Source organism: Pseudarthrobacter sp. RHLT1-30-1, assembly GCF_059383415.1.
Genome location: NZ_JBWZCG010000018.1, coordinates 1 through 57259, shown reverse-complemented (window position 1 = coordinate 57259; position 57259 = coordinate 1). Strand labels below are relative to the sequence as shown.

Sequence of the window (57259 nt, the reverse complement as noted above, 5' to 3'; positions counted from 1 at the left end):
TTGTAGGCCGCCGGGATCTCGTCGATGAAGGCCTCGCTGGGACGGAACTCGATCCCGTGCATGGCGGCCTTCAGCTCGGCCAGGGTGAAGGCCTTCTTCGCGGCGTTCCGCGAGTATTCCCGCCCGGCGCCGTGCGGCGAGGAGTTCAGGGCGACCGGGTTTCCCAGCCCCTCCACCACGTACGACGCCGTGCCCATCGAGCCGGGAATCAAACCGGGATCCCCCGGCTGGGCCCGGATGGCACCCTTGCGCGAGACCCACACGGACTTGCCGTAATGCTTTTCCTGGGCGGTGAAGTTGTGGTGGCAGTTGATCCGCTCCGCCTCCCGGACAGCGCCGCCGATCCAGGCTTCGAACTTCCGGACCACCCGGTCCATCATCTCCTCGCGGTTGAGCAGGGCGAAGTGCTGGGCCCAGCCGAGTTCGGTGATGTAACGGTCGAACTCCCGGGTTCCTTCTGTCAGGTAGGCCAGGTCCGGGTGCGGCACCACGATGTGCCGGGTCCTGACCTGGGTCCGGGCCTCGGCGATGTGCCGCTGCGCAAGCTTGTTCCCGACGCCGCGGGAGCCGGAATGCAGGAACAGCCACACCGCGTCCGTTTCGTCCGCGCAGACCTCGATGAAGTGGTTGCCCGAGCCCAGCGACCCCAGCTGCAGCGTCCAGTTCGCGGCGTACTGCGCGGGGTCGAAGCCGGCCTTGGCCGCCCGACGCCGCAGTTCGGCAACGCGCGGTTCGGCGGTGGGGCTGATCCGGCGGTTGTTGTGTCCGGCGGACAGCGGGATGGCGTGCTCAATGCCTTCCCGCAGCCGCTTCCGGTCCTTGGGCAGGTCCTTGAGGGCATACTGCGTGCGGACGGCGATCATGCCGCAGCCAATATCGACGCCGACGGCGGCCGGAATGACCGCGCCGAGCGTTGGAATGACGGATCCCACGGTGGCGCCCAGGCCGAGGTGGGCGTCGGGCATCAGTGCCAGATGCGGGTAGATGATGGGCAGCTGAGCCGTCGTCAGGGCCTGCTGACGGGTCGTGTCATCGAGGATCGAGGCCCAGCTGATGAGCTTGTTGTTGATGACTTCCAACGATCTGCCCTCCCATCACGATGATCAAGGGAGGGCGGCCCTGGTGGCAAGGCTTCTCGTGATCCCGCAAGGTGGCAAAGCAGATTAGTCGTCCGGCGGCGGGGCAGCCACGACCGGAACCGCCGACTTCGCCGGAAACGTTTTGAGGTCGCCGTAAGCTTCCGGGCTCCCTCGACAGTTTGAAGCGATTTCGCGGACAGTCAGGGTGGGCAGGGCAGGCAGGTCCCGTTCAGACTGCCGACAGGGGCCGCCGCCGGGCCTGGAGCGCCTGCGCCCGAACGGCGCCGGGCCGGGGCCGCCCCCGGGCCCGAGCAGCGCCGGGCCGGGAGCGCCTGAGCCCGAGGCCGCCCCCGGGCCCGAACAGCGCCGGGCCGAGGCCGCCCCCGGGCCCGGGCCCGGGCCCGGGCGGCGCCTAGATCGAGTAGCGCTCGTCCTCGTGGTCGCCGGGGTGGTCGTTGACCAGGCCGGCGGCGAGGGTGTTGCCGTCCTGCGGGTCGATCACCAGGAACGCCCCGGTGCGGCGGTGGTGCAGGTAGTTCTCCAGCGGCAGCGGCGCGGCCAGCCGCAGCTGGGCATGTCCAATGTCGTTGAGCTCCAGCGTGGACGTCGGCTCGAGCTGGAAGGTGGTGAGGTCAAGCTTTCCCGTCACGTTCCGGACCAGGGCCTGGACCGTGCGGGTGCCGTGCTTGACCAGCACCTTGGCCCCCTCACGGAGCGGTTTCGGCGAGAGCCAGCACACCGCGGCGTAGAGGTCGGCCGAGGCTTCCCGGATCGTCCCGGCGGCCGCGATCGTGTCGCCGCGCGCGACGTCGAATTCGTCCGCCAGGCGCAGCGCCACGGACTGCGGGGCCACGGCCTCGGTGAGCGAGCGTCCGGCGAAGTCGATGCCGGTCACCGTGGTGGTGCGCGGCGCCTGGCCCGGGGTGAGGACGCTGACCTTGTCCCCCAGTTTCACCGAGCCTTCGGTGATCTGGCCGGCGTACGCGCGGTAGTCGCGGTAGGCGGCAACGTCGAGTCCGCCGGCGACGGCGTCGGGAGCCAGCGCGCCCTGCGGCCGGATGACCAGCTGCACCGGGAACCGGAAGCTCTCCAGGTGGCTTTCGAGTTCGTCGGCGGCCGGCAGCGTCTCGAGGACCTCGAGCAGCGCTGGGCCCTCGTACCAGGGCGTGCGGTCCGAGCGGTCCACGACGTTGTCGCCGTCGAGCGCGGAGACCGGAACCACCAGCAGGTCCGCAATCCCATCGGCACCGAGCCCGAGCTCCCGGCCAACCTTCTGCACGTCGGCCTCGATTTCGCGGAACACGGCCTCGCTGAAATCCACCAGGTCGATCTTGTTCACGGCGACAATCACGTGCGCCACCCGCAGCAGCTGCAGCACGGAAAGGTGCCGGCGGGTCTGCTCGAGCACACCCTTGCGGGCGTCGATGAGCACGACGACGGCGTCCGCGGTGGACGCGCCGGTCACCGTGTTCTTGGTGTACTGCACGTGCCCGGGGCAGTCCGCGAGGATGAAGCTGCGGCGGTCCGTGGCGAAGTAGCGGTAGGCGACGTCGATGGTGATGCCCTGTTCCCGCTCGGCGCGCAGGCCGTCGGTGAGCAGCGCGAGGTCAATCCGCTGTTTCCCGTCGGGGTCTGTGGCCCCGGACCCGCCGAAGCCGCGGTCCGCCGAGGTGCGGGCGACGGCGTCGAGCTGGTCGGCGAGGATCGCCTTGGAGTCGTGCAGCAGCCGGCCCACCAGGGTGGACTTGCCGTCGTCGACCGAGCCGGCGGTCGCGAAACGGAACAGGGAAGCGTGCGCCAGGGGGGCCTCGTCGAGCAGGGCAGCCGCGCGGGCGGTGTCGATGTCAGTGCTCATTAGAAATAGCCATCCTTCTTGCGGTCTTCCATGGCGGCCTCGGAGATGCGGTCGTCCGCCCGGGTGGCGCCACGTTCGGTGATGGTGGAGGCGGCAACTTCGATCACGACGTCGCGCACGGTGGCGGCGGCGGATTCGACGGCGCCGGTGCAGGACATGTCGCCGACGGTCCGGTAGCGGACGGTCTTCGTGATGACCTGCTCGGTGTCGCGGGGCTGGGAGACGTCGCCGACCGCGCGCCACATGCCGTCGCGGGCGAAGACCTCGCGGTCGTGGGCGTAGTAGAGCCCGGGCAGGTCGATGTTTTCGCGTTCGATGTAGCGCCAGACGTCGAGCTCGGTCCAGTTGCTGATCGGGAACGCGCGGACGTGCTGGCCCACGGTGTGCCTGCCGTTGTAGAGGTTCCACAGCTCGGGCCGCTGGTTGCGCGGATCCCACTGGCCGAACTCGTCGCGCAGGCTCAGGATCCGCTCCTTGGCGCGGGCCTTGTCCTCGTCCCGGCGGCCGCCGCCGAAGACGGCGTCGAACTTGTTGCGCTGGATCGCGTCCAGCAGCGGAACGGTCTGCAGCGGGTTGCGGGTGCCGTCGGCGCGCTCGGCCAGCTCGCCGGAGTCGATGAACTCCTGCACGCTGCCGACGACGAGCCTCAGTCCCAGCCGCTCCACGGTCCGGTCGCGGAACTCGAGAACCTCGGGGAAGTTGTGCCCGGTGTCCACATGCAGCACCGGGAACGGCACCTTGCCCGGCCAGAACGCCTTGGTCGCCAGGTGCAGCATCACCACGGAATCCTTGCCGCCGGAGAACAGCAGAGCGGGCTTCTCGAACTCGGCGACGACCTCGCGGATGATGTGGATCGCCTCGGACTCGAGAGTGTCCAAAGACGAAAGGCGACCCGACCGCAGAGCCCGAGCAGCAGATGCCGCCCCGGGAGTGGCATCGGGCCTGTCGGAGCCGCGCGCATCGTCCGAAGGACGGATGCCGCGCGGCGCAGGGGCGGGGGCGGCATCTGCTGCGGAGGCGTAGCCAGCCGTCGTCGTGGTGCTCAAGTTGCTCATACGTGTAGCCCGCATTCTGTCTTGTCGGTTCCTGCCCAGCGTCCGGCGCGGGGGTCGTCGCCCGGCGCCACCTTGCGGGTGCAGGGCTGGCAGCCAATTGACGGGTAGCCCTGGGCAAGCAGCGGGTTGACCGGCAGGAGGAAGTCGATCGAGTACTGGACCAGCTGGTCGAAGCTCCAGGCCGCGACCGGGTTGACCTTGACCAGGCCGTTGGTCTCATCCCAGGTGACCAGCGGGGTGTTGGTGCGGGTCGGGGCCTCGTCGCGGCGGACGCCGGTGAACCAGAGTTCGTAGCCGGCGAGCGTGCGGCGCAGCGGGGCGACCTTGCGCAGCGCGCAGCACTGCGCGGGGTCGCGGGCGAAGAGGTCCTTGCCGAGCAGCCGGTCCTGCTGCTCCACGGTGTTCTCCGGCAGCACGTTGACGACGTTCACGTGCAGGTTCGCGGCGACCTCGTTGCGGGTGGTGTGGGTTTCGGGGAAGTGGTAGCCGGTCTCCAGGAAGAGCACGTCGACGCCGGGAAGCTGGTCCGCGACCAGCGCCGGAAGGACGGCGTCGGCCATGGAGCAGGCGACGGCGACGGCGGGCAGCTCGAAGTTGCGCACCACCCAGGCGATCACGTCGCGGGCCGGGGCATCCCAGCCCAGCTCGGCGGCGCCCGCTTCGGCGATGACCTTGAGCTGGTCATGCGTGCGGAGCTCTCCAGTCCGGGTCACTGCAGGTCCCCCTCTTCGGCGGCGAAGGCCCATTCGGCGAAGGTCTGGCCCTCGGTGTGGTCGGCCACGAACTTCCGGACCACGCGTTCGACGTAGTCGGGCAGGTCGTCGGCCGTGACTTTGAGGCCGCGGACGGTGCGTCCGAGGCCCGCTTCCTCGCGGCTGTTCGAAGCCAGCCCGCCGCCGAGGTGGACCTGGAAACCCGGGGTGGGGTCGCCGTCGGGCGTGGGAAGCATCATGCCCTTGAGGCCGATGTCCGCGGTCTGGATCCGGGCGCAGGAGTTGGGGCAGCCGTTGATGTGCAGCGAGAGCGCCTGCGGGAGCTGCCCGGACTCGACCAGGTCCGCGAGGCGGCGTTCGAGTTCGGCGACGGCGGTGGCGGCCGTGAGCTTGGTTTCGACGATCGCGAGCTTGCAGTATTCGATGCCGGTGCAGGCGATGGTGCCGCGGCGGAACACGGACGGGCGGGCGGAGAGGCCCAGGGCGTCCAGTTCCGCGACCAGCGGTTCCACCTGGTCCCTGGGCACGTCGAGGACGACGAGCTTCTGGTGCGGGGTGGTGCGCAGCCGCTGCGAGCCGCGGGCTTCCAGGGTGTCGGCGAGCTTCACGAGCTGGCTGCCGGAGAGCCGGCCGGCCAGCGGGGTGGCGCCGATGAAGAACTTGCCGTCCTTCTGCTCGTGCACGCCGATGTGGTCACCCGGGGTGGAGGGCTTGGGCGCGGCCGGGCCGTCGTCGAGTTTGTAGCCGAGGTATTCGTCCTCGAGGACCTGGCGGAACTTCACCGGGCCCCAGTCGGCCAGCAGGAACTTCAGCCGGGCCTTGGTGCGCATCCGCCGGTAGCCGTAGTCGCGGAAGATGCTGGTGACGCCGAGCCAGACGTCGGCGGCCTGGTCGGGGCGGACGAAGGCGCCGAGGCGCTTGCCGAGCATCGGGTTGGTGGAGAGCGCGCCGCCGACCCAGAGGTCGTAGCCGATGCCGAGTTCGGGGTGGACCAGGCCCACCAGGGCGACGTCGTTGATCTCGTGCACCACGTCCTGGCTGGGGTGGCCGGTGATGGCGGTCTTGAATTTGCGCGGCAGGTTGGCCAGTTCCGGGTCGCCGATAAAGCGTTCGGCGAGCTCGTGGATCAGCGGGGTGGGATCGATGATCTCGTCCTTGGCGATGCCGGCGACCGGGGAACCGAGGATGACGCGGGGAACGTCGCCGCAGGCTTCCGTGGTGGACAGGTCCACCGACTCGAGGCGGCGCCAGATGTCCGGCACGTCCTCGACGCGGATCCAGTGCAGCTGGATGTTCTGCCGGTCGGTGAGGTCGGCCGAGTCGCGGCCAAAGTCGACCGAGATCTGGCCGATGACGCGCAGCTGCTCGGTGCTGAGGGCGCCGCCGTCGATCCGGACGCGGAGCATAAAGTACTTGTCCTCGAGCTCGTGCGGTTCCAGCGTGGCGGTCTTGCCGCCGTCGATCCCGGGCTTGCGCTGGGTGTACAGACCCCACCAGCGGAAGCGGCCGTGCAGATCAGTGCCGTCGATCGAGTCGAAGCCGTGCTTGGCGTAGACGGACTCGATACGCTCGCGGACGTTGAGTCCGTTGTCCTCCTGCTTCCAGGTTTCGTTGGCGTTCAGCGGCGCGGTGCCGTCCACTTTCCACTGCCCGTGCGGCTTTGCGGCGGGGCGGTTGGTGGGGCGTTTGGTACGGCCTGGGGCAGCCTGGTCCGCAGACGCTCCGGCTAGAGCTGTATCAGTCATGGATCGACTTTAGGGCGGGCCGTAATGCCGTCACAAAGGTCCGGCAACGCGGGGTCACCTAGGGCAACAAATCGTCACGAAGCGTCGGCGAGCCTTGAAGTGGCGCGGTTCCTGTGCATGGTTGGGGCAGTCAGGGCGGGGTCCGGGGCCGGCGTTCGACGTCGGTCGGCGGCTTGGCTCAGGCGCCGGCGGCGAGGGCGGCGTCGTAGCGTTCCAGTGCGATTTCGGCGAGCACCGGCGACGGCAGCAGCGCCGCGGTGACGAGGTCCGCGCCGGCCTTGCCCAGCTGGTCGTGGAAGAAGCCCGGCGCCAGCAGGTAGGCGGCGATGACCACGCGGCCGCCCAGGTCCACCGCCCCGGCCGACGCCCCCGCACCCGCGCCGCCGGCGGCTTCCTCGCGGAGCATGGCCACGGACTCCGGCACCGACGGCTTCGCGGACGCACCGTATGCGGCCACGATCCGGTTGGAGCGCAGGGCGCGGAGCTGGCCGACGAGTTCCTCGACATTCTGCGCGGCGGTGGGGTCGGAGGAACCGGCAGCGGCGAGGATGACGGCGTCGTTGTCGGTCACGCCAGCCTCCCGGAGCCGCTGATCCAGCAGCGCCGCGAGCCGCGGATCGGGCCCCAGCGGAGCGGCGGCCCAGGTGTCCGGCCGGCTCCTGACGGCCCGAGCGATGTCCACCTTCACGTGGTACCCGACGCTGAGCAGCAGCGGCACGACGACGGCGGCCTCCCCCGCCGGCAGGCCCGCCACCACGGCCGGCAGCTCGGGTTCCTGGACGTCGACGTAGGCCTCGCGGACGTCGAGGCCCGGCCGCAGCGCCGCGATCCCGTCGCGGAGGGCGTTGACTTCGGCGGCGCCCGCGGCGCTGGAGGTGCCGTGGGCGCAGGCGATCAGGATGGGGCTATTCATAGCCGTTAGCGTAACCTTGGAGCCGCCCCATCCGCCCCTCAAGAGACTCGACCGGGACCCTCCATGACATTTTCCTTCAGCGTTGTCCTGGTCTGGCTGGACCTGGCGGGCGTCTTCTTCTTCGCGGTCTCCGGGTCCCTGCTCGCGGCCCGGAAGCAGTTCGACATCATCGGCTCCCTGCTGCTGGCCTCGGTGGTGAGCCTGGGCGGCGGCATCGTCCGCGACATCATCATCAACTCCGGCCCGCCCGCGGCCTTCACCAACCCGGCCTATCTCGTACCGCCGCTGCTCGCCGCGGTGCTGGTGTACTTCCTGTACTCCAGCGTCGAGCGCAACACCTCGCTGCTGGTCCTGTTCGACGCCGGCGGCCTGGCCCTCTTCTGCATCACCGGAACGCTCAAGGCGCTGGACGCGGGGATGAACCCGGTCGCTGCGGCGCTCCTTGGGGTCGCGACGGCGGTGGGCGGAGGCCTGCTGCGCGACATCACCGCCAATGAGGTGCCTCAGCTGTTCGATCCGAAGGACCTCTACGCGCTGCCGGCCTTTGCGGGGGCAGTCCTGACCGTCAGCCTGTCCCTCACCGGCTTGTTCAACGCGGTGACCGCAGCCGCCGTAGCCGCCCTCGTTTTCGCCTTCCGGATCACGGCCTGGCGGCGGCACTGGCACGTACCGCTGGCGGTCCGCGGCTGGCACCGTCTCGGCCTGGGCTCTGCGGATGACGCGGCAGGAGTTAGCTAGGATGAGTTCCATGACTGACATGTTCCTCGAGAAGTTCCGCGCGCTTGTTCCGAAGTATCTCGAAGACGAATGGCAGGAAGAGGATGGCCTCCCGGCGGAGGAGCTGGATGCGGCCCTCGCCGAGCACCAGTTCCAGGTCCCGCTGGTACTGCGGGAGTTCTACCTCGCGGTCGGCGGCTGCGAGGACATCATGGAGGCGTACCACTACTTCTGGGACCCCGAAGAGCTCGAAGTTGATGACGAAGGCTTCCTGATGTTCCTCGAGGACGAGGAAGAGCAGTTCACCTGGGGATTCCGGGTCGGCGACCTCAGCGTCCCGGACCCGATCGTGTACCGCCGCAACAACGCCCGCGGCCAGTGGAAGAGCGAAGAGGGAACCTTCTCCGAGTTCGTCTTCGACATGTTCGAGTGGGCCTTCAACGAGGACGACGAGGACTAACGGCCCGCCCGGGCCACCGGCGGGCACCCCGGCGCCGTTGCTCCAGCATCCTCTGGACCTGGCCATCGGCCATGCCCCTCGCGCCTGGCCATCGGCGGTCCGGGGGCACTTTGACACGGACACGCCGGCTTCCAGGCCGGTATTCCCTGTTTACGGGACCAATGTAGCCCCGGACGGCCGCCGCAGCCTGCACTCACGGCCGGAAGTTACCCCGGCGCCGATGCTCCAGCATCCTCTGGACCTCAGCCCCGCCCCTCGCACCTGGCCCTCGGCGGTCCGGGGGCACTTTGACACGGACACCCAGGCTCCCAGGCCGGGGTTCCCTGTTTTCGGGATCAATGTGGCCCCGGACGGCCGCCGCAGCCTGCACTCACCGCCGGAAGGCACCCCGGCGCCCCTGCTCCAGCACCGTCAGGACCTCAGCCACGCCCCGGCACACCCGGCCATCGGCGGTCCGGGGGCACTTCGACACGGACACGCCGGCTCCCAGGCCGGAATTCCCTGTTTACGGGACCAATGTAGCCCCGGACGGCCGCCGCTGCCTGCAATCACGGCCGGAAGGAACCCCGGCGCCGCTGCTCCAGCACATCGAGGACCTGTGCGAGCATCTGCCCGGGTTGGTGGACGACCAGGGCGTAACCGAATCTAAGGACCAGGTAGCCTCCGACCTGGCTCGCGTTGTTCCGGCCCCGGTCCTTCTTCACCTGCAGTGGTTGCAGATGAGATTCGCCATCGGTCTCCACAATGAGGCAGTCCTCGATGAGGAAGTCCACCTCCCCCACACCGGGGATCTGGACATGCCTGCGCACCTGCAGACCTGCCCGGAGGAAAACAGTGTTGGCGAGAACTTCGAGCAACGAATCGGCTCGGGGAATGACCAGGTCCAGCACAGATCTGGCGCGGGCGTTGCGGTTGCCGCCGAGTTTGCCCCGGAGGAATGCCAGTCTGATGTCACCGCGGCCCACAGCACACTGGACCATGACAAGGGCCTCCCGTTCCGGCAGGCAGCGCAGCGCGTGGATCAGGACGTCGGCGAGTCCTGCCAGAGGTAGCCATGGGTGACGCGGATGCCGACAGCGGCCATGTGGAACGGAACCGGGCGGCGTGCCCCGGTGCCCGACGCAGAGGTGCAGCTGCGACGCCGGAACCAGAGTCCACAAGCCGTAGCCCGGTGCTGCGGAGATGCAGGTCAAGAGCCCTCCGGCCTCGCGGGCAGCCCTCACCGCGGAGCCTTCCCGGGGCAGTGCATAGTGTCCGCGGCGGATCCTCACGATGGTTCCGTCCGCTACGGCCAGGCCAATCCGGTAACGGTTGAAACCGGCCCGCCCGAGGTCGGCCGTGCTGGCCGGTCCGCCCCGCGAACCCAGGAAAGTGGCGATGTTCATTCTGCCAATGTGGCCTCCCTGCGGACGGTAGGGTCCACCCGGGCTGTGCCATGTGGACAACTCCTGCAGCGGCCGAGGGGCACTTCAACACGGACACGCCGCAACCCGGTCAGGGATCCCCCATCTGAGGCCGCTAAGTGCCCCCGCACGGCCAAACGAACCCGCGACAAGACCTGTGACAACTGATTTACACAGAGGCTAGACAGCATGACACTTCTGTCATAGGCTCGTTCATGGGTCCACTAAATGCCTCCGGTGGACCTGATGCGAACGGAGAAATGGCCCCGGTTCGACACAACGGATGACTCGGAACGTTGTGAGGAACCGGGGCCAATCCGTTTAAGGTGAGAACCCAGCAGCGGGCAGACCAGCCCAGCCCGCCGCCCACCCAGGAAATGTCAGCTGGCGCGGTCCACCACGGCCAGCGCGAAGTTGCTCAGCGAATCCTTGACAACACCCGCGGGCAGCGGCGCGAGCGCGGCAATCGCCTCGTCGGCCCAGGCCCGGGCCACCACCCAGGATTCCGCCGTCACGGGGTGTTCCCGCAGGCCGGCGACCGCGGCGGCGAGGGCGTCGTCGGAGCTGAGGTCGCCGTCGATGAGCTTCAGGAGTTCGATGGCCGACTGGTCGCCGTCGTCGGCCCGCTTGCGCAGCAGCAGCACCGGCAGCGTCGGCACCCCTTCGCGCAGGTCGGTTCCCGGGGACTTGCCGGACTTGACCTTGACGCCGGTGACATCGATGACGTCGTCGGCGAGCTGGAAGGCCACGCCCACCTTTTCGCCGTACTCGACCAGCATCGGCTCGTAGCTTTCATCGGCACCGGAGAAGATCGCGCCGAGCTGCCCGGAGGCCGCCACCAGCGAGCCGGTCTTGTCCGAGATGACCGAGAGGTAGTGCTCCACCGGATCCTCGTCCGGACGCGGGCCCACGGTCTCGTGCAGCTGTCCCAGGCAGAGCCGCTCAAAGGTGCGGGCCTGGATGCCGAGCGCACGGGAACCCAGTTCGGAGACCAGGATGGACGCGCGGGCAAAAATCAGGTCACCGGTCAGGACGGCGACGGAGTTGCCCCAGATCTCGTGCGCCGTGGGGGCACCGCGGCGGAACGGCGCGGAGTCCATCACGTCGTCGTGGTACAGCGTCGCCAGGTGCGTCAGTTCGACGACGACGGCAGCCTGCACCACGGCGGGCCGCGAGGCGTCGCCCAGGTGCGCGCAAAGCAGTGTCAGCAGCGGCCGGATCCGCTTGCCGCCGGCTTCCACGAGGTGGCGCGACGTCGCGTCAGCCAACGGATCCGAGTTGGCGATGGCCTCGCGCAGCTTCTTCTCCACGCGGGCAAGGTTGGTGGTGATCGCAGGCCCCAGCTCGGGGTCCCCGGCGATCGCGGCAAAGCCGGCCGGCAGCTGCAATCCGGTGGCAATCGCGGTGGTGTTGAGGTCGGGCTCAGAGCTCGGCAGGCCGTGTCCGGCGTGCGTCCAGCTGTGGTCTGCAGAGTTGGTCACGGGTTAACCCTAACTTCTGTTGCGGAAACCGCGGAGTTGGTTCCGGCCTGCGGAGAGCCGCCGGTGTTGGACGTCGCCGGGACCAGCGATTCCAGCAGCCGGATCACCCGGTCCTCGAAGCCTTTGGCCGCGGGATCGGTCAGGTTGGCCAGCAGCCGCACCACGAACCGCATCAGCACAGGAATGGGCATGCCCGTCCGGAGCGCCAGTTTCATCACGGCCGGTTTGCCGATCAGGGCGGCGAAGGCCCGGCCCAGGGTGAAGTGTGACCCCCACTGGTCCCGCACGTAGTCCGCGTACCGCGCGAGGTGCGCGTCGGCGGCTCTGTCGGCTTCCGTCCCGGTCCCCCAGCCGGCCGACGCCGAGCGGGCGGCGCCGTCGATGATGAACTCGGCGGCGAACCGGGCGGACTCCATCGCGTAGGAGATGCCCTCGCCGTTGAACGGCGAGACCATGCCGCCGGCGTCGCCCAGCAGCAACAGCCCCGGCGAGTAGTGCGGGGTGCGGTTGAAGCCCATCGGCAGCGCGGCGCCGCGGATCTCGCCGACCTGGTTTTCCGGCGTGAAGCCCCAGTCCGCGGGCATCCCGGCGGTCCATTCGCGCAGCACCTGCTTGTAGTCGAGCTTGCCGAATTCCTTGGAGGAGTTCAGGATGCCCAGGCCCACGTTGGAGGTGCCGTCGCCGACGCCGAACACCCAGCCGTAGCCGGGCAACAGCTTGCCGTCGCGGCCGGGGAGTTCCAGCCAGCCTTCCATCCAGTCGTCGTCGTGCCGGGGCGAGGTGAAGTAGGTGCGGACGGCGACGCCGAGCGGCCGGTCGTCGCGCTTCTGCATCCCCAGGGACACGGCGGTTCGGCTGGAGTTTCCGTCCGCGGCGAGCACGACGTCGGCGATGAAATCGCGCGTCTCCCCCGTCTTGCGTCCGGACTCGTCGAGCAGCGCGGCGCGGACCCCGGTGACGCGGCCGGCGTCGTCGCGCAATGCCTCGGTGACGCTGTGGCGTTCCATCACGACGGCGCCCGCGGACTGGGCGTGCCGGGCGAGCTCCTCGTCGAAGCCGAGCCGGGTGCGGATCAGCCCGTACTGCGGGAAATCGGAGACCTCGGGCCAGGGAAGTTCAATGCTCCGGCCGCCGGCGAGCAGGCGCAGGCCCTTGTTGCGGCGCCAGCCGTCTACTTCGGGGTGCGGCAGGCCAAGCTTCTGGATCTCGCGGACGGCGCGCGGCGTGAGGCCGTCGCCGCAGACTTTTTCACGCGGGAAGCTGGTCTTTTCCAGCACCGTCACGTCGATGCCGGCCCGGGCGAGGTAGTAGGCGGCAGTGGATCCGGCCGGACCTGCGCCGACGATCAGTACATTCACAGCGGCAAGGGACTAACGCGCGGGCCGGGTGATGTTGCGTCGCAGCTTCGCCACCGGTCCGGTGTGGTTGGCCAGCGCCGCGGCGGATGCGGACGGACCTGCGGCAGCGCCCGGCTTGACCGCGCGGTGCACGGCGACGATGCCGCCGCTGAGGTTGCGGTAGGAGACGTCGTCCCAGCCGGCTTCCTGCAGCCAGGCCGCGAGGTGGTCCTGGTCCGGCCAGGCGCGGATGGACTCGGCGAGGTAGACGTAGGCGTCCGGGTTGGAGGAGACCTTGACGGCGATCGCGGGCAGCGCGCGCATCAGGTATTCGGTGTACATGGTGCGCCAGAGCGGCACCACGGGCTGGGAGAACTCGGCAATGACGAGCTTGCCGCCCGGCTTGGTGACCCGGAGCATCTCGGCCAGGGCCTTCTTCGGCTCGTTGACGTTGCGCAGGCCGAAGGAGATGGTGCTGGCATCAAAGGTGTTGTCCGCGAACGGCAGGCGGGTCGCGTCACCGGCGATGAAGTCGATGTCGGGGCGGCGGCGCTTGCCGACCTTGAGCATGCCCAGCGAGAAGTCGCACGCGATCACTTCGATGCCGGCGTCGGCATACGGTTCGCTGGAGGTGCCGGTCCCGGCGGCGAGGTCGAGGACCCGCTGGCCCGCCCTCACGTCCATGGCTTCGACGACGACCTTGCGCCACCGACGGGTCTGGCCCATCGACAGGACATCGTTGACGACGTCGTATTTGGGGGCGACGTCGTCAAACATCGTGGCTACTTCGTCCGGACGCTTATCCAAGGATGCTCGGTTCACCCTGACATTGTCTCAAATGATCAGCACACGCCCTAACCGGAGCCCAACACGCCCAACCGCGCCCTGAGCCGGGGCGGCGCCGGGCGTGACCGGGGGCTGAGCCGGACCCTGCCGCGCCCTGAGCAGGGCCGAAGCCGCGCGCCCGCCGGACCCTGCCGCGCCCTGAGCCGGGCCGAAACCGCGCGCCCGCCGCACCCGCCCGCGCCCTGAGCCGGGCCTCCGGCGGTCCGGGAGTAGTGTTGTCTCACTATGACGAGCACGTTCCGTACCCTGACAGTCCCCCTCGATGCCGAATTATTCCCCGGGGGGCTGCCGTCGTTTCTGGTCCGGGACGACCTGCTCTGCTGGACCCGCCGCGAAGCCGGCCTGGTCGGCTTCGGCGAGGTGGCCCGCTTCACCGCCACCGGGCCCGACCGTTTCCTCGAGGCGGACATCTGGTGGCGCCACCTCGTCCTCGAGGCCGAGATCGCGGACACCGTGGACTGCCCCGGCACCGGCCCCGTCGCGTTCGGCTCCTTCGCCTTCTCCAAAGCCTCCGCGCACGAGTCGCGGCTGATCGTGCCCGAAATCGTCGTGGGACTGCGGGACGGCAAGGGCTGGCTCACCCAGTTGACGTTCGACGACGGCGACCTCACCGAAGCGGGCGCCCGCGCCGCCCTGGACCGCTGGCTCGGGACCCCCGGCGCAGGGCGCGGAGCGGACCCCGCAGTGGACCCGGCCCCTGGCGACCGGGCAGGCGCTGCGCCTGGCGCCCGGGCCGGAGCCGCCGTCGTGCTCCCGCTGACTCTGGCCGCCGGCGCGACACTGCACACCGGTTCGCTGAGCGAGGACGACTGGAAGGCCGCCGTGGCCGCGGGGGTGGCCGAGATCCGCACCGGCGCGCTCGAGAAACTGGTGCTGGCCCGCGACATCGTCGCCACCGTCCCGGCCGGCGTGAACGCCGCCGAGATCCTGCGCCAGCTCGCCGTCCGCTACCGCGAGTGCTGGACCTACGGCGTCGACGGCCTGGTCGGCGCCACCCCGGAGATGCTGATCCAGGTGGAGGGCCGCACCGCGCAGGCCCGGGTCCTGGCGGGCACCCTGGACCGCCGCGACGCCGACGGCATGGCCGGCTCGCCGCTGGAATTCGCCGAACGCGTGCTGGCCGGCTCCGAGAAGCAGCGGCACGAACACGACATCGCGATCCAGTCGCTGACCACCCAACTGGCCCCCTTCTCCGAAGCGATGAACGCGCACAGCGAACCCTTCATCCTGGAGCTGCCCAACGTCTGGCACCTCGCCTCTGACGTGAAGGCGGAACTGGCCGAGGTGGAGGGACATGTCCCCACGAGCCTGGCCCTGATCAACGCCCTGCACCCGACGGCGGCCGTCTGCGGCACGCCCACGACGGTGGCCGGCGCGCTGATCCGCAAGCTGGAGCACCTGGACCGCGGCCCCTACGCCGGACCGGTCGGCTGGCTCGACGCGGCCGGCAACGGCGAATGGGGCATCGCGCTGCGCGGCGCCGTCATCGAATCCCCCACCACCGTCCGGCTCTACGCGGGCTGCGGCGTCGTCGAGGGCTCCGTGCCGGAAGCCGAACTCGCGGAAACCTGGGCGAAGTTCCGCCCGATGCTGGAGTCGCTGGGCATCAGCAGCTGAGCCGCCGCTAAGTCACGGTCACTCCGGGCTCCGGCTCCGGTGGTTCCGGGCTCCGGGTGATTCCGGGCTGTGGGTGATTCCGGGCTGTGGGTGATTCCGGGCTTCGAATCCGGGATTTCAGACACTTGGACGTGGGGAACTCTTGTATTTAACCTCGAAATAGTTATCCAATAGTGAAACTTAGTTTTCTGTGATGCACATCTCTTCTTCGGCGATACACTATAAACCAACTCAGTTACGCATCCCTCCTGCAACAAAAGGTAAGAAAATGCAGATCTCTCGTTCGCTCCTGGGCACCTTCCCGCTCAAGGCAGCCACCGTACTTGCCATTGGCGCCCTGTCGCTCTCCGCCTGCACCAACGCCTCCGAATCCGGAACCCCCGGCGCGGCGAAGCCGTCCGGCAGCGCTGCGGCCAGCTTCGACCCCAGCACCGTCCAGAAGGACGACGCCCTGGCGGCCATGGTGCCGGAAGCAATCAAGTCCAAGGGCACCCTGACCGTAGGCTCGGATACCTCCTACGCCCCCGCGGAATTCCTCGGTACCGACGGGCAGACCCCGGTGGGATACGACGTCGACATCGCCAAGGCGATCGGCGCCACCCTGGGCCTGAAGGTGCAGGTCCAGACGTCCGAGTTCACCGGCATCCTCCCGGCGCTTGGCCCGAAGTACGATCTCGGCATCTCCTCCTTCACGATCAACCCGGAGCGACTCGGCGCGGTCAACATGGTCAGCTACTTCAACGCCGGCACCGCCTGGGCCGTGCAGAAGGGCAACCCGAAGAAGATCTCGCTGGATGACCTCTGCGGCAAGTCCATCGGCGTGCAGACCGGTACCGTCCAGGAAGATCCGGACCTGTCGGAGCGCACCAAGAAGTGTGTTGCGGACGGCAAGCAGCCCATTAACATCGTGACGCTCAAGAACCAGACGGACATCACCACGCGGCTGGTCAACGGCAGCGTCGACGCGATGGCCGCCGATTCGCCGATCGTTGGCTACGCCATCACCCAGACCAACGGCCAGATCGAGAAAATCGGCGACGTCTACGATTCCGCACCGCAGGGGATCGCCGTCGCCAAGTCGGACATGGCCCTGGCCGAGGTCGTCCAGAAGACGGTCAGCAAGCTCATCGAGAACGGCTCGTACAAGAAGATCCTGGAAGGCTGGGGTAACGCCGACGGCGCCATCACCAAGTCCGAGGTCAACCCGGCGGTCGGATCTTGAGTCTTCCCGCAACCGGCCACACACCAGGTGCGAAGATGGACAGTCAGCAGGAAGCACCCGAAGCTCCGGTAGTGCTGAACGATCCGGTTCCCGTCCGGCATCCGGGCCGTTGGATCAGCGCCATCATCATCCTCGGCGTGCTCACCCTGTTCCTGCAGAGCCTGGTCACCAACCCCAACTTCCGCTGGGACATTGTGGGGACCTACATCCTTGACACCAAGGTGGTGCAGGGCGTCGGCTGGACGCTGTTACTGACCGCGGCCGCCATGGTCTTGGCGATTGTCCTTGCGATCCTCCTGGCGTTTATGCGCCAGTCGGAGAACCCGGTGTTCCGCTGGTCCAGCTGGGCCTGGGTCTGGTTCTTCCGCGGCACTCCGGTGTACACGCAGCTGGTCTTTTGGGGCCTGATCTCCGTCCTGTATCCCAAGATGACCGCCGGCATCCCGTTCGGACCCGAGTGGTTCGCTGTGGACACGAGCACCGTCATCACAACCACAGCGGCGGCCATCCTGGGCCTGGGCCTGAACGAGTCAGCCTATCTTGCGGAAATTTTCCGGGCCGGCCTCAAGTCGGTGGACCGCGGCCAGGAGGAAGCCGCCGAAGCCCTGGGTATGGGCAAGACCAAGATCATGTGGCGGATCATCCTGCCGCAGGCCATGCGGGTGATCGTGCCGCCTACCGGCAACGAAACCATCGGCATGCTGAAAACCACCTCGCTGGTCCTGGCCGTGCCGTTCACCCTGGACCTGACGTTTGCCACGAACACCCTGGCCAACCGGACCTATCTGCCGGTACCGCTGCTGATCGTGGCGGCCATCTGGTACCTCGTGATCACCAGCCTGCTCATGGTGGGCCAGCACTACATCGAGGCCTACTACGGCAAGGGCGTGGATAACCTTGCCCCGGCCGCGATCAACCCGGCGGCAGCCAAGGCCGCCGGAGCCGGCGCGCCAGGCGGCGGTGCCGGGCCGGCACTGACGAAGAACTTTCCCGTGGAGGAAGCAAAATGACGATCACCGCTGAGAATCCGCTGGTGCGAATCGAGGGGCTCCACAAGTTCTACGGCCAGCACCACGTGCTGCGCGGCATCGACCTGGAGGTGAACCGGGGCGAGGTGTCCGTGGTCATCGGCCCGTCCGGTTCCGGCAAGTCCACCATGCTGCGGTGCGTGAACCTGCTCGAGTCCATCAGCGCGGGCCGCATCTCCGTGGGCGGGAAGCTGATCGGCTACCGCGAAGTCCACGGCCGGCTCCATGACCTCAAAACCAAGCAAATCGCCGCCCAGCGCCGCGAGATTGGCATGGTGTTCCAGCGCTTCAACCTGTTCCCGCACAAGACAGCCCTCTACAACATCATGGAGGCACCGGTCCAGGTCAAGGGCCAGTCGCGGGATGCTGCCCGGAAGAGGGCCATGGAACTGCTGGACCGCGTGGGACTCTCGGACCACGCCGGCCATTACCCGTCGCAGCTTTCCGGCGGGCAACAGCAGCGGGTGGCAATCGCCCGAGCCCTCGCGATGGATCCAGAGCTCATGCTCTTCGACGAACCCACCTCCGCGCTGGACCCCGAACTGGTGGGCGATGTCCTGAACGTCATGAAGGACCTCGCCAAGTCAGGCATGACCATGATCGTGGTGACCCACGAGATCGGCTTTGCCCGCGAAGTGGGCGACCGTCTGACCTTCATGGACGGCGGCGTCGTGGTGGAATCCGGCGATCCGTTGAAGGTCCTGGCCAACCCGCAGCATCCCCGCACCCAGGAGTTCCTCAGCCGGGTGCTGTAGTTCCGGTCACCTGCGCCGGTTTCCTGCGCCGGGTTGCCTGCGCCGGTTTCGGACAGCCGCTACCCGCGCCGGTTTCCTGCGCCGGTTTCGGACAGCCGCTACGTGGATCCACGTGGCGGCTGTCCGTTTCCGTAGCGGACTCCCGGCGGCCGCCGCGGGACCCGTTTCTCATCGAGGAAAGCCGCAAATCTCTCCGGGCTCGCGAGCTCGGACCAGGTCCACCGGATGACCCGGCGCCCGGTGGCCCGAATCCGGTCCTCGCGAGCCTTCTCTTCAATTACGACATCGGCGGGCGTCCGCCCCTTCAAGTAGACCGCGGCCCGGTATTTCGCCAGACCATCGAATTCGCCGGACAGGCCATCCTCGGGCCACTCAAAGTCCGTGAAGCCGACGAGTCCCCGGGCATCCCGGACCTCGTGCTGGAGCACGGGCGCCTTGAACCCCAGCCGGTGCATCATCGCCCGGCTCACCGACTCTCCCGGAGAGCCCGACGCCGGGTCGCTGAACTCAAGGGCGGCGGCGATCCTGCGCGCTGCGGCGGCCGTGTAGATGCCCGCGATGCCAGCCTCGAGCAACGCAAGGTGCAGCGCCGGCGGCCCATTCCGTGCGGGCCGCCGTACGTGGTCGACGGCTGCCACGGCCTGCTCAAAAGATCCGAAGGCGGCCAGGTCCAGCACCGTCCGCGGCCGGGCCGTGACCAGCAGGCCCTGGCGTTCCTCGACCTGGAGGGACTGGGGATCGACGAAGTGCCGCCGCACCCCCGCCCTGGAACGTCCCCCGCCGGCGTCGGACGTACAGGCGTGAACAGGATGCATCGTTCCGAGCACTGGGATGGCCGAAAGCGCAGCAGCCGACTGGCGGCAGAAGACGGTCCGGCTGCGCAGGGTGGATGCCGCGGCATGGATCATGAGCGGGTACCGCTCCCAGGGCTGCAGTGCATCCCACGCCTCGGCCCGGACATATACACCCTGGCGGAGGCGTCTGAGTTCCCCCGATTCGGCTTGCCGCGCAAGCGCACGCGAATCCTGACCAAGGCGCGCCAGGTCGCTGCTGAGAATCAGGGCAGGCAGGTCCATGCATCGATACTGGCCCGCATCCCAGCGCCGCACCACCAGCCGGGGCCCGGATGTGGAAAACACCGGTCGAGCATCCGCGGCGGTTTCAGACAGGCGCGAAAGCCCGCGGAGTATTCGCTGCGCTTTCAGACGGGCGCGCCGCGGATCCGCGCCGCCCCCGTCCGGAACCGCAGCGCAAACGCACCGGCCCCTGCCCCGGGCCCCGCCGGCTCCAAGGTGCCGCCAGCTGCCGGGTGCCGCCGCTCCGCAAGGTGCCGCCAGCTGCCCGCGGCAGCCGCACCCGGCGGCAGCCCCGGCTCCTACAGCTTCTTCAGGAGCCGTTCGACGCGCGGTTTGACCTCGGTGGCGAGCAGGGTGAGGGAGTCGAGGAAGTGCTCCTGGGGCAGGCCGCCGATATCCATCTGGAGGAAGTGCCGCATATGCCCCATGTGGCCGTGCAGGTCCACGATGCGGTGGGCGATTTCGTCCGGGTCCCCCACGTAGTAGGCGCCGGGGAAGTCCGCTTGGGCGAGGAACTGGCGCTGGTCCGGTGCCGGCCAGCCGCGGAGTTTGCCCATTTCGAGGTTCAGGTTGTACCAGCCGGGGTAGAACCGTTCCAGCGCTTCCTTCTTCGTGGGTGCGATGAGTCCAAGGGCCGCCACGGAGACCTTGATGTTCCCTCCGGAGTGGCCTGCCTCTTCGGCGGAGGCCCGGTAGAGGTCGGCCAGCGGGCCGAACCTGGCGGGGGCCCCGCCGATGATGCCGTAGGAGATCGGCAGTCCGAGCTTTCCGGCGCGGACCGAAGACGGGGCACTGCCGCCCGTGGCCAGCCACAGGGGCAGCGCCCCGTTGACCGGCCGGGGCACGACGGCCAGGTCGTGGAGCTCGGGCCGGACGGTCCCTGACCAGGTGACGGTCTCGGTTTTGCTGTTGTTGATGCGCATCAGCAGGTCGAGCTTTTCCGCGTAGAGCCGGTCATAGTCGCCCAGGTCGTAGCCGAAGAGCGGAAAGGTCTCCACAGAGGATCCGCGGCCGGCAGTGATTTCCACCCGACCGCCGCCGGAGACGGCGTCGGCGGTGGCGAACTGCTGGAATACGCGGACCGGGTCGTCGGTGCTGATGATGCTCGCGCCGCTGCCGAGCTTGATCTGCTTCGTTGCGCCGGCCGCTGCGGCGATCACCGTTCCCGGGGAGGACGCGGGCATTTCCAGGGTGTGGTGTTCGCCGACGCCGAAGTAGTCGAGCCCGGCCTGGTCCGCATGGACGATCGCGTCGAAGAGGTTGCGGATCGCCTCCGCGGTGGGCCGGAGGCTTCCGTCGGGGTGTCGCGGGGTGTCGCCGAAGCTGTAGGCGCCGAGTTCCATGATGTTCTCCTGTGTGCAGGGTCTGAGTGGGCGGATGCCGGAGCCGTCATTACGCCGAAGTGAGATGTTCTAAGCGGGAGGACAGCCGGGTGGGCAGCAGCTGCTCGTCCGTGTTCCGGGATGCGAATTTATATGCGTATGCATCTAGTCTTGCACTTGGAGTTGAAATGTCAACCATCGTGCGCTGCCTCACACCCGACCGGGACGCCGCTGCTGGAGGTCCGAGTGACAGGATGAAGGGAATGCAACATCCGGAGCGGGGCACGCCGAGCACAGATACGGCCGAAGGGCCCCGGGCACCAACCCAGGAGGAACGCATGGAGATTGAGGATGTAGATCTGCTCGTCGTCGGCGGCGGAAAGGCCGGCAAGACCCTGGCGATGGACCTAGCCCGATCCGGCCGCAAAGTCGCGATGGTGGAACGCTCGATGATCGGCGGGACGTGCATCAACGTGGCGTGCATCCCCACCAAGACCCTCATCAACAGCGGCCGGGTCCTGAAAACCGTCCGCCGGGCCGCCGAATTTGGTATTTCCGGAGCCGAGGACCCGCGGATCGACCTCAAGCTCCTGCGCCACCGCAAGGAAGACGTCGTGGAGACCATGGTCGGGGGCCAGTTGTCATCCTTCACCGGGTCGGGCATGGACTTCATCCTCGGCGAGGCGAAGTTCGTCGCTCCCCGGACTGTGGAGGTAATGATGAACGACGGCGGCGTGCGCACGCTCCGCGGCGCCGACGTCGTGCTGAATCTGGGCACGGAGCCGCTGCTGCCGCCGATCGACGGCCTGGCGGAGTCCCAGGTGCAGACCAGCAACACCCTGCTGGAGCTGGAGTCCCTGCCGGCGAGCACCATCATCCTCGGCGGCGGGTACGTCGGCTGCGAGTTCGCGGACCTGCTCAACACCATCGGCGTCGACGTCACCGTCGTCCAGGGCGGCGGGCGGCTGCTCGCCCGGGAGGACGCGGACGTTGCCGCCGCCGTCGAACAGAACTTCACCGACGCCGGCATCACCGTGCGGCTGGGCGCCCGGGCCCAAAAGATCGCCCGCGCCGCAGACGGCACCATCAGACTCACGCTCTCCTCCGGTGAGACGCTGACCGCCGATGACATCCTGGTGGCGGTGGGCCGCACCCCCATGACCGACGGCGTAAACCTGGAAGGTGCCGGCGTGGAACGGAACGACCGCGGCTTCATCACGGTCGACGAATACCTCCACACCAGCGCCGACGGCGTGTGGGCGGCCGGCGACGCCGCCGGGTCGCCCCAGTTCACGCATGCCTCTTACGACGACTACCGGGTCCTGAAGACCAACCTGGCGGTGAGGAACGGCGACAGCGGCGGCCACGGCGAGCCGCGCAGCACCGCCGGCCGGCTGATTCCCTACAGCGTCTTCACTACCCCGGAGCTCGGCCGGGTCGGCCTGAGCGAGCAGCAGGCCCGGGACGCCGGCCACAACGTCCGCGTCGCGAAAATGCCGGTGACGGCCATCCCCCGCGCACGGACCGTTGGACATCTGGACGGCTTCTGGAAGGCAGTCGTCGACCGGGACACCAACAAGATCCTGGGGGCGGCTCTGCTCGGCACCGAAGCCAGCGAAACCATCGCGGTCCTCCAGATGGCGATGCTCGCCGGGCTGGAATACACCGCCGTCCGCGACGCCATCCTCACCCACCCGACCATGGCCGAGGGCCTGACGCTGCTGTTCACACCGGCCTACCTCGAGGACTGAGCGGCGCCCGGGTGATCGCCCCGGCACCGCACGCCCCACCAAAGGTTGACAATTCAACCAATCGCCTGCAAACTTATATGCATATGCATAAACATTCCACCTCGCTACCGCCGAACCAGGAGAACAAACCCATGACGATCGAACTCACCCCCGGCACCTGGACCCTCGACCAGGCCCACACCGAAGTAGGCTTCTCGGTCCGGCACGCCGGCATCAGCAAGGTCCGCGGCCAGTTCACCGAGGCCTACGCCACCCTGGTGGTCGGCGACGCAGTGGAGACCTCCTCGGTCCAGGCAACCGTGCAGACCGCCTCGTTTGATTCGAACGACGACAACCGCGATGCGCACGTCAAGGGCCCGGACTTCTTCAACGTCGAGCAGTACCCGCACATGACCTTCAAGGCCACCGCGGCCCAGGGCGCCCCGGAAAACTTCAAGCTCACCGGTGACCTGACCATCAAGGAAACCACCCTTCCGGTTGCCTTCGACGTCGAATTCGGCGGCGTCGCCGTGGACCCCTTCGGTGCCACCCGCGCCGGATTCTCCGCCACCGCGCAGATCTCCCGCAAGGCCTTTGGCATCACCTGGAACGCCGCCCTCGAGGCCGGCGGCGTGCTGGTCGGCGACAAGGTCACCATCACCATCGACTCAGCCTTCGTGCTTCCCGCCAGCTGATTCACGCCAACCGGACCGCGGTCCGCGGGGTCTCGGTAGAGGTCCCAAGCCTGCACAATTACCAGCCGCCGGAACCGCCGGCGCGATTTCTAGGAGTACACATGTCCAAGAACACCGTTCTCACCCTGGTCGGCAGCCTGCGCGCCGACTCCACCAACCAGAAGCTCGCCGAAGCGATCCAGCTCAACGCCCCCGAGCACGTTGAGGTTCTCATCCACGAGACCCTGGGCAACATCCCGTTCTACAACGAGGACATCGACGTCGAGGGCCAGGTCCCCGCCGCGGCAGCTGCCCTGCGTGCCGCCGCCAACGACGCCGACACCCTGCTCCTGGTCACCCCGGAGCACAACGGCACCGTCCCCGCCTCGCTGAAGAACGCCATCGACTGGCTCTCCCGCCCGTACGGCGCCGGCGCCCTCTCCGGCAAGCCCACCGCCGTCGTCGGCACCGCCTTCGGCCAGTTCGGCGGAGTCTGGGCCCAGGACGAGGCCCGCAAGGCCGTCGGCATCGCCGGCGCCCATGTCCTCGAGGACGTCAAGCTCGCCGTCCCGGGCTCCATGGTCCGCTTCGCCGAGGTCCACCCCAAGGACGACGCCGAGGTTGTCGAGCAGATCAAGGGCGTCTTCGCCGCACTGGAAGAATCCCGCACGGTCGCCGCAGCCTGACCCGCAGACGCCTCGGGCCTTCCGCGGAGCGATTTCCGCGCCGGTTTCAGACAGCCGCTACGTGGATACACGTGGCGGCTGTCTGTTTCCGCAGCGGATTCCGGGAGGATGCCGAGGACACCCCCGGGGCAAACTCCCCCGGATTCCCTGCTGGACAGTTTCCGTGGCGGAGGTTCTGCGACACACCGAACACCCCCGCCCACTGGCCTTTACCCAGAACGCCCCCGGCAGCAAAAATGCTTCCGGGGGCGTTCCGCGTCCGAACCTAGGACGCCAGGCGGTCGGGCCGCCGGTCCGATCCATGTTCGCGCCCGGACGCCTGTGCCGGCGGGTTAATGGCGGACCAAACGTCGTCGAGCGAGAGACCAAGTACGGTCGCGATCGCCGCGATCGTGGAGAACGCAGGAGTCGCCACGCGCCCGGTTTCGATTTTCCGGAGTGTCTCCGGCGAGATGCCCGCGGCGACCGCCACCTCGAACATGGAGCGGTCCGTCCGCGCCCGACGCAACAGTGCGCCCAGATGTTGACCTCGTTCGAGCTCGGCGGGAGTGAGTGGGAGTCTGACCATAGGGCCAACTATACCGGCATAGTATTACCGGTATAGTTATTGGAAATGCGAGAGGATCATCAAGTGATCGAAATATTCAGCCCCTCGGAGCTTCTGCGGGCGAAGGTGAGCGGGAGGTTCATCGCCACAGTTCTGCAGAGCCTGCAGGAGCGGGTCAGGGTCGGCACCAACCTCCTGGAGATCGACCGCTGGGCCGGTGAGATGATCGCCGCGGCGGGCGCTCAGTCCTGCTATGTCGATTACGCTCCCTCGTTCGGCCGCGGGCCCTTCGGTCACTTCATCTGCACGTCCGTCAACGACGCCGTGCTGCACGGATTGCCTCACGACTACGCCCTCAGGAATGGCGATCTGCTCACCCTGGACTTTGCTGCGTCCCTCGACGGGATCGTCACCGATGCCGCCGTCAGCTTCACCGTCGGAGCGTCATCCAGCCCGTCGGACGCCTTGATGATTGAGACGACCCAGCGGGCACTCGAAGCCGGAATCGCGGCCGCCAATCCCGGCGCGCGCATCGGGGACATCTCCCACGCCATCGGATCCGTCCTTGCGGCGGCCGGCTACCCCGTCAACACCGAGTTCGGCGGGCACGGCGTCGGGTCGACGATGCATCAGGATCCCCACATCCCCAACACGGGCCGTCCGGGCCGGGGATACATGCTCCGCCCCGGCCTGCTGCTGGCCATCGAACCGTGGGTCATGGCGGACACTGCCGATCTCGTCACCGATCCGGACGGATGGACCCTCCGAAGTGCCACGGGAGCCCGCACCGCGCACAGCGAGCACACTATAGCCATCACGGACGACGGACCGGTCATCCTCACGGTCTGACCCTTCGCAATGGGTTTTGACCACTCTGTCCGGTTCCGGCACCATGCCGGGCCCCGAAGCGGCCGAGATCGGCGTACGCGATGTGCCCTCCCCAGAACCCGCGCGACTGACCTGCCCGGCACCCGCAGCTGACCCGACCAACACACCCGGAGAACTATCTTGGAAACACGCCTCACTGCCGTCCACGTCGCCGCCGGCGAAGTGGAACTAATTGAAATGCGGGCCGACCAGGCCCGCGCTGCGCTTGTCGAAGCGATGTGCCGAGCCATGGCAGCCGGGGTTCCCGCGGTCACGGCGGCGGCCAGCGGCGGAATGAATGTCGCACAGCTCTTCGATGCTGTCCGCCGGCACGTCCCGCCACTCGCCTCCGGCCCGCCCGCCGGCCCGCCCGCCCGCCCGCCCGCCCGCAACCAAAAGGATAACGTCCGCGGTCTCTGAGGGCGCAGGCACTGCCCTGACCTAAGCAAGCAAGGCCTGGAATGCCCCTAAGTGCGGCAGGGAAACCCAGAAGCGGAAAGGGCACCGATTCCCCGGCCGTGGGCAACGGCCGGGCACGGCCGGGCACGGCCGGGCACGGCACGGTGCTTGCGTTCATTTATCTTCCTGTTCCCGGACACTATCCATCGGCCCGCCTACCGGGCAGGTGGTGGCCAGCACGGTTCCCAAACCGGGTAACTCCGGATAGTTACCGGCGTCACGCTTGCGGGGATACCGGAACGATTCCGCTACGCTCCAGTTGGCGGTGCGGCGCGTGCCTGCACCTTCCCGGAGGCAGATGATGACAGAGCACGGCCTGGCCGACAGCGTCGAAGACGATCGCAGGGCGCAGCCGGCTGCCGGCCCGGTCGACGGCGATCAGGGCATGTCCTGTGATTGTGGCTGTCGGTTTCCAGGTATCGGCCCTGCCGTTCCTTCACGGGCGATCACTGCGTCCGGAGCCCTGCCTGGTGCTCCGGCCCGGACCTGGAGTCTGCAACGTGAATGGTCCTGGGCGTTCCTACTAATGTTCCTCGCGGTGCTGCTCGGGGCCGCGGCGACGGTCGTCGGTGTCCGGGGAGTCATGAACGAGGTGCATTCGGCAGCTTCACGGCTCCACACCCAGTCGGACATCATCGCCGGCCTGCGGGCCGCCCTGGATGCCCACGAGCAGACGGGACTTCTTTTGCTCTCCGGTGCACCGTCGGACCGGGCCGCCTACATCCAGCGGCAGCAAGAGTTGTCTGACCTGTTCGAGGAGGCATCCGTGGTTCTTCCTAGCGAGATGACCATGCGGGCCGACGTCGTTGAGGCCCGCCTCGCATGGCAGGAGAACCTGGCGGCCCATGGCTTGCGGGCAGACCAGACTCCGGCTGCCGAAGTGGACCGTCGCTCCGAAATTCCTGCCTTTACCGCCGCCGGCGCCCGTATCCGTGCGCAACTGGACGGTATTGAGCGCTCGTCCCTGGAGGCGTTGGATATGGGGCTCGCCTCCAGCGCAAGGCTCGAACAGCTCGTGATCGTGGCGCGCACTGCGCTGTTCTGCCTGACCGCGGCCGCCGTGCTGTACTTCCGCAGTCGAATGATCAAGTACCTGATCCAGCCTCTGGTGGGTCTGCACCGGGGCGTCGCAAAGCTGCGCGCCGGCGATTACCGCCACCGCATTGAGGTGATCCGCCGCGATGAACTCGGCGAGCTGGCCGAAGCGTTCAACTCCCTCGCCGCCACCGTCCACGACAGCCACGAGGAACTCACCCACCGGGCCAACCACGATCCCCTCACCGGACTCGCCAACCGCACCGCACTGACTGAACGCCTTGCCGCTACTTTCGGCCCTGCCCGGGACCGCAGGGCCCGCCACACAGGCCTTTTGTTCATCGACGTCGATGATTTCAAGAATGTCAACGACTCCCTCGGTCACGACAGCGGCGATGCCCTGCTCCTCCAGCTCGCAGCACGGCTCAAGAGCTGCGTGCGCCCCAGCGACCTGGTCGCCCGCCTCGGCGGGGACGAGTTCGCGATACTGGTCACCGACCAGGAGGCTAGCTCCGTGACCGGAGCGGTCGCGGCACGCATCCACGAGGCCATGCGCGCACCTTTTCAGCTTGGTGAAAACCGCCTGATGGTCACCGTCAGCACGGGAGCGGCCCAAAGGCAGCCCGGAACGCAGGACCCCTCCACCCTGCTGCGGCAAGCGGACTTCGCGATGTACATGGCCAAACACGGCGGCAAAGACCGCTACCAGCTCTTCGACGCCGAAGGCTATGACCACATGGCATACCGGGCCGCCCTCAGAGCCGACCTCGCCGCGGCCACACCCGCCGGGCAGCTCCGCATTGAATACCAGCCCGTCACCAACCTGCACACCGGGGCAATCGTCGGCGTCGAGGCACTCGTGCGCTGGCACCACCCCACCCTGGGACTACTGCCCCCGACAGAGTTCATCACCCTGGCCGAAGAAACCGGCGACATCGACGCCATCGGCTGCTGGGTGCTGGAGACCGCCACCCAACAGGCCGCCACGTGGCGCCGAAGCCTGCCCGGCTGCGCTGACCTCTGGATCGCGATTAACCTCTCCACGTTCCAGCTCCGGGACCCCCGCAGTCTGGCTTCCATCAAACGCATCCTCTCCAACCCCGCCACTGAAGCCGACAAAATCGTCCTCGAAGTCACCGAAACAGCCCTGGCGAGCAACGTTGACGGCGGAATCAGCGCCATCAATACCCTCAAATCCTGGGGCGTCCGCATCGCTATCGACGACTTCGGAACCGGATTCTCCTCCCTCAACACGCTCGCTGCGCTGCCCGCGGACATCCTCAAAATCGACCGATCCTTCCTCAGCCCGCAGGAAAGCCGGGCACACTCAACAGCCATGCTCGAAGGAATCCTCGGCCTCGCCCACAAACTCTCCCTCGACGTGATCGCCGAAGGAATCGAAGAACCCGAACAGCTGCACCTTCTCCGCAGCCTCGGATGCAAGATGGGACAGGGATACCACTTATCCCCGCCCGGTCCCTCCCAGATGATCGAGGCGTTGCTGACCTCAGGCCCCCGGTTCCAGCCGGTGCCCGACGTCGAACTGGAAGACACGATCGGCAGCTGACACAACCACCGCACACACCGCGCGAGGACGGGTCCGGCATTGGGACTGGTGTCACAAATCAGGGGCTGGGGCTGGGGCTTCCACCGTTGTTATCCTGGTCTCTGCTGCCGAGGAGACGCATCTTCGAGCCCGACCCAACTTCAGGTTCGATCCGCTCCGTGGATTCCAAGTATCCGTACGATGCTGTGCGCCAACTCCCACAGGACACCCACCTCATCGTCGCCGAAACCGGCTTCGCGGTGCGCCAGCGCGACTTCCAGCAGGGCGGCCAAATGCCTTCTGTCACGCGCGGAGACGGCGACCACGTCAGAGACCGTCTACACCCGGCGAACGTTCAGGATCTCGACGCCGCCCCAGCGCTCCCCTCCCAGCATGAACTCCGCCCGCGTGATCGCCGTCATCGAACGAAATCAGGTACCGCGTCATCCCATGGCTCCTGTCCCGGCGGCCTCAGATCGCCGCCCCTCACTCCCGCTGCGAACGCCTTGCTCCGGATCCCGCCGGCTGCCGGCTGCCGGCTGCCGGAAACCTTGGCACGAAGAGCCTCTTGGCGCTCGACGCCGACATTCTCGACGCCGACATTAGGGTGTGTACTTCCAATCGGCGGCGCGGTCAGTTGCGCTCCGCGGGGACCGGCTCAGTGAACCCCGCCGGCTCGGACGGCATGGGTGCTTCCGCGTGAGCCGTTTGCGTTAGATGCTGGTCTCGTTTGTTGACGCAATGCGCCGGGCGAAGACCGGACACCCCTGAGAGAACGGAGAACCCGTGAGCCGTACGGAGCGCCCGGAGGAGACACCGGAAGCGCGGGAGTGGCGGTTGCGCTCGGCCGCAATGCATCACGGGGGCCGGTTGGTGGAAGGCAGGGACTTCCGGGAGTCTGCCCTTGAGCGCCTGCAGGACACCCTCCCGGGATACCCTCCCGAGCGCTACGAGGTGGGGCTCGACGACGCGCTGGCCCGGATCGCCGAGGCCCAGGTGGGTGTTAGGGTGCGCCGGGAGAAGATGATCGCCGAGGCCCGTGGGTTGGACATGCTCAACGCGGTGTTCGCCCTGCACTACTACAACCGCCGCTACTCCGGCCACGTCGGGGAGTACGGTCTCGGCCGGATAAGGCTCGGCGGGGTCCTGGGAGACCTGTTCTCGCGCGAGCAGATCGCCGACGCGGTCGTCCGTGCCGACGCCCTGATCGAGGAAGGCATACGGATGGGCTACGGCCCCTGGAACTTGGAGGCCGACAGGAACCACCTGCGCCGGGCCCACCCCGGTTTCAGCGACCAGGCCCTGGGCGATGCCCTGGATTGGGGCCGCTTCTTCGGCCGGTGAGGGCCCTGAGCCCGAGCCGCGTCGGGATTTCCGCGCTGGTTTCGGACAGCTGCTACGCGGATCCACGTGGCGGCTGTCCGTTTCCGCAGCGGATTCCCGGCGGCCGCCTCAGGACGCCAATCGCACCGCGGCGAACCGCGGATCGCTCCGGCACGCCGTCGTGGGCGGCGCACCCCAGACACAATGTCAGGGGGCGCCGCGCTGCGCACAGCCGGTTCGGCTACTTGGCCTGCGGCTTGTCCTTGCCCATGGAGTTGAACAGCTGGGTGGAGGACAGGGCGTTGAACGGCATGGCGATGTTGTGGTCCAGTTATGCGGCAGCAGCGATGTTCCGCCGGAGATCGCGATCGCGCGGTGGACGGTTTCCGGGTTGAGCCCCATGTCCAGGTAGGTCGGTGCGAAGGACTTGACCGCGATGCCTTCCGCTCCGACGGAGGACGCGGTGATACCTGCCAGGACCATCACGCCGACACCCAGGGAAATGTATGGGTTTCCCGGAATCGAAAGGATCCCGTCGAAGACGGTGCGAGGTCAAGGCAATGGCGTCAAGGCCCCGGCGGCATGGCCATCGAGTCCAGATCCCGGCGGCATGGCCATGGCGTCCGAAACCGGAGCATCACGCGCCGGCGCGGCTGCCGGCTCCGGGGTACTCCCCCGCCGCTCTACTCCGCGGCGAGCACCCGTGCCACCGCGGCGCCTACTGCGGACCTGATGCGCGCGTGCAGTTCCCGCAGCCCGCGCCGGTCCGTGCGGACTTCGATGATGCTGCGGCCCTCCCAGGGTTCCGCCAGCGCTGCGGCGAGCTCCGCCGTCGTGCTGACCGAGCGGTGCTCGACGCCGTACGCGGCCGCGAGTGCCGAGATGTCCACGCTGTGCGGGGTGCCGAAGAGGCGTTCGACGGCGGTGCCGTAGCGGCCCGCTGCCTCGACGGCGCCGTGTTCGAGCAGCCCGAAGATGGCCCCGCCGGCGTCGTTCAGGACCACGATCCGCAGGTTTGGTTCCACTTCCCCGGCGCCAAGCAGCAGCCCGCCGGCGTCGTGCAGGAAGGTGACGTCGCCCAGCAGCACCGTGGTTTCCTGCCGGCCGCCCAGGGCAATGCCGGTGGCCGTGGCCAGGGTTCCGTCGATCCCGGAGAGGCCGCGGTTGGCGAAGACCGTGGCGGCCGGCTCCGCGGCTGGCGCTCCGGCGAGGTCGACGTCGCGGATGCCGTTGGAGGAGCCGAGCACCAGCTGTCCGTGCGTGTGCTGCCAGACCAGGGCGCCGACGGCGGGACCGGTCACCGCTGCGGGCCCGGCGGTGCCCGACGGCGACGCGGGGCCGGACACGGCCGGCCCGGCGGCGTCCGTTACGGCGGCGCCCAGCCCGGCGGGGCCACTTCCGGACAGGACGACGTCGACGGCGTGCTGCGCGGCGGCCCCGGCCAGCAGCCAGGCATCCAGCCAGGCCGCGGAGCCCCGGCCGGCGAAGTCGGCGAGGTCGGCGAGGTTGTCGAGCGGGAGTTCGGTGCGCCGGCCGGGCTCGTACCAGGCCACGGGAACCGGCTGGTACAGGGCCGAGGGGACGTCGGCGCGGGCCAGCAGGTTGCTCACCGGCCGGGAGAGGGTTGGCCGGCCGAAGAGCACCACGCGCTCGATCGGCTGCGCGGAGTCCGGGCCGAATGCGTCCAGGACGATCCGGTAGGGGCCCACCGCGTTAGGCCCGAAGCGCGCGTTGGAGGACGGCTCGGCCAGCAGCGGCAGGCCGTGGGCGCGGGCGAAGGCTTCGGCGACCGGTCCGGCGTCGTGCCCGGCGAGCACCACGGTGCGCCGCTCCGGCAGGCTCCCGGCGGCGGGCGGGAAATCGAGGGCCAGCGGGCCGTGGGGCGCGCGGTAGACGCGGCGGCCGGACTCGGGCGGGAGCCGGTCGCCGGGGGCGGGCACGAGCGGGTCGCGGAAGGCCAGGTTGAGCTGCACCGGCCCGGGCGCGGTGTCCTCGAAGGCGCCGGTGGCGGCACTGAGCGCGGTCTCGACGGCGCGCCGCGGGTCGCTGCCGGCGGGCACATCGGCGGCGAAGCGGACATGCTCACCGAACAGGTCCAGCTGCACGGTGGTCTGGTTGGCGCCGGTCCCGCGGAGTTCCTCGGGGCGGTCGGCCGAGATCACCACGAGCGGGACGGCGGCGTGGTTGGCCTCCATCACCGCCGGTAGCAGGTTGCCGACGGCGGTCCCGGAGGTGGTGAGCACGGCCGCGGGCGCGCCGGTGGCCAGGGCCAGGCCGAGCGCGGTGAACCCGGCGTCGCGCTCATCGATCCGGACCAGCAGTTCCACCCGTCCCCTGGCGTCGGCCTCGGCCAGGGCATAGGCCATCGGAGCGGAGCGCGAGCCGGGCGCCACCACCACGTAGCGCACACCCTGGAGCAGCAGGGCGGTGACGGCGATCCGGGCGGCGTCGAGCGCGGTCAGACTGTCGGCATCCGCCGCGCCGTCCTGAGCCTCCGCGCCGTGTCTGAAGTCCGCGCCCTGAGCGTCGCGGCCGTCCGCGCCCTGAGCTTCCCGGCCGTCGGCGCCAGTGCCGTCAGCGTCCGTACCTCGCGGGGAGCTCACATGTTCTCCGGCGTCTCGATGCCGAGCAGGTCCAGGCCCTCGGACAGCCGGCGCAGGACGAGCGCGCACAGGGCAAGCCGCGATTCCCGGACGGAATCCTCGGACTTCAGCACGGGGCACTGGTCGTAGAAGGACGTGAACAGCTGGGCGAGTTCGAACAGGTAGGTGCACAGCCGGTGCGGTTCGAGCATCTCGCGTACCTTGTGCAGCGTGACGCCGTATTCGAGCAGGTGCAGGGCCAGCGCGCGCTCGGCCGGTTCGACGACGGCGATCGGCGTCGCCGGGGTGTTGCCGTCGCTGTCGGTGCCGGCGCCGGGTGTGCCGTCGCCGGGCGTGTCGGTGCCGGGTGTGCCGGTGCCGGTGGTCCCGGCGGCTGTGGCGAAGGTTCCAAGGGCCTCGTCGCCGTCAAGCGCCGCACCGGCGTCGTCCGATCCGGCCGCCTCCAGCGCGTCGTACCGCTCCAGCACGCCGGCCTTCCGCAGGATCGAGCGGATCCGGGCGGCGGCGTACTGCACGTAGGGCCCGGTGTTGCCGCTCAGGGCCAGCATCCGGTCGAAGTCGAAGACGTATTCGGTGTCGTGCCCCACGGATAGGTCGGCGTACTTGACCGCGCCGATGCCCACCTGCCGGGCGGTCACGGCGCGTTCGTCCTCGGTGAGCTCGGGCCGGCCGGCGTCGATGACGGCGCGGGCGCGGTCCACGGCCTCCTCCAGCAGGGCCATCAGCTTGACCGGGGCGCCGGAGCGGGACTTCAGGATCTTCCCGTCCTCCCCCAGCACGTTGCCGATCTGCACGTGCACGGCCTCCACCGTCTCCGGCAGCCAGCCGGCGTCGCGGGCGGTGGCCATCACCATCCGCAGGTGCATGTTCTGCGGCGCGCCCACGACATACAAAACCCGGTCCGCGCCGAGCTCGCGGACCCGGTACCGGATGGTGGCGAGGTCGGTCGTGCCGTAACCGTAGCCGCCGTCGGACTTGCGGATGATCAGCGGCATCGGCTGGCCGTCGCGGCCGCTGAAGCCGGCCGGGAAGGTGCACAGGGCGCCGTCGCTGATCCGGGCGAGGCCGCGCTCCTCGAGTTCCTGGCACAGCTGGGCCAGGTGCGCATCGTAGGAGCTTTCGCCGGCGATGTGGTCGTCGGTCAGGCTGATGCCCAGCATGGCGTAGATGGCGTTGAAGTAGCGTTTGGACTGGGCCACGAGCCGCTGCCAGATAGCGAAGGTTTCCGCGTCGCCGCCCTGCAGCGCGACCACGCGGAGCCGGGCGCGGGTGGCGAAGCCGTCCTCGTCGGTGGCGGAGGCGTCGAACTTCGCGCGGGCCGCCTGGTAGAACGCGCTGGGGTCATCGACCAGCAGCGCCGCCTCCGGGGAGTCCTCGCCGATCTCCAGCCAGTGCTCGATCAGCATGCCGAACGGGGTGCCCCAGTCGCCGATGTGGTTCTGCCGGATGACGGTGTCGCCGAGGGCTTCGAAGACCTTGACGAGGCTGTCGCCCACCACCGTGGTGCGCAGGTGCCCGACGTGCATTTCCTTGGCGACGTTGGGGGAGGAATAGTCGACGACGACGCGCTGGGCTTCCGCTGCGGGCACGCCGGGGGCGCCGGGAGACTCGGCGTTGAGCAGCTCCTCGATCCAGGTCCCGTCGAAGGTGAGGTTGATGAAGCCGGGTCCGGAGATCTCGGCCGCGGTGCAGATCCCGTCCAGGTCCAGGGCCTCGACGATCCGGGCGGCGGCGTCCCGCGGCGGCATGCCGACCTTCTTCGCCAGGGCCATGGCGGCGTTGATCTGGATGTCCGCGAACTGCGAGGGCCGGACCACGGGATCGGTGCCGCGGTACTCTTCGCCGAACGCGCTGGCAATTGCTGCCTGGACTCTGGGGACAACCATTTCGGCCGGATTATTCACACTGTTCAAATTATCAGTTCCGCCCCTCCCCCGACGCCCCTCCCCCAAGCAACGCGGGGTCAGATATCGCCGGTCCCGGCACCCGACATGGGCCGGATCTGACTCCGCGTTGCTGGTGGAGGCGGCCGCGGGGCGCGGCCGGTGCGGTCAGATCTTCGTGGCCCGCAGGCGCAGCGCGTTGGTGATCACGCTGACGGAGGACAGTGCCATCGCGGCGGCGGCGATGATCGGGGAAAGCAGCAGGCCGAAGGCGGGGTAGAGAATGCCTGCGGCGAGCGGGATCCCGGCCGCGTTGTAGATGAATGCGAACACGAGGTTCTGCCGGATGTTGGCCATGGTGGCTTCGGAGAGTTTCCTGGCCCGCACGATTCCGGTCAGGTCCCCCTTCAGCAGCGTGATGCCCGCGCTTTCGATCGCGACGTCGGTCCCGGAACCCATGGCGATCCCGACGTCGGCCGCGGCCAGGGCGGGAGCGTCGTTGACGCCGTCGCCAGCCATGGCCACGACCCGGCCCTCGGCGCGCAGCCGCTCCACCACGGCGCTCTTGTGATCGGGCAGCACCTCCGCCTCGACCTCGGTGATGCCCAGCCGCCGGGCGACCGCTTCGGCCGTGGTGCGGTTGTCGCCGGTGAGCATGACGACGCGGACGCCTTCCTCCCGCAGGGCGGCCAGCGCGGCCGGTGTGCTTTCCTTGATCGGGTCCGCGATGGCGAACACCGCGGCTGCCAGTCCGTCGACGCCGGCGAAGATGGCGGTCGCGCCGTCGGCCCGCAGTTCCTCGGCACGCCCGGCGAGGGCATCGGTCTGCACGCCCTCCGAGGCCAGGAACTTTGCACTGCCCAGCAGCACGCGCCGTCCCTCAACCGTTCCGGAGACACCCTTGCCCAGCGGCGAGTCGAAACCCTCCACCGTCGGAATCGTGATGCCGGCGCGCTGCGCGGCTTCGATGATGGCCAGGCCGAGCGGATGCTCGGAGGCCTGCTCGACGGCGGCGGCCAGGCGCAGCACGTCCTCTTCCGCGAAGCCGTCGGCCGGAACGATTCCGGTGACGGAGGGCCGTCCCTCGGTCAGGGTTCCGGTCTTGTCGACGACGAGGGTGTCGACCTTTTCCATCCGTTCGAGGGCTTCGGCGTTCTTGATGAGCACGCCCAGTCCGGCACCGCGCCCGACGCCGACCATGATCGACATCGGCGTGGCCAGGCCCAGGGCACACGGGCAGGCAATGATCAGCACGGACACGGCCACGATCAGGCCGTGCGCCATCCGCGGGTCGGGCCCCACCAGGGCCCAGATGATGAAGGCTGCCACGGCGATAAGCACAACGATGGGAACGAACCAGGAGGCGACCTTGTCGGCCAGGCCCTGGATCGGCGCCCGGGAACGCTGGGCCGCGGCGACCATCGCGACGATGCGGGCCAGCATGGAGTCGCTGCCCAGTTTCTGCGCGCTGATGACCAGCGCGCCGGTCTGGTTGAGCGTTCCGCCGACGACGTGGTCCCCGGCTTGTTTGGTCACGGGCATCGACTCGCCGGTGACGAGGGATTCATCGAGTGTGGAGCGCCCGTCCACGACTTCGCCGTCGACCGGGACCTTCTCCCCGGGCCGGACCCGGACCCGGTCGCCGACCTGCAGCACGCCGAGCGGGACTTCCAGCTCAACGCCGTCGGCCCCGATCCTTCGCGCGGTCTTGGGCGTCAGGTCCAGCAGGGCCTTGATCGCGCCGGAGGTCTGCTCCCGGGCGCGCAGCTCGAGCACCTGGCCAAGCAGGACCAGGACCACAATGACCGCGGCGGCCTCGAAGTAGACATCGACGCTGCCGTCCATGCCCCGGAACGCGTCGGGAAAGGCGGAGGGCGCGAAGACGGCGGCCACGCTGTAGAGCCAGGCGACGCCGGTGCCGATCGCGATCAGCGTGAACATGTTCAGCTGCATGGTCCGGAGCGAGGCCCAGCCGCGGACGAAGAACGGCCAGCCGGCCCACAGGACGACCGGGGTGGCGAGGAAGAACTGGATCCAGGCGGAGACCCGCGGCGGTACCACTTCGTGCAGCGCGGGGAAGAGGTGCACACCCATTTCGAGGAGAAAGACCGGGATCGTGAGGGCCAGACCGACCCAGAAGCGCCGGCTCATGTAGGCAAGTTCCGGGTTGGGTCCGCTGTCCGCCGTGATGACCACCGGCTCCAGGGCCATGCCGCAGATCGGGCAGGAACCGGGCCCGGCCTGCCGGATCTCCGGGTGCATCGGGCAGGTGTACTCGAGTTCCTCATCCTCTGCAGGCGCGACGGCGGCGGGTTTGACGGCGGCCGACTCACCGGTTCCGGCCGCGACAGCGTTGGGTGCGACCGTGCCGGGCAGATACCGGGCCGGATCCGCCACGAACTTGGCCAGGCATCCGGCCGAACAGAAGTAGTACTGCTGGCCCTGGTGTTCGGTGTGGTGTTCGGCGGCCTGCGGGTCGACGGTCATCCCGCAGACGGGGTCTTTGACCTGTTCGGCCGTTGTGGCCCCATGGTGGTGATGTGCATGCTCGGTCATGATTACGCGGGTCTCCTCAACACGGTTTGCGGGTTTTCCGTGGAGTCCGGGAGCGTCAGGTCACTCGAGATGGCGCTCCGCTGAACCGCGGAGGAAGACCTTCAATGCGTTCGGGCCTGCCCTGGGGCGGGGGCCGTGACGACTCTTTCCGGTACTCCTGAAGTTATACCCCTAGGGGGTATCAGTCAAGTCCCGGCCCGACGTCTCCTGTCACCCTCCTCACCAATGCTGGCCCCCGAGCGCCTGCCGCGTCGCGATTTCCGCGCCGGTTTCGGACTGCCGCAACGGGGATCCACGTAGCAGCAGTCCGATTCAGCAGCGAAATTCCGGTGGCCGCGGCGGGACGCCATTTGCACCGGGGACAGCCGCGGATCTCGAAGGCCGTCGCGCTGTCGACATAGTGTTCCCGCACTCCCCGCGCCGTCCGGTCGTCCGGGGGCACATTGACACGGACACGCCGTCAGCTGGCCGGAAAACAGCCAACTGGGAGCCTCAAAGTGCCCCCGGAGGGCCAACGAACCGGATTCATATCAGGGGACCTCGGCCCGGAACCCGCAAAACCCGGGGAACGCCGGCCCGAACCCGCCACACCTGCGGGCCCGTCCGGCCCGAACCCCACTACCTGCGGGAAGATCCCTGCCGTACGGGGGCACATTGACACGGACACGCCGTCAGCTGGCCGGAAAACTGCCAGCTCGGAGCCTCAAAGTGCCCCCGGACCGCCGCACCCGCCGAAGCTGCGGGAGGCCAGGCCCACAGCAACGCGGGGTCAGATATCGCCGATCCCAGGCGGCGACATGGGCCGGATCTGACCCCGCGTTGCTGTGTGGAGGGGCCCTTAGGCGTCGGTGCGGAAGACCTGGACAACGGACGGGCGGGGGGCGCGGGCCTGGCCTCGGGCCGGCTTCGCACCGGCGGAGACATAGTCCGGGAAGTAGGACAGCGGCGCGGCGAACGTGCCGTCCTCGCCCGGGTGCTGCACGGAGACGAACACGGTGCGCTCCTCGTCGTGGATGATCGGCCCGCAGGTCTCACCGTCGCGCGGGACGGCGAGGAACTGCTCCACCCGTCCGCGCTCGGCTCCGTCGAGGGTGACCTTGAACAGCCCGTCGGCCTTCTTGATGCCGGAGGGGGCGCCGTCGGTGGAGATCCACAGGTTGCCGACCGAGTCGAACGCGAGGTTGTCCGGGCAGGAGATCGGCGAGACCTTGTCCACCGGGTAGCCGGAGAAGTAGGTCACATCCCCGGAAGCGGGATCGCCGCAGACCATCAGCAGGTTCCAGGTGAACGCCGTCGAGGTCTGGTCGCCGGTCTCGATGATCTCCACGATGTGGCCGTCGCGGTTTTCGTTGCGCGGGTTGATCTCGGTGGCGCCTTCCTTGCCGACCTTGCCGCGGTCCGAGTTGTTCGTGCAGGCGACGTAGACCTTGCCGGTGTGCAGGCTGGGCTCGACGTCCTCACAGCGGTCCATCTTGGTGGGGCCGACCATGTCAGCGGCGACGCGGGTGTAGACCAGCACTTCCTCCACGGACATGAAGGGAACCTTGGACTCCCCGCCGACCACCAGGGGCAGCCACTCGCCGGTGCCGTCGAAGCCGCCGTCGGACGGGACCGCACCGGTGCCGGTGATCTCGGACGCCGGCGAGCTGCCGGTGAAGCGGGCCACGTAGAGGTCGCCGTCGGAGAGCAGGGTCATGTTGTGCTTGCGGTCGCCCTCGATGTACTTGCCGGAGGAGACGAACTTGTAGAGGTAGTCAAAGCGCTCGTCGTCGCCCGAGTAGGCCACCACATGGCCGGACTCGGCCACGATCACGTTGGCGCCCTCGTGCTTGAAGCGGCCCAGCGCGGAGTGCTTCTTCGGCGTGGAGGTGGGGTCGAAGGGGTCGACCTCCACGATCCAGCCGAAGCGGTTGGCCTCGTTGGCGGAGTCGGCGTTGCGGGTATCAAAGCGGGGATCGTCGAGTTCCCACTGGCGGGCCGTGGGCTTGTTGGTGAGCCCGTAGCGCTTGTCCTCGGCCGAGAGGCCGGGCGCGACGAAGTACCCGTTGAAGTTCTCCTCGCCGGAGAGGATGGTGCCCCAGGGGGTGGTGCCGCCGGCGCAGTTGCCCAGCGTGCCGAGGATCCTGCGGCCGGTCGGGTCGGCTTTCGTCTGGACCAGCGGCGAGCCGGCCACCGGTCCGGTGAGCTCGTAGGCGGTGTCGTTGAGGTAGCGGCGGTTCAGCCCGGCGCCCTTGACGTAGGACCACGGCTTGTTCTTGTTCTTGCGCTCCAGCTCGACGACGGTGAGCCCGTGCGCGGCGGCGCCGACCTTGCGGACGTCAGCGGCGGGCATCGACGTCGGGAACATGATGGTCTCGTTGGTGTACTCGTGGTTGGCGAAGAGCACCGCGCGGCGACCCTTGCTGCCGGGAATCTCGAGGATGTCCGTGTAGTCGTTGTTGTAGCCGAACTGGCGCGCCTGGGCGGCAGCGGTCTGGTTGTCGAGGTCAAAGTCCGGGGCGTCGTTGAAGATCGGGTCACCCCAGCGGATCACGGGCTGCCAGGTGAAGCCTTCCGGCACGGTGAAAGCGTCGACGGCGGCATCCACCGGAGCGATGGCCGTGAACTTGAGCTTGGAGGCGCCGTAGCCGTTCTTGGCTGCCGCGGACAGGCCGGGACCGCCCGCGACTGCGGACTCCGGCGAGGTCAGGGCACCGCCGAACGCGACGGCGAGGGCACCGGCGGCGCCGAAGCCCAGGGCGGCGCGGCGGGACATCGTGGCGGAGGCGATGTCGCGGAAGTAGCTGTTCGAGCTGGTGTTGCAGACCTCGCCGGTGCAGGCGTTGTCGCACTTGAGCGCGCAGGTAACGGGGCTCCGCTTGCCTTTGGTGTGGCCAAGCATGGGGAGCAGGGAAAATTTGCGTCCGGAGGAGACAGACATGGGAGACCTTCCACGGGGTGGGTTGGGGGCCTCCCTACCGTTCCAGCCGCGAACGACGCGAAGTCGACTCTCAGATTAAGTCCGGATGAACACCCGACGCGTCAAACGTGAGGGCGCCGCTGGGGAAAGACGGCGCTTAGCCTTGATCCACCGATAAGGGGTGGAGTGTCTGAAGAACGACTAGGCACTGCTGTTGTCCCACCACACGCCGGCGCGTCCCATGGATGAGGACAGCTCGTAGTTGCAAAGGATCCAAGCGGCCGGCCGATCCATGTGGCGGTCGGCGCTGTCCGGTTGCCTGGCCCACGGCTCACTTAATGGTAAGCCGGACCTCCTGCCGAAACTCGATTCTTGGAATGTTTGTATTGTCGGCGTTTTCCAGATTCACGGTCAACGTCGCCAAGGCGACGCCGCTCTTCAGAGGAAGGTAATCGGGCTTGGTTTGTCCCACAACCTTAAAGGTCTGCGGAGTGCCCGTGCAGTCGATGGCACCCGTGTTTGCGGCGTACGCATACGTAACCTCGGTCTTCTTGACTCGTTGGACGACATCGACAAACGACGAAGTCGCAGTGAGGCCTGGGTCGCACGTGTACGTATAGGAAATCTCGAAGCCGAGGCCTCTGGCCAACAACGTTCCGTCGCTAATGTCGAGGCCTTCGTTGGCTGCAGCAACAGGTGCAGCCGCTGCGAAGAGCCCTAAACCGCAGCTCATAACAAGGGCTGCCGTGGCACGGGCATGCATTTTCATTGGTCTCTCCTTTGCTCAAACATCACTGTGAACACGCACGCGAGACCTGATGCGTCGGAGTTTAGGACCTAAGAGGCCATCGGGCCAGAGTATTCACCACTTGTCTTCGTCAACCCAGCCACACGGCGGAACCAAAACCACCAGTGGAACACCAAAGAGCAGCGAGGCCGGACGGCCCGCCATGCCCAAACGAGAATCCGCCGCCGGCCCGAAAACCAATCAGGACCAACAACGGATCGGTGGATCAAGGCTTAGCCCTCCGCGTCCTCCGGGGCGCTGGCGGCGGCCATCAGCCGCTGGCCAATCCCTTCCAGGAACGCGGCGATGTCGGCGAGGCTCTCGTCGGAGGAATCCTGAAGCAGGGCGACGGCCGCGGCGGAGAAATGGTCGTTGGCCCACTGCATCGCCCTGGTGCCTTCCGGGCTCAGGTGCAGCAGCACGCTGCGGCGGTCCGTGGGGTTGGGCTTCCGGACCATAAAGCCCTTGGATTCCAGCCGGTCCACCATGGCGGTGACCGAGCCGGTGGTGATGTTGAGCGCCTTGCCGAGGTCCCGCGGGGTGAGGCCGTCCACCTCGCCCACGAACGCCATCGCGTTGATGTCGATGGTGCCGATCCCCAGCTTCTCGGCCAGCCGGATGCGGAGGGCGTAGGTCCCGGTGTCGACCCGCCGCAGGCCCTGCACGATCCGAAGCAGCCCGTCCTTATGGGTCATGTCTGCACCCTTCTCCGGCTCTGCACGAGCCGCGTCGTCAACTTCCCGGGTCTTCTGGATGTACATGTACGAATTTCCGATCCAAAGCTTGGTTCCGCGGCTACGTCACCGCGCAACGGTCCACTTTACCCACAACCCGTATCACCGACCGGCGGCCAGCACCGCATGGACCCGCCGCAGCCGCTCCAGCCACCAGTCGCGCCGCTCGGGCGCGGCGGCGTATTCCGCCAGAAGGCCCGGATCGGCGGCGACATCGCGGACCCGGATGGCGCCGTCGTCGGGCACCAGCGAATCCCGGGTCACATCGGCGGCGAGCAGCGACACCGTCCCCAGCCCACAGGCGTACGGCAGTTCCGGCAGCGCGGCGGCGAGCGCCAGTCCGGCGCGGATTCCCACCGAGGTGTCCAGTGCGGAGCTGACGACGGCGGGGAGCCCGGCCTGCGCGACGATGTCCAGGGCGCGCCGCACTCCCCCGAGCGGCGCCACCTTCACCACGATCAGGTCCGCGGCGCCGGCGCGGGCGACCTTGAGCGGGTCTTCCTCCTTGCGCACGCTCTCGTCCGCAGCGATCAGCACCGGGACGCCGGCGGCGCGCAGCCGGCGGCGGACCTCGGCGAGGCCGGGGATGTCCGGCACCGGCTGTTCGGCGTATTCCAGCCCGACGGCGGACAGCCGGGTCAGTGCCTTGACGGCGGCCGGGACGTCCCAGCCGCCGTTCGCGTCGACCCGGATTGCGGCGTCCGGGAGCGCCGCGCGGACCGCGGCGACCCGGGCGGCGTCGTCGTCCAGCGTCTGTCCCGGCTCGGCGACCTTGATCTTGACGGCGTCCACCCGGCCGAAGCGGGCCAGGATCTCCGGCACCCGGTCCGCGGAGACCGCGGGGATGGTGGCATTGACCGGAATCAGCGAACGCAGCGGCTCCGGGAACCCCTGCCAGCCGGCCTCGAGCGCGGCGGCGAGCCAGCGGGAGGCTTCGGAATCGCCGTACTCCGGGAAGGGGCAGAATTCGCCCCAGCCCAGCGGGCCCTCCAGCAGCAGGGCCTCACGCTGCAGGATGCCGCGGAACTTCACCCGCATCGGCAGGCTCACCACATGGACGGCGGCGAGGAGTTCCTCCAGCGCGGGGAGCGGCGGCACGGTCGGGGACGGCACGGACGGCGGCGGGGTCGAAGGCACCGGTCAGCCCACCGCCGCGAAACCGAAGGTTGCGAAGCCGAAGGTCGCGAAACCCACGGTCGCGTCGGTCAGGTTGGTGACATCGGCCAGCCACGGAAACACGACCTTGACCAGCAGGAGCAGCACCCCCGCGAGGATCATCACCGAGAGCAGGATGCGGGCCCAGAGCGGCCCGGGAAGCTGACGAAAAACCCAAACGTACACGGTCTATCCCTTTCCCTGCAGCGCGGCGAGCTGCTTCGCGATCGATTCCGGCGGCCCGGCGCTGAGCGGCTGCCAGGAGTCAAACACCGAGTAGGCGATGATGCGCTCCTCGGAGCCGAAGCGCGGATTGCAGCTGGTCATGGTCAGGAGCCGCTGCTCGGGCGCGACGCCAGGCTGGGTGGGCACCGGCAGGACCACGTCGGTGCGGTCCGGCAGCACGATCTCCTGGTTCCGGAAGACGTAGGTGTAGAACCCGTCGGCGGTCTGGACGTAGATCTTGTCCCCCGGCACCAGCGTGTGGATGTTGTCGAGCACCGCGCCGTGGGTCTGGCGGTGCCCGGCGACCACGAAGTTCCCGACGGCGCCCGGCATCGCCGTGTCCGCGTAGCGGCCGAGACCGAGCGTGTCGATGACGTCGCTGCTGGTGCCCTCGATGACCGGCCGGCTGTACTCGGCGCCGAAGCGTGGAATGTAGACGACGCCGATCGCCTCTCCGTGCGCGGGCGCAGTGCCGACCGGCACGGTCGCAGGGTCCGCCGGATTGGCCGCAGGGCCCGACGGCGGGGCGGCGGCAGTGTCGTTTGCGGCGGGGTGCTCCTGCACAAACTGCTTCACAGCCGCGCCCTGGGCCGCGTCCGCTTCAACGTTCGTCCACCACAGCTGCCAGGCGACGAAGAGACCGGCAATCACACCGAGGGTGATCAGCAGCTCGCCCACCACCTGGACGGCCATCAGCGAGCGCCGCGGACGGGTGCGGCGGGTTTCCTGCGCAGTCCCGGCAGGGCGGTTCATTACCTTTGACATGCCGCTCCCTGTCTACCGCTGAACGCTGCCGACGAAGCATCGCCCGTTCGGAAGAACCGGCAGCACCGACGTTGCCACAGTTCCGGCCCGGACCTGCGACATTACACACTCGCTGTCGTCCAGCACTCCGACTTCGACGGCGTCGGCGGCCAGTCCGGTGGGGGTGCGCGACGCCGAGACCTCCACCGCGGCCGGGGCGAACCCCGCCGCGGACAGGCTCTCGCGGACCTGCGCCGTGCTGGGCTGCGGCGAGGACGCCACCAGCGCCTGCAGGGCTGCGGTGACGGACTGGGAAACGGCGGAGGGGGCGGCCGCGGACGGGGAGGCGGCGGGAGTTGCCTGGCCAGCCGGGGCCGGAGTGCCGGCAGTCGGGCCGGCCGAACCGGTTGAGCTGGAGGAAACCGTGGGCGCGGGGGTCGAACACGCAGCCAGTGCAAACATCAAGGGCAGAACCAGGGCAGCCAGCCCCACGTGCCGGCGGCCCCTTGAGTGGCGGAGCGGGGCGGGGGCAGGGGTAGTCACCGGAACATCCTCCCATATGGGGATTGGCGTCCCTGCCAGTCGCGCACCCGGGCTCCGAAAGGCCGGACATGTCCGCCCGGGCTTCGGAAACGCTGCGGGCATGCCCAGTTCGCGCACCCAGGGGTGGACATGTTGGGACTATGTCCGCTGGTGACTGCCAGGGTGTGGCATGTCCCGCGGAGAGCCGTGGGCGGCAGTCTACTTCGTAGCGTTCGGGTGGTGCGTGTAAACGTTGACCAGGCAGACGGACTGGCCGTCGATGTAGAACCATATCCGGACGCCGCCGGGGAGCTCCAGCTGCCAGCGGTCGAACGTTCCACCCTTATGTGTGACCGTCGCCAGCTCACCCTTGAGCTGGTGGTTCTTCTCAGACTCGTCCAGCGGCGTCTTGGTGAGGAAGTCCCACGCGTCGACGACGGAGTTGAGCTTGGTGGCCAGCAGATCCTGCCAGCCTTTCTGGGCCTGGCTCGTGCCGAACTGGATCTCGAACTCAGCCTTTTTGAGGGGGCGCGGAACGCCTGACCGTTTCGGGCTCATGCAGTGCGCGGGTCCGCGACCACGGTGGGTTCAATCCAGTCCAGCTGGTCATCCGGGGTGTAGCCGGCACCGATGGCCTCCGCCGTGGACCGCCAGGCGCGGAGAGTAACCAGGGCCTTATCAAACCGGGATATTGAGGCGCAGGCGCGGGTGATAGCCACAATCTCCCGCGCGAAAGCTTCCTGGTCTGCGTCGCTCAGGAAGGCCATCCACGGGAAGGGCCCGCGGAGCCTCTCAGTAAACGGAACCTGCTGGTCCCCCAGCGAGGCGGTCACCAGGTGCGCGGCCAACTCCATGCCTTCATGTTCACGCTCGAACTCGCTGGTCGTCAGCAGGGTGAGCGGCTCGCCGTCCCGGCGGGTAATCGTGACCGGCCCCTCTTCGGCTGCCTTGAACACGCTGGCCGAATTTCGGGACAATTCTGACGACTGGGCAGTACGGGAGATAGTTGCCTGTGACATAAGCCCAGTATTCAGAACATGTTCTGAACTGTCAATATGAGGCTGTCTAATCGCCTTCGTGCTGCCAGTTGGGCCCCCTGCCCTGATGCCCCACGGGACGCACGTCCCCGCCGACGGGACAGCCGGTTTCCTCCTGCGTTCGTAAGCGACGGTCGCCGGGTCAACCTACAGGAACTATTCCGCCCGCTCCGGTTCCCGCAGCTCCCAGACGTCGGCCGCGGCGCCGTGCGGCAGCTCGACCTGCCACTCCTCGCCGGACCCGGGGTAGGCGCGCAGGGTCGTGGGCACGGAGCCGTGCCGGAAGACCTCGACGATCGAGGCGTCGATGAAGATCCGCAGCTCGTCCCCGCCGGCCACGGTGTCGGCGAACACGGTCCGCCGCTGCCCGCCCGAGACAAGGACCAGCCGCAACGTGCCCTCTCCCCCGGCGACCCGGACCTCGGACTCCGGCGGCACTGCGAACGTGCCCGCGGCGCCGTGGTGCAGCCGCTCGCCGCGGTAGGCCCGGAGTTCGGGGGCGGGCTCGACGGCGAGGACCCCGCCGTGCGCGGACAGCTGGCGCGGGAAGGTCAGAATCCCGGCCCAGCCGGCGTCGTCGATCTCCTTCTGGCTGCGGCCGGGGCGGCCCTCGCCGTCCGCCGCCTCGCCGGACCAGCCCCAGAGCAGCGCCCGGTCCGGCAGCGCGAGGACCTGCGGGGCATAGAACTCCGGGCCCAGGTCAGCTTTCCCGCCCGACGCCGGCATGAACACCGGCAGCCCGGAGCCGTTCGGCACCAGCGAACCGAGCAGGTAGCCCACGCCATTGGGATGGTCGTGGTCCGCGGCGAGCCGGAGCGAGGCCATCAGCAGCCAGGTGTCGGCTCCGGAGGAATCCGGGACGCGGACCAGCTGCGGGCACTCCCAGGTCTCCGCGGGCAGGTGCCGGGCCGCGAGCGGGTCCTCGGTGCTGAACCAGATCCCCTCGTACCGCCACCGGCGCAGGTCCTCGACGCTGTACAGCAGCGCGGCAGCGTGGCCGGACGCCAGTCCCGCCCCCTGCAAAGCGAAGCGGCGGCCCTGGAAGCTGAACAGGAACGGGTCCCGGACGGCGGTGACCTGCGGGTCCGGGGGCACCTCGGCCGCGACGTGCCCCTCCTGGGTCCAGCGGCGCAGCGCCCTATCCGCCCGGGCCAGGACCACCCGGGAGCGGCCGCCCCCGGTGTCGGGGCCCACGGTGTCGACGCCGGAATACGCGGCGGTGGGGACGCCGCCGTCGTCGGTCACGACGCCGGACCGGCAGCCCAGCGCGTCGGGTCCGCCGGGCTGGGGCCGGAGCGCCACCGGTTCCTCGTCCCAGTGCACCAGGTCCGGGGAACTCAGGTGCCCCCAGCAGGTGCTCCCCTGCCGCGCCGAGTCCGGGTTGTACTGGAAGAACACGTGGTAGCGGCCGTCGACGTGGCTCAGGCCGTTGGGACCGTTGATCCAGCCTTGCGCGGGCCGCGGGTGGAAGCGGGGGAAGGCTGGGTCCGGATGTCGCGCCGCGGTGTCCATGGCCAAACACTACTCGCGCGGCGGCGGCGGGGCTGCCCTGCGGGCAGATCAGGGTGAAGGCGCTCCACGCATCCGCCCTGATCTGCCCAAGGAGGCTGCCTCGGAGAATTCGCAGGGTTTTGTGGGACCCTGATACCGATGACTTTTCGGCAGGAACGCACCAGCACACCCCCGGCTCCGGCGTACCCGCAGCCGCCGTCCGACGCCGCGCCCCGGAACCAGGGCCGCGGCACCGGGTTCCTGTTCGCGCTGGCCACCCTCGCCAGCATGGCCGCGCTGGCCGGCACCTACTTTTTCTTCGTCCGCACCACCACGGGCCAGTTCATTGACGAATCGGCCCTCGTGGAGGCGGTCGAACTCCACGGCGCCGCCGGCAAGGCCGCCACCGAGTTCCTCGACTGGCTGCCCGCACTGTCCCTGCTGATCGCGACCGTGGTGGTCCTCGTGGTCACCGTGCTGAAGCGCCGTTGGACCGCTGCCGGGATCGCCATCGCGGCCTGTGTCGGCGCCAACGTGGCCACCCAGATCCTCAAAAACGTCGTCCCCGACCGGCCCTACCGAGGGGTCGAGACCCTGGAGCTGAACTCCCTGCCGTCCGGGCACACCACCCTGGCGGCCTCAGCCGCGGCGGCGGTGTTCCTGATGGCCTCCCCGCGCTGGCGCCCGCTCGCCGGTTTCCTGGGCGGCAGCTTCGCTGTCGCCACCGGGGTCTCCACCCTGATCAACCAGTGGCACCGGCCCGCCGACGTCGTCGCGGCGTTCCTTGTTGTGGCGGTGTTTATGCTCCCGGCGGGCTGGCTGATCATGCGCACGGGGCCGCGCTGGAACGTCTGGGACGGCTACGGGGCGCACTGGGCCTCCGCGCAGCTGTGGCTGACGCTGCCGCTGCTGGGCGGGCTCGCCGCCGCGGCCGTGGCCGGCTACTCGCTGCTGAGCGTCGCCGCCGGCACCGGCCTGGAGGACAGCACCACCCACTACTTCTGGGCCGGCACCGCGCTGATCGTGATCACCGGCTACCTCGCCACCGTCACCGGAGTGTGGCTGTTCGGGCATGGCGCACGACGGCGGAGCGCGCCCCGCCGCTGACCGTCACCCGGCTGTCTACTTACCTGTGCGGATTTGTTCGTTGAGCCGGTCTGCGACCCTCTGGCTGCGAACGCAGACCTGACTGGTCTCCCCGTTCGGATTGACGATACCCGTGAACACGTCGTCGCCCAGCGGCGCAAGGATAGTGTCCGCGTGACGCATGCCTGTGGAGTCAAGGAAACGGTCGAAAACCACACCGCGTTGTTCTGGGGCGCGGGCGAATAACGCGCGGTTGGTCTCAAAACCGGGCACTTTTGCGCCACCCGGAAACGCCGGACGCCCGTTAAGAAAGGATTCCCATTGCTTTCGGAAGTTACCGCCCGCGCGAATGTCGACGATTAACCCCAGGTCGGCCCGTGGAACATCGAAGGTAAGCACGTGTTGCATTCCTTTAGCTCGCGCACTTCCCCGGCGGAATGCGTATATGCCAGCAGTCTCAGTATCCAAGGACAAGTAGAATCCCTGGCCAAGATCCTGGTGCGCTCCACCGGCATAGGAAACGTTGATACGACCCTCAGCGAGCCCGCCTAGGCTCTGGAAGCCGGCCTCGTCTGTTCCGTGGGACATCCGAACCCGCTCTTGGGCCCTTAAGCCGCGGGCCTGAGCGCCTGCCCGCCAGAGGCCAAAGGCCTCGGCGCCTAACGCCAATAGCGCCAGTCCAAAGGCCACGGAGTCGGCGTCTGCCTGCATGGCTGCGTGTCGGGCGGATCCTGGCTCCACCAACTCTGTGTCTGGGGATACGGCCGAGCCCTCGGCCGAGGCGAGGACCCGCGCATCTTGATAGCTCCCATACGCGTTTCTGGCAGTCGCGGCCGTGCCTATCGTAAGGAGCACCATCAGGCTTACACCACTGGTGAATGGCGCGAACAAGAACGCCAGACTGCTGACCTCCTGTGAAGCAAGACGCCAGAAAGTCCGGGAGACATCATGATCCACAGCAGCGGCTTGTGCCACTCGCCAGCCGAATCCACCAGTCCAATGGAGCGTGCCGACCGGGGCCTTACCATCGTGTAGTTGCTTATGCAACGGCGTGAGGTCCAACGGGTCAAGGCCCTCACCGAGGGCCTTTTCAGTCCCCGCAATGTCTTGCAGGACACGGCGCAGGCTGTTGTCGAGCACGGTCCGCGCAGTCCGCGGGTCTCGAGTATCGGCGAACGCCGCCGTTTGAGCGCCCGACCCTGCGCGCGCAATTCCGAATAGCGCCGGTGTCATCGCCACAAGTTTGGCGATTCCCCTTGAGGCTAAGTCGTAGCGCAGACGAATCTCGGCATATGGCACAACCCGGGACACAAAAATGTCTCCGGATGGATACTCCTCCCCCGGGTCTTCTGTAAGTGGTGGCGGCCCGGCGTGCGGGTCGAAGCGGACCTGGTACTTGACCGATCGGCCTGTGAAGTCTGGGTCCACATCTCCGCCGTCGCCGATGCGCCAGCCAACCCGGGCTTCCCGGGCTGCTTCCTGGGCACTCTGGAGGTTGCTGAGCGACGCTGCAGAAGCCTGTATAGCCGCGAGCCGCACTGCCTGGGATTCTGAAACGCTTTGTTCCGTTTCGCCGCCGTCAGTTCGAATGCCCACCGCCTCACGCTCACGCTCCACAAGCTGTTGGTTTGTTCGGAGATAGTGGCGAGCCAAGGCGAGCACGTCATCGGTGAAGCGGCGACGGATGGTACTGACTGCAGGCAGATCGTCGAGGTCGGCGCCCCGGGCACGGCATCGGTCAAACAAATCGATGTTCGCACTGGCAAAGCGGAGCAAGCCGTCGGCATCCAGGGCTCCCCAACATCGCTCCAGCCACGTCTCGTCGGAGGGGCCGACCCATGTCTGCCGCAAAACCATCTCCATGAGAAGCTTACGTTGGACATCGTCCAACGGAGTCCGGGGATCGACCGACTTAGCGGACTCGGAGGTCCCTCGTTTGATGGCTTCCTCCACGCCCTGTCGCTGCACAGCAACCGCTGCTGAATTCGATGCCCCCACCAGTCCGCAAACTGCTTGGTTACCGACCGCCCTCTGTAAACCTGTAAGTAAAAGGGGCCCTGGCACCACTTGAACACGTGCGGCATTATCGTCTCGCACCGACTGGGCGCCGACTCGGGGTCCGTAGCTGTCTGCCGCGGCCACTCCATACGCTCATGGCTCATATAGCAAGGCCACCACTCCGCAGCCAATGCATCAAGGATCTCGGGGGCACACTTGGACGCCTTTAGGGGCAAGCGGGCGCGGACGCTGACAGTCAACAAGTCCTACCTCACAGTCTCGACCCCCAACTTTCACCGTGAAGTGGCTTCGTGTTTGACGCCCGCCCACGACCCAACCCCGTTTACATCCGGCCCGCCGTGGACCAGAATTAGTCCCGCCCAGCCACTGGCTCAGCAGCGCGTTGGCCCATCCGTCCATACGGTCAAGCTGCCACCTTTCGAGGGACTGTCATGAGCACTGATTCTTCTCCGGTTTCACGGCGCGCCATCACCCTCGCGTCCGTCCCCTCGCAAAACCGGATCAACACCTTTCTCCGCGACTCCGTCTACGCCCGGCGCCAGCACGAGCCGGGGATCTGCGACCTCGCCCTCGGCAACCCGCACCACATGCCGCCCGACGCCTACGTCGACGCCCTCGCCGACGCGCTGACGCCCCGGAACGAGCTGTGGTTCGCCTACAAAACCAACGAGCCGGAGGCGCAGGCCGCGGCGGCGGCGTCCCTGCAGCGCCTGCTGGGCGTGCCCTTCGAACCGGCCGACATCCACCTCACCACGGGCGGCTTCACCGCGATTCCGCTCGCGCTCAAGGCGGTCGCCGACCCCGGCGACGAGGTCATCTTCACCCTGCCGCCCTGGTTCTTCTACGAGCCGCTGGTGCTCGAGGCCGGGCTGGTGCCGGTCAAGATCCGCTGCGATGCTGAGACGTTCGACGTCGACCTGGCGGCGCTGGGTGCGGCCATCACGCCGCGCACCCGGGTGGTGATTGTGAACACGCCCAACAACCCCACCGGCCGGATCTACCCGCCTGCGCTGCTGAAGGACCTGGCCGACATGCTCGAAGGGGCCTCGCGCAGCAACGGCCGGCGCGTCTACCTGCTCTCCGACGAGGCCTACAACCGGATCACCTACGACGGCGCCCGGTTCCACAGCCCGGCCGAATACTATCCGTACACGCTGCTGGCCTACTCATACGGCAAGACCCATCTGGCGCCCGGGCAGCGGATCGGCTACCTCGCCTTGCCGCCCAGCATGCCGGACCGCGGCCAGTTGCGGGAGGCGATCAACGCGCTGCAGATGGCGATGGGCTGGATCTACCCCAACGCCCTGCTGCAGCATGCGCTGCCGCGGCTGGAGGAGTTCTCGATCGACGTCGGGGAGCTGCAGCGCAAACGCGACCTGATGGTGGAGGCGCTGACCGGAATGGGCTACCAGGTCACGCGGCCGGAGGGGGCGTTCTACCTGTTCGTCCGGACCCCGGCCGACGACGACGAGCAGTTCACCGCCGCCCTCGCAGACCAGGGCGTCTTTGTGCTGCCGGGCCCGCTGTTCGAGACCCCGGGCTACTTTCGGATCTCCCTCACGGCCTCCGAGGACATGCTCCAGCGCGCCCTTCCGGTTTTCGCCGCGGCCATCCAGCGCGCCGGCGGCGGAGTGCCCCAGCACTGACCCAGTCTACGAACGGGACTCCAACCACTTTTCGGCCCAGTCAACAGCAATCTTGCCCGCTGAGTCTATGTGCAGACGCATCGTCGCTTCGGCCCTGTCCGGCACGCCCGACACCACAGCCTCGAAGACGTCCCGGTGTTCGCTAGCTGCCTGATTGGACCGCCCCGGTTCACGGGTGGTGAAGGCGCGGTAGCGATCCACGTGTCCGCGAAGGGTCTGGATGAGGTTTGAGCAAATGACGTTGCCGGAAACTTCCTCGAGCTGGCGGTGAAAGTCCGCCCCGATGCGGACCACCTCAACGTAGTCATCGCTCAGGCGTTCCATCAGGACGACTTTTCGCTCCAGCTCGGCCCGGGTGGCGGGGCTGATTCGCAGTGAAGCGTCTCTGGCGATCAGCCCTTCCAGTCGTGACCTGACGTTGTACACCTGTTGAATTTGCTCAACCGAGACGGGGGCCACGACTGCCCTCCCCGTGGGGAGCCGGACCACAAGCCCGTCTGCGAGCAGGATGGCGAGGGCTTCCCGGACTGGCGTCCGACTGAATCCCAGCTTCTTTGCTAGTTCAGGCTCGGAGAGCTGCGACTCCGGCGCAAGATCACCAGCAATTATCCACTCACGCAGCTGCAGGTACGCAGGGGAACGTGGACCGCTTCGGAGGGGTCTTACCAGATCGTTCACAATGAAATTCTCTCATAGGCGTTCATGTGTACATGTATACAGAGGAATGGATTAGGTTCTCTCTTACCGCCGGAGGGCCCGCCAGCAGAGCAGTGCGGTAGCGGCAAGGCCCACCGCCGTGGCGCCAAACACGCCCGCGGGTCCGCTCGCCGCAGCCACCAACCCGACGCCCGCCGGCAACACCGTCTGCCCGGCCCGGTTCGCGGACAGCCGCAGCGCCAACCACATGGAGCGGGTGCCCGGCGGCGCCGCGAGTGTGATGGTGGTCATCGTCAGCGGTTGACCGACGCCCAGCGCGAAACCCGCCACCACCAGGACGACTCCCATTTGCCAGACGTCCATGGGGACGGTGAGGACCGTCAAAGCGACAGCCGACAGCCCCGTCGACGAAATGATGAGCTGCTGCCTGCCGAACTTCGACACCAAGATGCCCAGTCCCAGCCGGGAAGCCATGGTGGCGATTGCACGGACGGTGAGGAGGAGCCCGATCACGTCAGCGGATAGGTCGCGCTCTACGCCAAGCGCCGGCAGATACACGGAAAGCAGATCTATGGCCCCGAGGACCATCGAGCTCACCGCCATGGCGCCGAATAGCTGCCTGCGGACCGGAGCCGGCACGCGTAACGCCTCCCGCAACGGAATCTGCCGAGGCCTTGGCTCGACAGCAGCCGTCCGGCCACGCCGGGGTTTGGCGGCGAGCACCAGGGTCACGACCATCATCAGGAACGCCGCCGCAAGGTAGGCCCCGAAAAGCATGTCGGTGTCCGGAATTAGACGGCCGCCGCCGAAAACGAAGATCAGGAACGGCCCCAGCGCTTGCCCGATCGAGCCAGCGAACGTGTAGACGCCGAAGGCGGAGTCCAGGCTTCGGTCACCCGACTGCGCCACCCGGCTCTGCTCGCCGAGCACGCTCATCAGGTGCCCCAGCCCAAGGACGACATTCCAGATCAGGAGCAGCACCAAGGAATCGGACCACAGCAGCAGGCCAATTCCCGCGCCAACCATCAGCCCCGCGCCAACGATCAGTATCAACGTTTCCCGGCCCGAGTCCGCCATCCGCCCGATCAGTACCGACACCACCAGGGGAAGCACGGCGAAGCTGGCGGCGATCAGGCCGAGAAACGCAACATCCACGCCAAGTTCGAGGGCACGGTACGCGGCGGTGGGCCGGACCACGTAGGCCGCCAACTGCAGCAGCACTGCGTGCAGCAGGAGCATCCATGGCTTTGACTTCACGCCGGCCGGGCTACGCCGGAGTCAGAACGTTTTGGTCATCCGCTCCGCGGCGCCTGAACCGAAGCACCGCAGGGACCAGGAGGACCAAGGCCAGCAGAACATAGACGATGACCGTGAACGGAGTCGCGACCAGCGTCGAGAGGTCGCCGGCGCTGATGTCCAGCGCCCGCCGCATCTGTAGTTCCGCGAGCGGGCCAAGGATCGCCCCGACAATCAGGGGCGCAATCGGAAAGCCGAACCTGCGGAGCACATAGCCTATGACGCCGAAGAAGAGCATCAGGCCCACGTCAAAGGTGGATCCGTTGACCGAGTACGCGCCGAGGAGGGCGAAGATCGCAATGCCGGCGTAGAGGTAAGGCTTAGGGATCTGGAGAATCTTGACCCAGACACCCACCAAGGGCAGGTTGAGCACCAGAAGCATGAAGTTGCCGATGAACAGGCTCGCTATCAGCCCCCAGACCAGGTCCGGCTGGGTGTCCAGCAGCTGCGGGCCGGGCTGGATGCCGTACTGCTGGAACGCCACCAAGATCACCGCGGCTGTCGCCGACGTGGGGATGCCCAACGTCAGCAGCGGAACCATGGCGCCGGCTACATTGGCGTTGTTCGCCGCCTCGGGACCGGCCACCCCTTCGATCGCGCCCTTACCGAACTCTCCCGGCCGCTTCGAGAGCTTTCGTTCCAAGGAATACGAAAGGAACGTAGGGATTTCCGAGCCTCCGGCCGGAATGACACCGAGGGGAAAGCCGATGGCAGTCCCCCGCAGCCACGGACGCCAGGACCGCTTCCAATCTTCGCGCGTCATCCACCGCTGGTTCTTGATGGACATCAACTCGAAGTGGCTGGCCTTTTGGTGGGCAGCAACATACAGGACCTCACCAATGGCAAAGAGGGCAACGATGAGGACGACGACGTCGACTCCATCCAGGAGCCGGACCATACCGAATGTCAGCCGGGACTGCCCGCTTTGGAAATCGATGCCAACCAGTCCGATCACCAAGCCGATCACCATAGCGGTAATGCCGCGAAGCGGGGAACTGCCTACCAGCGCACTGACCGTCATGAAGGCGACGACCATAAGGGCCAGATAATCCTGGGGCCCGAGGGTGATGGCGACGTCCACAATCCAGGGGGCGAAGAACGCCACGAGTCCTGTGGCGATGGTGCCGGCGACGAAGGAACCGATGGCGGCAGTGGCCAATGCGGCTGCGCCACGACCTGCCCGAGCCATCTTGTTGCCGTCGATGGCGGTAATGATGGAGCCAGACTCACCGGGGGTCTTAAGCAGGATTGACGTCGTCGAACCGCCATACATGGCGCCGTAGTAAATGCCGGCAAACATGATGAAGGCGCTGGCGGGCTCCATCCCGTACGTCATCGGCAACAGGAGGGCAATCGTCAAGGCGGGGCCGATGCCGGGAAGCACCCCGATGAGGGTTCCGACGATTGTCCCAAGCAGGGCAAACAGCAGGTTGTAACCGGTGAAGGCAACCGCGAAGCCTTGCAGCAGTCCCTGTACCCCTTCCATCAGAGATCCCCTCCGAATATGCCGCCAGGGAGGCTGATGCGCAGTAGCTGGGTAAAGAGAAGGTAGATGGCGGTACTGAGAAGCACGGCGATCACCGCTGACCGAACGTGCCGGCGGGAACCCATGGCAAACGCAATCGCCCAGAATGTGACGGTGGAAGCGACAATGTACCCCAGCAATTCCAGGGTGAGGATAAACCAGACGACGGCCCCCGCCGTAAGGAGGAGCTGCCACGCGGCGAGCTTGGAGGTGTCGACGTCGCCGTCCGCGTCCTCGGCCTCGCCGCGCTTACCTCGCAGGACCTCAATCACCAACAGAAGCGAGACGACCATCATCACGCTGCCGACAATGATGGGGAAGAAGCCGGCCCCAATGCCGGAGGCCGATTTGGCCTCCGGCTGGCCGACTCCGTCCAGAACAACGACCAAGCCCAGCAGCAACAAGGCCAGGCTCAACAGCAATTCGCCCCAGGATATTTTGTGCCCTCTCCCGAGGGTTCCTGCCGGGGAAGCCCGGACTTGGCTACTGGTTTTCATTTACTTGGCCAGCCCCAGGGTTTCGAGGACACCCTTGACACGGGTGTTCTCCGCTTCGATCCAGGTGCCGAATTCGTCGCCGGCCAGGAAGAGATCGCCCCATGAGTTCTTTGCCAGGGTGTCTTTCCAGGTCTGGGACTTCGACATGGTGGTCAGAGCGGCAATGTAGGCCTCCTTCTCCTTGTCGCTGATGCCGCCCGGAGCCATGATGGAACGCCAGTTGGCGAACTCCAGGCCCGGGTGTCCGGCTTCGGCGATCGAGGGAACGTCCACTCCGTCAGCGCGCTTGGCCGAGGACACGACCAGGCCCGTCAGTTTGCCCGCGGCGACCTGTGCGGAGAATTCCCCGACGCCGGCCACGCCCGCCTGCACTTTGTTGCCGAGGAGCGCGGTGGTGGCTTCACCGCCGCCGGAGAAGGGAACGTAGTTGATGTCTGCTGGATTGATGCCGTATTCCTGGGCAAGAAGGCTGATGAAGATCTGGTCGGCGGAGCCAGCTGATCCACCGGCAATAGCGATGGACTTCGGGGATGCCTTTACGGCCGCGAACAGCTCATCGAGGGTCTTGTACTCGGAGTCCTTGGGAACAACGATCATTTCGCTGTCGCCCAGAAGGCGGGCGATGGGCGTCAGATCTTTCAGTGTGACCTGAGTTCCGTTAGTGATGATGCCACTCATCATCGCCAGTCCGGAAGCGACCAGGGTATCTTTCTTTCCCTGCTGGGGTGCGACCTGCGCCAGGGCGACGGTTCCCGAGGCACCCGGAACGTTGTTGACCTGGGCGCTGCTGACTAGGGACTCCTTCTGAAGCGCGTCCTGGACGGCGCGGGCCGTCTGATCCCAACCGCTGCCGGGCGCCGCCGGGGCAATTATGTCGATGCGCCCCAGACTGCTGGCAGCTTTACTGGCGCCCCCGCCGGAGGCACTCCCACTCCCGCCACAAGCGGTCAGAGCCAGGGCCGCGGCGGCCACAGCCGCCACCAGAATCTTCGAATTTCTCATTGTCCACACTTCCTCGTGCTGGCTAACAATTGCGGCATGGGATCCACACCCTCCGAAAGTGTAACCACGCTCACACAGGGATACAAGAGTACATGTATACAGATATGCAGTGAGGCTCTAGGCTGAACCTCAGATCGCGCCCGTGCCTTATCGAAAAGGAATTCCATGACAATCCTTGTTGCCTACACTCCCCGGCCCGAGGGCAAGGCCGCGCTCAGCCATGGAATCGGCTTGGCCGAGGCCCAGGGCGAGGCCCTAATGGTCATCAACGCCTCCGCCGGCACAGCCTATGTGGATCCGTCGATGGCCTCCGAGGAGGACGTGGCGGATGTGCGCGCCCTGCTCGCATCGCTGGCCGTCCCTGCCGCATTTGAACAACTGGTCCGGGGCCATGATGCGGCGGAGGAAATCATCGGCCTGGCCGAGGAAATCAACCCTTCGCTGGTTATCGTCGGGCTGCGGAAACGCTCCGCGGTGGGCAAGCTGCTGCTGGGAAGCACCGCCCAACGCATTCTTCTTGGCGTCGACTGCCCCGTCCTCGCCGTGAAGGCGTAGCCGTTTCCCGGCATCTCCAGAAAAACAGCTACGGGACGACGGAAGATCTAATTGATGAGCATTGTGGACAGCTTCGGTTCAAAAGGCAAACTTAATGTAGCCGGTACCGAATACGAAATTTTCCGGTTGAACTCCGTTGAAGGTGCAGAAAACCTTCCGTTCAGCCTCAAGGTATTGCTTGAAAATCTGTTGAGGACCGAGGACGGCGCCAACATTACGGCCGATCACGTCCGAGCACTGGCCGGCTGGGACCCCAGCGCCGAGCCCGACACTGAAATCCAGTTCACGCCGGCGCGCGTGATCATGCAGGACTTCACTGGCGTGCCCTGCGTTGTGGACCTTGCCACCATGCGTGAGGCAGTCAAGGAACTCGGCGGGGACCCCAAGCTGGTCAACCCGCTGGCACCGGCCGAAATGGTGATCGACCACTCCGTGCAGATCGACGCCTTCGGCAACTCCGGCGCACTGGAGCGCAACATGGAGATCGAGTACCAGCGCAACGGCGAGCGGTACCAGTTCCTGCGGTGGGGCCAGACCGCGTTCGATGACTTCAAGGTCGTCCCGCCGGGAACCGGCATCGTGCACCAGGTCAACATCGAGTACCTGGCCCGCACGGTCATGACCCGGGAAATCGACGGCGTCGTCCGGGCCTACCCGGACACCTGCGTTGGCACCGACTCGCACACCACCATGGTTAATGGCATGGGTGTGCTGGGCTGGGGCGTCGGCGGCATCGAAGCCGAGGCAGCCATGCTCGGCCAGCCCGTCTCCATGCTCATCCCGCGGGTCGTGGGCTTCAAGCTGACCGGGTCCATCCCGGCCGGCGCGACCGCCACCGACGTCGTCCTG

49 protein-coding genes (1 of these 49 cut by a window edge) are annotated in these 57259 nt (G+C 67.7%); 17 read left to right on the top strand and 32 right to left on the bottom strand.

What is annotated here, in order from left to right; genetic code table 11:
• The 6 genes from AC50YM_RS13745 to AC50YM_RS13720 all read right to left on the bottom strand — a co-directional run.
• On the bottom strand, nt 1-1079 hold the 5' portion of the coding sequence (locus AC50YM_RS13745; protein ID WP_494957511.1) for an RtcB family protein. The gene continues 88 nt to the left of window position 1, outside the view; 1079 of the gene's 1167 nt are visible here — the first part of the coding sequence; the start codon lies at nt 1077-1079; the stop codon falls past the left edge of the window.
• Between the two features lie 412 nt (nt 1080-1491).
• Nucleotides 1492-2934 (bottom strand): sulfate adenylyltransferase subunit 1, encoded by a 1443-nt coding sequence (locus AC50YM_RS13740; RefSeq protein ID WP_494957510.1) that lies wholly within the window; start codon nt 2932-2934, stop codon nt 1492-1494.
• Nucleotides 2934-3989, bottom strand: a complete 1056-nt coding sequence (gene cysD / locus AC50YM_RS13735; protein WP_494957509.1) for a sulfate adenylyltransferase subunit CysD — start codon at nt 3987-3989, stop codon at nt 2934-2936. Before cysD ends, AC50YM_RS13740 begins: the two co-directional genes overlap by 1 nt.
• A complete protein-coding gene (locus AC50YM_RS13730; protein WP_494957508.1) occupies nt 3986-4735 on the bottom strand; it encodes a phosphoadenylyl-sulfate reductase in 750 nt (249 codons plus the stop codon). Before AC50YM_RS13730 ends, cysD begins: the two co-directional genes overlap by 4 nt.
• Complete coding sequence (locus AC50YM_RS13725; RefSeq protein WP_494957507.1) at nt 4699-6447, bottom strand: nitrite/sulfite reductase; 1749 nt, start codon at nt 6445-6447, stop codon at nt 4699-4701. Before AC50YM_RS13725 ends, AC50YM_RS13730 begins: the two co-directional genes overlap by 37 nt.
• 178 nt (nt 6448-6625) lie before the next feature.
• The gene (locus tag AC50YM_RS13720; RefSeq protein WP_494957506.1) at nt 6626-7360 is read right to left on the bottom strand and encodes a sirohydrochlorin chelatase; all 735 of its coding nucleotides are present in this window, start codon (nt 7358-7360) and stop codon (nt 6626-6628) included.
• Nucleotides 7361-7423: 63 nt separating this feature from the next.
• Between AC50YM_RS13720 and AC50YM_RS13715 the strand changes: the two genes are divergently transcribed.
• Entirely contained in the window at nt 7424-8098 is a 675-nt protein-coding gene (locus AC50YM_RS13715) for a trimeric intracellular cation channel family protein (protein WP_494957505.1), read from the top strand.
• A 10-nt stretch (nt 8099-8108) separates the two neighbouring features.
• Complete coding sequence (locus tag AC50YM_RS13710) at nt 8109-8537, top strand: hypothetical protein (protein WP_494957539.1); 429 nt, start codon at nt 8109-8111, stop codon at nt 8535-8537.
• Between the two features lie 548 nt (nt 8538-9085).
• On the opposite strand, the gene AC50YM_RS13705 is transcribed toward AC50YM_RS13710, so the two are convergent.
• From AC50YM_RS13705 to AC50YM_RS13690, 4 genes are all read right to left on the bottom strand, one after another.
• Entirely contained in the window at nt 9086-9922 is an 837-nt protein-coding gene (locus AC50YM_RS13705; RefSeq protein WP_494957504.1) for a DUF559 domain-containing protein, read from the bottom strand.
• A gap of 398 nt (nt 9923-10320) precedes the next feature.
• Nucleotides 10321-11421 carry a polyprenyl synthetase family protein gene (locus AC50YM_RS13700; protein ID WP_494957503.1) on the bottom strand — a complete coding sequence of 367 codons (1101 nt, stop codon included), beginning with the start codon at nt 11419-11421 and terminating at the stop codon, nt 10321-10323.
• Nucleotides 11418-12779 (bottom strand): geranylgeranyl reductase family protein, encoded by a 1362-nt coding sequence (locus AC50YM_RS13695; protein ID WP_494957502.1) that lies wholly within the window; start codon nt 12777-12779, stop codon nt 11418-11420. The genes AC50YM_RS13700 and AC50YM_RS13695 overlap by 4 nt, the downstream gene beginning before the upstream one ends.
• Before the next feature lie 12 nt (nt 12780-12791).
• A complete protein-coding gene (locus AC50YM_RS13690; protein WP_494957501.1) occupies nt 12792-13580 on the bottom strand; it encodes a demethylmenaquinone methyltransferase in 789 nt (262 codons plus the stop codon).
• A 249-nt stretch (nt 13581-13829) separates the two neighbouring features.
• Here AC50YM_RS13690 and AC50YM_RS13685 point away from each other — a divergent pair, with 249 nt between their 5' ends.
• The 4 genes from AC50YM_RS13685 to AC50YM_RS13670 all read left to right on the top strand — a co-directional run bounded on the left by AC50YM_RS13685 (nt 13830) and on the right by AC50YM_RS13670 (nt 18226).
• Nucleotides 13830-15221, top strand: coding sequence for an isochorismate synthase (locus AC50YM_RS13685; protein ID WP_494957500.1), 1392 nt, complete (start codon nt 13830-13832; stop codon nt 15219-15221).
• 268 nt (nt 15222-15489) lie between these two features.
• The gene (locus AC50YM_RS13680) at nt 15490-16443 is read left to right on the top strand and encodes an ABC transporter substrate-binding protein (RefSeq protein WP_494957499.1); all 954 of its coding nucleotides are present in this window, start codon (nt 15490-15492) and stop codon (nt 16441-16443) included.
• A 35-nt stretch (nt 16444-16478) separates the two neighbouring features.
• Nucleotides 16479-17453, top strand: coding sequence for an amino acid ABC transporter permease (locus AC50YM_RS13675; protein WP_494957498.1), 975 nt, complete (start codon nt 16479-16481; stop codon nt 17451-17453).
• Nucleotides 17450-18226 carry an amino acid ABC transporter ATP-binding protein gene (locus AC50YM_RS13670; protein ID WP_494957497.1) on the top strand — a complete coding sequence of 259 codons (777 nt, stop codon included), beginning with the start codon at nt 17450-17452 and terminating at the stop codon, nt 18224-18226. Before AC50YM_RS13675 ends, AC50YM_RS13670 begins: the two co-directional genes overlap by 4 nt.
• A gap of 98 nt (nt 18227-18324) precedes the next feature.
• Here AC50YM_RS13670 and AC50YM_RS13665 read toward each other — a convergent pair whose 3' ends face one another.
• The gene (locus tag AC50YM_RS13665; RefSeq protein WP_494957496.1) at nt 18325-19302 is read right to left on the bottom strand and encodes a hypothetical protein; all 978 of its coding nucleotides are present in this window, start codon (nt 19300-19302) and stop codon (nt 18325-18327) included.
• A gap of 299 nt (nt 19303-19601) precedes the next feature.
• The gene (locus tag AC50YM_RS13660) at nt 19602-20645 is read right to left on the bottom strand and encodes an LLM class flavin-dependent oxidoreductase (protein WP_494957495.1); all 1044 of its coding nucleotides are present in this window, start codon (nt 20643-20645) and stop codon (nt 19602-19604) included.
• Between the two features lie 317 nt (nt 20646-20962).
• Here AC50YM_RS13660 and AC50YM_RS13655 point away from each other — a divergent pair, with 317 nt between their 5' ends.
• The 3 genes from AC50YM_RS13655 (at nt 20963) to AC50YM_RS13645 (ending at nt 23714) form a co-directional block, all read left to right on the top strand.
• Nucleotides 20963-22375: a dihydrolipoyl dehydrogenase family protein gene (locus tag AC50YM_RS13655; protein WP_494957494.1), complete on the top strand. Its 1413-nt coding sequence runs from the start codon at nt 20963-20965 to the stop codon at nt 22373-22375.
• 131 nt (nt 22376-22506) lie between these two features.
• The gene (locus tag AC50YM_RS13650) at nt 22507-23049 is read left to right on the top strand and encodes a YceI family protein (protein ID WP_494957493.1); all 543 of its coding nucleotides are present in this window, start codon (nt 22507-22509) and stop codon (nt 23047-23049) included.
• 101 nt (nt 23050-23150) lie between these two features.
• Nucleotides 23151-23714: an NAD(P)H-dependent oxidoreductase gene (locus tag AC50YM_RS13645; RefSeq protein ID WP_494957492.1), complete on the top strand. Its 564-nt coding sequence runs from the start codon at nt 23151-23153 to the stop codon at nt 23712-23714.
• Between the two features lie 265 nt (nt 23715-23979).
• Here AC50YM_RS13645 and AC50YM_RS13640 read toward each other — a convergent pair whose 3' ends face one another.
• The gene (locus tag AC50YM_RS13640) at nt 23980-24282 is read right to left on the bottom strand and encodes a helix-turn-helix domain-containing protein (protein WP_494957491.1); all 303 of its coding nucleotides are present in this window, start codon (nt 24280-24282) and stop codon (nt 23980-23982) included.
• 63 nt (nt 24283-24345) lie between these two features.
• On the opposite strand from AC50YM_RS13640, the gene map reads away from it, so the two are divergent.
• The 4 genes from map (at nt 24346) to AC50YM_RS13620 (ending at nt 29512) form a co-directional block, all read left to right on the top strand.
• A complete protein-coding gene (gene map / locus AC50YM_RS13635) occupies nt 24346-25110 on the top strand; it encodes a type I methionyl aminopeptidase (protein WP_494957490.1) in 765 nt (254 codons plus the stop codon).
• A gap of 159 nt (nt 25111-25269) precedes the next feature.
• On the top strand, nt 25270-25548 hold the full coding sequence (locus AC50YM_RS13630; RefSeq protein ID WP_494957489.1) for a hypothetical protein: 279 nt from the start codon (nt 25270-25272) through the stop codon (nt 25546-25548).
• Between the two features lie 565 nt (nt 25549-26113).
• The gene (locus AC50YM_RS13625) at nt 26114-28189 is read left to right on the top strand and encodes a putative bifunctional diguanylate cyclase/phosphodiesterase (RefSeq protein WP_494957488.1); all 2076 of its coding nucleotides are present in this window, start codon (nt 26114-26116) and stop codon (nt 28187-28189) included.
• A 765-nt stretch (nt 28190-28954) separates the two neighbouring features.
• Nucleotides 28955-29512 carry a hypothetical protein gene (locus AC50YM_RS13620; RefSeq protein ID WP_494957487.1) on the top strand — a complete coding sequence of 186 codons (558 nt, stop codon included), beginning with the start codon at nt 28955-28957 and terminating at the stop codon, nt 29510-29512.
• A gap of 662 nt (nt 29513-30174) precedes the next feature.
• Here the strand turns inward: AC50YM_RS13620 and menD are convergent.
• The 13 genes from menD to AC50YM_RS13555 all read right to left on the bottom strand — a co-directional run bounded on the left by menD (nt 30175) and on the right by AC50YM_RS13555 (nt 46148).
• Complete coding sequence (gene menD, locus AC50YM_RS13615) at nt 30175-31953, bottom strand: 2-succinyl-5-enolpyruvyl-6-hydroxy-3-cyclohexene-1-carboxylic-acid synthase (RefSeq protein ID WP_494957538.1); 1779 nt, start codon at nt 31951-31953, stop codon at nt 30175-30177.
• A 137-nt stretch (nt 31954-32090) separates the two neighbouring features.
• On the bottom strand, nt 32091-33980 hold the full coding sequence (gene argS / locus AC50YM_RS13610) for an arginine--tRNA ligase (RefSeq protein WP_494957486.1): 1890 nt from the start codon (nt 33978-33980) through the stop codon (nt 32091-32093).
• 165 nt (nt 33981-34145) lie between these two features.
• Nucleotides 34146-36533, bottom strand: coding sequence for a heavy metal translocating P-type ATPase (locus AC50YM_RS13605; protein WP_494957485.1), 2388 nt, complete (start codon nt 36531-36533; stop codon nt 34146-34148).
• 838 nt (nt 36534-37371) lie between these two features.
• On the bottom strand, nt 37372-39453 hold the full coding sequence (locus AC50YM_RS13600; protein WP_494957484.1) for a PhoX family protein: 2082 nt from the start codon (nt 39451-39453) through the stop codon (nt 37372-37374).
• Nucleotides 39454-39763: 310 nt separating this feature from the next.
• Complete coding sequence (locus tag AC50YM_RS13595) at nt 39764-40201, bottom strand: hypothetical protein (protein ID WP_494957483.1); 438 nt, start codon at nt 40199-40201, stop codon at nt 39764-39766.
• Between the two features lie 251 nt (nt 40202-40452).
• Entirely contained in the window at nt 40453-40980 is a 528-nt protein-coding gene (locus tag AC50YM_RS13590) for a MarR family winged helix-turn-helix transcriptional regulator (RefSeq protein ID WP_494957482.1), read from the bottom strand.
• Between the two features lie 75 nt (nt 40981-41055).
• Nucleotides 41056-42051: an o-succinylbenzoate synthase gene (locus tag AC50YM_RS13585; RefSeq protein ID WP_494957537.1), complete on the bottom strand. Its 996-nt coding sequence runs from the start codon at nt 42049-42051 to the stop codon at nt 41056-41058.
• 42 nt (nt 42052-42093) lie between these two features.
• Nucleotides 42094-42294 (bottom strand): hypothetical protein, encoded by a 201-nt coding sequence (locus tag AC50YM_RS13580; protein WP_494957481.1) that lies wholly within the window; start codon nt 42292-42294, stop codon nt 42094-42096.
• Between the two features lie 3 nt (nt 42295-42297).
• Complete coding sequence (locus AC50YM_RS13575) at nt 42298-43098, bottom strand: class E sortase (RefSeq protein ID WP_494957480.1); 801 nt, start codon at nt 43096-43098, stop codon at nt 42298-42300.
• Between the two features lie 12 nt (nt 43099-43110).
• Nucleotides 43111-43620 (bottom strand): DUF6993 domain-containing protein, encoded by a 510-nt coding sequence (locus tag AC50YM_RS13570; RefSeq protein WP_494957479.1) that lies wholly within the window; start codon nt 43618-43620, stop codon nt 43111-43113.
• Nucleotides 43621-43818: 198 nt separating this feature from the next.
• Nucleotides 43819-44157 (bottom strand): hypothetical protein, encoded by a 339-nt coding sequence (locus AC50YM_RS13565; protein WP_494957478.1) that lies wholly within the window; start codon nt 44155-44157, stop codon nt 43819-43821.
• Nucleotides 44154-44618: a type II toxin-antitoxin system Phd/YefM family antitoxin gene (locus tag AC50YM_RS13560; protein ID WP_494957477.1), complete on the bottom strand. Its 465-nt coding sequence runs from the start codon at nt 44616-44618 to the stop codon at nt 44154-44156. The genes AC50YM_RS13565 and AC50YM_RS13560 overlap by 4 nt, the downstream gene beginning before the upstream one ends.
• 174 nt (nt 44619-44792) lie before the next feature.
• Nucleotides 44793-46148: a glycoside hydrolase family 32 protein gene (locus AC50YM_RS13555; protein WP_494957476.1), complete on the bottom strand. Its 1356-nt coding sequence runs from the start codon at nt 46146-46148 to the stop codon at nt 44793-44795.
• 138 nt (nt 46149-46286) lie between these two features.
• On the opposite strand from AC50YM_RS13555, the gene AC50YM_RS13550 reads away from it, so the two are divergent.
• Nucleotides 46287-47234, top strand: coding sequence for a phosphatase PAP2 family protein (locus AC50YM_RS13550; RefSeq protein WP_494957475.1), 948 nt, complete (start codon nt 46287-46289; stop codon nt 47232-47234).
• A 15-nt stretch (nt 47235-47249) separates the two neighbouring features.
• On the opposite strand, the gene AC50YM_RS13545 is transcribed toward AC50YM_RS13550, so the two are convergent.
• Nucleotides 47250-49166, bottom strand: coding sequence for a hypothetical protein (locus AC50YM_RS13545; protein WP_494957474.1), 1917 nt, complete (start codon nt 49164-49166; stop codon nt 47250-47252).
• Between the two features lie 497 nt (nt 49167-49663).
• Between AC50YM_RS13545 and AC50YM_RS13540 the strand changes: the two genes are divergently transcribed.
• Complete coding sequence (locus AC50YM_RS13540) at nt 49664-50878, top strand: aminotransferase class I/II-fold pyridoxal phosphate-dependent enzyme (protein ID WP_494957473.1); 1215 nt, start codon at nt 49664-49666, stop codon at nt 50876-50878.
• A 6-nt stretch (nt 50879-50884) separates the two neighbouring features.
• Here AC50YM_RS13540 and AC50YM_RS13535 read toward each other — a convergent pair whose 3' ends face one another.
• The 5 genes from AC50YM_RS13535 to AC50YM_RS13515 form a co-directional block, all read right to left on the bottom strand.
• A complete protein-coding gene (locus tag AC50YM_RS13535) occupies nt 50885-51556 on the bottom strand; it encodes a GntR family transcriptional regulator (protein ID WP_494957472.1) in 672 nt (223 codons plus the stop codon).
• A 63-nt stretch (nt 51557-51619) separates the two neighbouring features.
• The gene (locus tag AC50YM_RS13530) at nt 51620-52792 is read right to left on the bottom strand and encodes an MFS transporter (protein ID WP_494957471.1); all 1173 of its coding nucleotides are present in this window, start codon (nt 52790-52792) and stop codon (nt 51620-51622) included.
• Between the two features lie 10 nt (nt 52793-52802).
• Nucleotides 52803-54317 carry a tripartite tricarboxylate transporter permease gene (locus AC50YM_RS13525; protein WP_494957470.1) on the bottom strand — a complete coding sequence of 505 codons (1515 nt, stop codon included), beginning with the start codon at nt 54315-54317 and terminating at the stop codon, nt 52803-52805.
• The gene (locus tag AC50YM_RS13520; RefSeq protein WP_494957469.1) at nt 54317-54778 is read right to left on the bottom strand and encodes a tripartite tricarboxylate transporter TctB family protein; all 462 of its coding nucleotides are present in this window, start codon (nt 54776-54778) and stop codon (nt 54317-54319) included. The genes AC50YM_RS13525 and AC50YM_RS13520 overlap by 1 nt, the downstream gene beginning before the upstream one ends.
• 75 nt (nt 54779-54853) lie before the next feature.
• Complete coding sequence (locus AC50YM_RS13515) at nt 54854-55855, bottom strand: Bug family tripartite tricarboxylate transporter substrate binding protein (protein WP_494957468.1); 1002 nt, start codon at nt 55853-55855, stop codon at nt 54854-54856.
• A 165-nt stretch (nt 55856-56020) separates the two neighbouring features.
• Between AC50YM_RS13515 and AC50YM_RS13510 the strand changes: the two genes are divergently transcribed.
• The gene (locus AC50YM_RS13510; protein ID WP_494957467.1) at nt 56021-56410 is read left to right on the top strand and encodes a universal stress protein; all 390 of its coding nucleotides are present in this window, start codon (nt 56021-56023) and stop codon (nt 56408-56410) included.
• 54 nt (nt 56411-56464) lie between these two features.
• Nucleotides 56465-57259, top strand: a 795-nt coding sequence (locus tag AC50YM_RS13505; RefSeq protein WP_494957466.1) for an aconitase family protein, incomplete at its 3' end; no start/stop codon positions are given.

What these genes read in the sequence shown, in the direction of transcription:
- AC50YM_RS13515 (WP_494957468.1), bottom strand. Translation starts at nt 55,855, where the DNA reads ATGAGAAATTCGAAGATTCTGGTGGCGGCTGTGGCCGCCGCGGCCCTG.
- AC50YM_RS13565 (WP_494957478.1), bottom strand. Translation starts at nt 44,157, where the DNA reads ATGAGCCCGAAACGGTCAGGCGTTCCGCGCCCCCTCAAAAAGGCTGAG.
- cysD (WP_494957509.1), bottom strand. Translation starts at nt 3,989, where the DNA reads ATGAGCAACTTGAGCACCACGACGACGGCTGGCTACGCCTCCGCAGCA.
- AC50YM_RS13710 (WP_494957539.1), top strand. Translation starts at nt 8,109, where the DNA reads ATGACTGACATGTTCCTCGAGAAGTTCCGCGCGCTTGTTCCGAAGTAT.
- AC50YM_RS13715 (WP_494957505.1), top strand. Translation starts at nt 7,424, where the DNA reads ATGACATTTTCCTTCAGCGTTGTCCTGGTCTGGCTGGACCTGGCGGGC.
- AC50YM_RS13740 (WP_494957510.1), bottom strand. Translation starts at nt 2,934, where the DNA reads ATGAGCACTGACATCGACACCGCCCGCGCGGCTGCCCTGCTCGACGAG.
- AC50YM_RS13590 (WP_494957482.1), bottom strand. Translation starts at nt 40,980, where the DNA reads ATGTACATCCAGAAGACCCGGGAAGTTGACGACGCGGCTCGTGCAGAG.
- AC50YM_RS13560 (WP_494957477.1), bottom strand. Translation starts at nt 44,618, where the DNA reads ATGTCACAGGCAACTATCTCCCGTACTGCCCAGTCGTCAGAATTGTCC.
- AC50YM_RS13685 (WP_494957500.1), top strand. Translation starts at nt 13,830, where the DNA reads ATGACGAGCACGTTCCGTACCCTGACAGTCCCCCTCGATGCCGAATTA.
- AC50YM_RS13680 (WP_494957499.1), top strand. Translation starts at nt 15,490, where the DNA reads ATGCAGATCTCTCGTTCGCTCCTGGGCACCTTCCCGCTCAAGGCAGCC.
- AC50YM_RS13525 (WP_494957470.1), bottom strand. Translation starts at nt 54,317, where the DNA reads ATGGAAGGGGTACAGGGACTGCTGCAAGGCTTCGCGGTTGCCTTCACC.
- AC50YM_RS13730 (WP_494957508.1), bottom strand. Translation starts at nt 4,735, where the DNA reads ATGGGCCTTCGCCGCCGAAGAGGGGGACCTGCAGTGACCCGGACTGGA.
- AC50YM_RS13650 (WP_494957493.1), top strand. Translation starts at nt 22,507, where the DNA reads ATGACGATCGAACTCACCCCCGGCACCTGGACCCTCGACCAGGCCCAC.
- AC50YM_RS13720 (WP_494957506.1), bottom strand. Translation starts at nt 7,360, where the DNA reads ATGAATAGCCCCATCCTGATCGCCTGCGCCCACGGCACCTCCAGCGCC.
- AC50YM_RS13665 (WP_494957496.1), bottom strand. Translation starts at nt 19,302, where the DNA reads ATGGACCTGCCTGCCCTGATTCTCAGCAGCGACCTGGCGCGCCTTGGT.
- AC50YM_RS13645 (WP_494957492.1), top strand. Translation starts at nt 23,151, where the DNA reads ATGTCCAAGAACACCGTTCTCACCCTGGTCGGCAGCCTGCGCGCCGAC.
- AC50YM_RS13625 (WP_494957488.1), top strand. Translation starts at nt 26,114, where the DNA reads ATGTTCCTCGCGGTGCTGCTCGGGGCCGCGGCGACGGTCGTCGGTGTC.
- AC50YM_RS13575 (WP_494957480.1), bottom strand. Translation starts at nt 43,098, where the DNA reads ATGTCAAAGGTAATGAACCGCCCTGCCGGGACTGCGCAGGAAACCCGC.
- AC50YM_RS13725 (WP_494957507.1), bottom strand. Translation starts at nt 6,447, where the DNA reads ATGACTGATACAGCTCTAGCCGGAGCGTCTGCGGACCAGGCTGCCCCA.
- argS (WP_494957486.1), bottom strand. Translation starts at nt 33,980, where the DNA reads ATGGTTGTCCCCAGAGTCCAGGCAGCAATTGCCAGCGCGTTCGGCGAA.
- AC50YM_RS13675 (WP_494957498.1), top strand. Translation starts at nt 16,479, where the DNA reads ATGGACAGTCAGCAGGAAGCACCCGAAGCTCCGGTAGTGCTGAACGAT.
- AC50YM_RS13655 (WP_494957494.1), top strand. Translation starts at nt 20,963, where the DNA reads ATGGAGATTGAGGATGTAGATCTGCTCGTCGTCGGCGGCGGAAAGGCC.
- AC50YM_RS13640 (WP_494957491.1), bottom strand. Translation starts at nt 24,282, where the DNA reads ATGGTCAGACTCCCACTCACTCCCGCCGAGCTCGAACGAGGTCAACAT.
- AC50YM_RS13540 (WP_494957473.1), top strand. Translation starts at nt 49,664, where the DNA reads ATGAGCACTGATTCTTCTCCGGTTTCACGGCGCGCCATCACCCTCGCG.
- AC50YM_RS13670 (WP_494957497.1), top strand. Translation starts at nt 17,450, where the DNA reads ATGACGATCACCGCTGAGAATCCGCTGGTGCGAATCGAGGGGCTCCAC.
- AC50YM_RS13705 (WP_494957504.1), bottom strand. Translation starts at nt 9,922, where the DNA reads ATGAACATCGCCACTTTCCTGGGTTCGCGGGGCGGACCGGCCAGCACG.
- AC50YM_RS13605 (WP_494957485.1), bottom strand. Translation starts at nt 36,533, where the DNA reads ATGACCGAGCATGCACATCACCACCATGGGGCCACAACGGCCGAACAG.
- AC50YM_RS13510 (WP_494957467.1), top strand. Translation starts at nt 56,021, where the DNA reads ATGACAATCCTTGTTGCCTACACTCCCCGGCCCGAGGGCAAGGCCGCG.
- AC50YM_RS13595 (WP_494957483.1), bottom strand. Translation starts at nt 40,201, where the DNA reads ATGAAAATGCATGCCCGTGCCACGGCAGCCCTTGTTATGAGCTGCGGT.
- AC50YM_RS13555 (WP_494957476.1), bottom strand. Translation starts at nt 46,148, where the DNA reads ATGGACACCGCGGCGCGACATCCGGACCCAGCCTTCCCCCGCTTCCAC.
- AC50YM_RS13600 (WP_494957484.1), bottom strand. Translation starts at nt 39,453, where the DNA reads ATGTCTGTCTCCTCCGGACGCAAATTTTCCCTGCTCCCCATGCTTGGC.
- AC50YM_RS13660 (WP_494957495.1), bottom strand. Translation starts at nt 20,645, where the DNA reads ATGGAACTCGGCGCCTACAGCTTCGGCGACACCCCGCGACACCCCGAC.
- AC50YM_RS13550 (WP_494957475.1), top strand. Translation starts at nt 46,287, where the DNA reads ATGACTTTTCGGCAGGAACGCACCAGCACACCCCCGGCTCCGGCGTAC.